The sequence below is a fragment of the Ramlibacter montanisoli genome (genome assembly GCF_013087525.1).
In the GTDB taxonomy this organism is placed as follows: Bacteria; Pseudomonadota; Gammaproteobacteria; order Burkholderiales; family Burkholderiaceae_C; genus Ramlibacter; species Ramlibacter montanisoli.
In genome coordinates, this window is the sequence record NZ_JABFCS010000001.1 from 557197 (window position 1) to 613496 (window position 56300).

Sequence of the window (56300 nt, forward strand, 5' to 3'; positions counted from 1 at the left end):
GCTGGCCGGGGTGGGAGGCGATCCGGTGACGCCGGTGTTCCAGGCCAACCGCAACCAGCAGACGCGGCTGCACATCACCAACCCGCACGGCACCTCCCGTGGCTCCACCCTGGCAGTGCACGGGCACGTGTGGCAGCGCGATCCGTACATCTGCCCGGGCGAAGCGCGCAACGGCCTGACCGGTGCCTGCCTGATGACGTCGGTCGGCTCCCGCGCACTGGGCGTGAACCCGCACGGCTTCGCCACCTCCGGCCAGGAAAGCTGGACGCCCTCCAGCCACTTCGACATCGTCCTGCCCAGCGCAGGTGGCGGCAACGGCGTGGTCGGCGATTACCTGGTGCGCGACCAGGGCGCGTTCGGCAACGCCAGCGGCGTCTGGAGTGTCATCCGCGTGAAGTAGGAAGCAGCAGGACCCCGCCGGCGGCGCGCGCGCCCCGGCGGGGCTTCTCACAAGAGCAGAGGGGAGTTTTCGATGAAGCTGCAGCGATTGCCAAGGGCTCTTTCCGCGGGCGCATGCGTTGCGCTTTTTGTGCGTCTGGCGGCAGCGGCGGATGCACCGGCCGCGACGGCGGATGCCGACAGCGACCGCCGCCTCGTGCGCAATGGCGTGGTGGTGCAGTTCTCGGCCCGGCCCGTGGAAAAGCAGGCCAGGGAGCTGATGGAAGGCGACATCGCCGACGTGCGCTTCCGCATCAGCGACGAAGCGAGCGGCCAGCCGGTGCGCGGCGTGGTCCCCGGCGCCTGGATGGACATGGCGCACGTCATGGAGAACCGCGCCGGCAGCGACCAGAAGTCCTGCAAGGACAAGGTGTCGCTCTATCTCAAGGGCGTGGTCGGCATGCGGCCGATGCTCGACCTGAACAGCTACTTCGTCGTGCTGATGAACAACGACGCCAGCATCTCCGTGGTGGATCCGCTGGTGACCATGGGCGGCGTGACGAGCACCTTCGCCACCACCTTGCTCAAGCGCCCCGGCGCGGACTGGGCCCGGCACGACAACACGCGCCAGCTGTTCGTGACCATGCCCAAGGCAGGCGAGGTGGCGGTGATCGAAACCGACAACTTCAAGGTGACCGGCAACGTGGCGGCCGGCAAGGATCCGGTGCGCATCGCCCTGCAGCCCGACCAGCGCTACCTGTGGATCGGCAACAACGCGGCGGAGGCGAAGGACAGCGGCGTGACGGTGATCGACACCGCCAGCCTCAAGCCGGCCGGCTTCATTGCCACCGGCGCGGGCCATCACGAGATCGCGTTCACGGCGGACAGCCGCCACGCCTTCGTGAGCAACCGCCAGGACGGCACCGTGAGCGTGATCGACGTCGCCCGGCGCAGCAAGCTCAAGGACATCCGGACCGGCACCATGCCGCTGTCGCTGGACTACTCCACGCTCTCGCGCCGGCTCTACGTCGCCGACGGCAAGGACGGTGTCGTCACCGTGATCGACACGGAGAAGCTCGCGGTGGCGGCACGCGTGACGGCCAAGCCCGGCCTGGGCCCGCTGAAGGTCACGCCGGACGGCCGTTTCGCGCTGGTGGTGAACACGGCGGAAAACAGGGTGCACGTGCTGGACACCGCCAGCAACGCACTGGTGCAGGAGGTGCCGATCCCGGCGCAGCCCTACCAGATCACCTACAGCAAGACCTTCGCGTTCGTGCGCGCCCTCGGCTCGGAGCGCGTGAGCATGATCAACCTGTCCAGCCTGGGCAAGGGCAAGACCGCCACCGTGCAGAGCTTCGCCGCCGGAGCGACGCCGCCCAGCATGGCCGGCAACCTGGTGATCGCCGACTCGGTGGCGGCCGCCGCCAACGAGGGCACCGTGTTCGTGGTCAACCCCGCCGACGGCTCGACCTACTACTACATGGAAGGCATGAACGCCCCGTCCAGCAACTACCGGGTCCACGGTTCGAGTCCGCGCGCCGTGACGGTGGTGGACCGCAGCCTGAAGGAAGTCGAACCCGGGGTGTACGCCGGGCGGGTCAGGATGCCGGTGCCCGGCAAGTACGACGTGGCCTTCATGCTGAACGGCCCGAAGCTGCTGCACTGCTTCTCCATGGAGGCCAAGGCCAATCCGCTGGTGGCCAGGACGCTCGAGCCCCTGGCGGTGGAATTCGACCAGCGCTCCCGCAAGGCGGCAGCCGGCGCTCCCCTGGCACTGCGGTTCAAGCTGATCGACCCCGCCACCCGGCTGGCCAAGGCCGGCATCAAGGACGCGCGCGTCCTGTACTACCTGGCCCCGGGGCGCGGCCGCAGCGAGGCGCCGGTGAAGGAAATCGGCGACGGCGTGTACGAGGCCCGGGTGCAGCTGGCGCAGCCCGGTGCCTACTATGTGCACGTCGGCGTGCCGTCCCTGGACATGGGTTACGGCAAGCTGCCGTACTTCACGCTGATGGCGACACCGGCGGCGGCCACGCGAAGCGCGGTTCCCGGCAAGGGTTGACGCCATGCGCACGACACTCGCCCTGATCACGGCACTGGTGCTCGCCACGGCCACGGCCGGCGCGCGGGCGCACGACGCGTCCCGGCACCGGCAGCACCAGGCGGCTGCCAGCGCGCCGAGCTCGGTGCGGGTCAAGCTTCCCGACACCGTGCTCACCGACCAGCATGGCAGGGCGGCACGCTTCAAGTCCGACTTCGTGGCCGACCGGCTGGTGCTGGTCAACTTCGTCTACACGACCTGCACCACCGTGTGCCCCGTGCAGTCGGCGCTGTTCGCCGACCTGCAGCAGCGGCTCGGCGATCGCGCCGGCCGCGAGGTGGTGCTGCTCTCGGTCACGGTCGACCCGCTGCGCGACACGCCGATGCGGCTCAAGGAGTTCTCGGCGCAGTACGGGGCCGGGCCGGGCTGGAGCTTCCTCACCGGCAGCAAGCAGGCCGTGGACGAAGTGCTGACCGCCTTCGACGTGTACACGCCCAACGTCGCCGACCATCCGGCCGTGGTGCTGGTGGGCGATCCGCGCAGCGGCGAATGGACACGCCTGTTCGGCTTCCCCGGCTCGGAGCAGATCATGGCCCGGCTCGGGCAATTGCAGGCCGCGCGCCGCGGCGCGCCGCTGGCGACGCGCCACTAGGAAGGACGCAAGCGATGCGAAACCCCTTGCTGCTGGCCGCACTGGCCACGACGCTCCTGGCACCGGCGGCGCTTGCGCACACCGAGCCCGCGGCCGGCCCGCGCGCGGCCGCGGATTCGGCCATCCCGCGGCCTGCCTCGACCGGCACGCGCGACCCCCGCGTGTACTTCACCGAGGCCGACCTGAGGAACCAGGACGGACAGCGGCTGAAGTTCTATTCCGATGCGCTCAAGGGCAGGACGGTGGTGCTGAACGTGGCCTACACGACCTGCACCGACGCCTGCCCCCTGATCACCCGGCAGCTGCTGCAGGTGCGCGAGGAGCTGGGCGATGCGTTCGGCAAGCAGGTGTTCTTCGTCACGATCACCAGCGATCCGGCGCGCGACACGCCGCAGGCGCTCAAGGCCTTCGCGCAGAAGCAGGGCGCGGACGTGGCGGGCTGGTCCTTCCTGACTGGTCGCAAGAGCGAGGTCGACCTGATCCTCAAGCGCCTGGGTGCCTTCTCGGAGAACGTGGAGGGGCATGCCACGGTCCTGTACATCATGGACGTCGATGCCAGGCGCATGCGCAGGATGTTGCCCAACCTGCCGCCCAAGGCCATCGCCGAGGCCGCGCGCCTCATCGCCACCGGCAAGCCTCCCGGGCCCGGGCCGGGCCCGGCGGCCAACTGAAGGGAGCCGGCGTGCGTGCAGCCCTGCTGTCCGGACTGCGCTGCGCCGCTGCCGTGCTCGCCGCTTCGCTGCTGGCCTGGGCGCAGCCGCTCCATGCCGGCCCCACGCTGACAGCGGAGCAGCAGGCCGGCCGCCGCCTGTACCTGGAAGGCGAGAGCGCTTTCGGCGATGCCTTTACCGGCCGCATCGGGATGGGGCAGCAACAGTTGCCGGGTCCGGCGGTGCGTTGCGGCAACTGCCATGGGGCCGACGGGCGCGGGCGGCCGGAAGGAGGCATCCGTCCCGTCAACATCACCTGGTCGGAACTGACCAAGTCCTACGGCCATGCGCATGACAACGGCCGCCGCCATCCGCCGTTCGACGAAGCCTCCCTCCGGCGCGCCATCGTGGACGGCGTGGACGCCGCCGGCAATCCGCTCGACGCGTCCATGCCCCGCTTCAGGATCAGCGGCCGCGACTGGAAGGCGTTGCTGGCCTACATGAAGGTGCTCGAGCTGCAGCAGGACCCCGGCGTCGGCAGCGACACCTTGAGGCTGGGCACGCTGCTGCCCGGCGCCGGGCGCTTCGCCGAACTGGGCCAGGCGGTCAAGGGCATCCTGCAGGCGCACCTCGACGAGATCAACGCCGGCGGCGGCATCCATGGCCGCAGGCTGGAACTGGTCAGCGCCGACTACGCGAGCGACGATCCCGACGCCGCCAGGAGCGCCTTGCGCAAGCTGGTGGCGCAGGGCGACGTGTTCGCCCTGCTGTCGCCGTTCGCGGCGGGCCTGGAGGACGAGCTCGGCCGGCTGGCGAACGAAAGCAGGATCCCGGTCGTGGGCCCGCTCTCGCTGTTCGGCGCCGACCCCCGCAGCAGCAACCAGCAGGTGTTCCATCTCCTGTCAGGCATCGGCGAACTGGCCGAGGTGCTGGCGCTGCACCTGGGGCGCGAGCCGAAGGCGAGGGCGATGCCTGCGGTGCTCCTGCACCCGGACGGCCCCGCCGGCGCGGCGCTGGCGGATGCGCTCGGGCAGCGGCTGAAGAACCAGGGCTGGAGCAGGCTCGATCGCGTCGCCTTCCGGCCGGGCACAACGGACGCCGCGGCCTTGGCCAGGACGCTCAAGGCGCGCGGCGCCGAAGCGGTGTTCCTGCTGGGACCCGGCGTCGACGTCGCCGCGCTGGCGCGGCAACTCGCCGAAGCCGGTCGCCCGCCGTATCTGCTGCTGCCCGGGCCGCTGGCGCCCCGTGCGGTGCTGGAACTGCCGGCCGCATTCGACGGCCGCATCCTGCTGGCCTATCCCACGGTGCCCGCCGACCAGAAGCCCGAGGCACTGCGCCAGTACGCCGCCCTCTTCAAGGGGAGCGCGCTCGTGCGCGGCCACCAGACCACCCAGGTCCCGGCCTACAGCAGCGCCGTGCTGCTGGCCGAGACGCTCAAGCGCGTGGGGCGGGACCTGACGCGCGAGAAGCTGGTGGCGGCCCTGGAGTCCGTCCAGGGCTTCGAGCCGGGCCTGGTCCCCGCGGTGAGCTTCAACGCCAGCCGTCGCGTCGGTGCGCTGGGTGGCTACGTGGTGGCGGTCGATCTCAAGGCCAGGAACTTCAGCCAGGTCGGTGGCTTCCTGGCGTTGCCGTGAACGGGAGATGACGATGCAGGGATTCAACATCGCCAGGCTGTTGCTGCCGCTGGCGCTGGTGCTGGGCGTGGCGCAGGCGCAGGCGCAGGCGCAAGGCATCCTGGCGGCGCGGGTCAACGGGGCGGGCATCGCGCAGGAGCAGCTGGAGCGAACCTTCGACGAAGAGCTCCGGCAGCGCAGGCTCAACCTGCTGCAGATCCGCAATCCCGAGCGCGTCAAGCAGATGAAGCGGGCCGTGCTGGACCGGCTGATCGAGCAGGAACTGTTCTGGCAGCAGGCACAGGCCGCCGGCGCCGTGGCCAGCCAGCAGGAGGTCGAACAGGCGTTCCAGTCCACGCTGGGACAGTTCAAGACCAAGGAGGCGTTCGAGCGGCGCCTCCGGGTCGAGGGGTACACGCCCGAGAGCTACCGGATGCTGGTGCGCAAGCAGGTTTCGGCCACCAAGTACGCCAACAGCGTGGGGGCCCGGGAGGCGACGGTCAGCGACCAGGAAGTGCACCGCTTCTACCTGGAGAACCCCGGGCAGTTCAGGCGCGCGCAACAGGTCCGGGGGCGCGAGATCTTCATCCGGGTGGCAGCGCCGGCAGGCGCCCAGGAGCGCGCGGCCAGCCGCGGCCGCGCCGAGGAGGTGCTGAAGGCGGCACGCGGGGGCGGAGACTTCGAGCAACTCGCGCGCCTGCATTCCGAGGCGCCGACCCGGCAATGGGGCGGCGAGATGGAGCCGTTCGCCAGGGGCCAGCGCGCCAAGCCGATCGAGGACGCCGCCTTTGCGCTGGCGGCGGGCCAGGTCTCCGGGCTCGTGAGCACGCCCGAGGGTTTCCACATCCTCAAGGTGGAAGCCGTGATCCCGGAGGTGATCGTTCAGGAGGAGCAGGCGCGCGCGCAGATACGCACATACCTGGAGCAGCGCAAGGCCAATGCAGCCATCGAGAAGGAGGCCGAGCGGCTGCGGGGCGCGGGCAAGGTCGAGATCCTCCTCCCCTTGTGAGGGGAGGCCCGGGATGAATGGTTCGCGCTTGACGATGGTCAAGTCGCGACCCGGGTCCTGGACTTACGTTTGTTACTGGGTCGGGTTCGTGATTTCCTGTTGTCCCCAGTGAGCGGAGGAAGGAAAGATGACTGCCACTCTGCTGGCAAATGCTGTCGGTGCTTCGCCTCCGCCGGGCGGGCGCGCGTCAGTCATCGACCGGCAGGCGATCCGCGAGGCGCGGAAGCTGGCGGCGGAGTCCGGACTCGGCGTGATGGCGGAGCTCGAACGGCTGGCCGGCCTGGAGCGGACGGAATTCATCGCGCGGCTGGGCGATGCACTCGACTATCCCGTGCTCCAGGGCGACGTGTTCTTCGCGTCCGAGGCACTGCTGGACCGGGTGCCGCTGACCGAGGCGCTGCAGCGCCAGGCCGTGGCGGTGCGCATGCCCTGCGGCGATCGGTGCGCGGTGGTCGCCGATCCCTTCGACCTTGAGCGCAAGGCCTGGCTGGACGAGCGACTGCGCAGCCTGCCGGTGCGCCTGACCCACGCGGCCGACCTGACGGCCTACCTCGGGCGGCTGGAGGAACAGACCCGGGCCATCGACAGCATGGGCGGCAGCATCGCGGGCGCATCGACCGTCGAGGACCCCGTTGAAAGACTGTCCCTCAGCAAGATCAGCGAGAGCTCCAGCGTGGTCGTGCGCCTGGTGAATTCGACCCTGTACGACGCCTATCGCATCCATGCCAGCGACGTGCACCTCGAGACGACGGCGAGTGGAATGGTGATCCGCTACCGCATCGACGGGGTGCTCGATCACGCCGGCGCCATCCAGGGCGTGGAACTGGCCGAGCAGGTGATCTCGCGCATCAAGGTGATGGCGGAGCTGGACATCGCCGAGCGCCGGGTGCCGCAGGACGGCCGCTTCAAGGTGGGCATCGGGGCGCGGCAGATCGACTTCCGCGTGTCGATCATGCCCAGCATCTTCGGGGAAGACGCGGTGCTGCGCATCCTGGACAAGCAGGAACTCGCCGAGCAGCTGCAGGGCGTGCGCATCAACAACCTGGGTTTCGACGAGCCGACGGTGCGCACCCTGCGCAGGCTGTCGGACGAGCCGCACGGCATGCTGCTGGTGACCGGCCCGACCGGCAGCGGCAAGACCACCACGCTGTACGCGATGATCACCGAGGTCAACACCCGGCGCGAGAAGATCGTGACGATCGAGGACCCGGTGGAATACCAGCTGCCCGGCGTCCTGCAGATCCCCGTCAACGAGAAGAAGGGCCTGACCTTCGGCCGCGGACTGCGCTCCATCCTGCGGCACGACCCGGACAAGATCATGGTCGGCGAAATCCGCGATTCCGAAACCGCGCAGATCGCCGTGCAGTCGGCGCTGACCGGCCACCTGGTCTACACCACGATCCACGCCAACAACGTGTTCGACGTCATCGGGCGCTTCATGCAGCTGGGCGTGGATTCGTACAGCCTGGTCTCGGCGCTCAACGCCATCGTGGCGCAACGCCTGCTGCGGCTGTCCTGCCCTCGCTGCGCCACCGGCCACACGCCCGATGCGGAGCTGCTCGCCAAGTCGGGCCTGGAGCGCGAGGACACCAGCGGCTGGCGCCTGATCCGCTGCAAGGGCTGCGACCACTGCCGCGGCACGGGCTATCGCGGCCGCACGGCGATCGCGGAGATGTTGATCCTGGACGACGAGATCCGCCAGCTCATCGTCGAACGCCAGCCGGTCAGCCGCCTCAAGGAAGTGGCGCGCGCCAAGGGCACGCATTTCCTGCGCGAGTCGGCGCTGGCGCTGGCACGGGACGGGCGGACCACACTGCAGGAGGTCAATCGTGTCACGTTTGTGGCCTGACAAGTCCTGCGCCGTCCTGTGCCCGGACCAGCTGCAGGTGGTCCGGCCCGCGAGGGGCTGGCGCCGCCGCGCCGCCTTCGGTTTTTCCGAGACGCTCGCCGGCGAAGGAGATGGCCCGCCGTGGCAGGCGGCGGTCGCCGCCTTGGAGCGCTTCCTCGCGACGCCCGGGGCCGGCACGGGAGCGCTCGACGTCGTGCTGTCCAACCATTTCGTGCGCTACCTGCTGGTGCCCTGGAGCGCGCGGATCGCCAGCGCGGAGGAACTGCGCAACTACGCGGCAGCGATGTTCGAGGAGATCCATGGCGAAGGGTCCGCGCAGTGGGATGTGATCGTCTCGGCGGAACGCGCGGGCGCGCCGCGGCTGGCGGCGGCGGTGGACCGGCCGCTGCTCGAGTCCATCCGCACGACGGTGGCCCCGACGCGCATGCGGCTGGCGTCGATCCAGCCTTACCTGATGGCCGCCTACAACCGGGTGGCACGGGCGCACACCGGCCAGGACTTCGTGTTCATGCTGCTCGAGACCGGCCGTGCGTGCATCGTCGCGGCGCAGGGCGGCCGGTGGTGCCATGTCAGCACGGCCGCGGCGCCCGAGCCCGCGCAGGCGCTTGCGTCCCTGCTGGCGCGGGAGCTGCGCTGGCCGACCTGCAGGGGGAGGCGGCGCCGCCCGTCTACGTCCATGCCGCGCACAGGCAGGGCCTGGTCCTGCCCCCGGTCCTCGGTGCGGCGCCGCGGGTGATCGAAGCCAGGGCGCTGGCCGGCCCGGTACCGGCACGTGGCGGCGCGTGCGAACTGGCAGCCAGCCTGGCCTGATCCCATGCGTCCCCTGTCCCTCGATTTCGAACGCAAGCGGCCCGGTGGCAAGCTGGGCTGGAGCCTGTTCGCGGCCGGCGCCCTGGTGATGGCGCTGGCCATCGGTGCGCAGGCGACGATCCAGCAGGAACTGGAAGGCCTCGCCGCCGCGGCGCCCGGGGCCCGGGCGAAACGCGACGCGGGCGTGCTGCCACGCGGCGTGACTTCGGAGACCGAGGCCATCGCCGGCGCCCGTGCGGTCGTGGGCCACCTGGCCGGTCCCGGGGAGAGACTGTTCCTCACGCTGGAGGCCATCGATGAACCGGACGTGGCGCTGCTGGCGCTCACCCCGGACACCAGGAAACGCACCATGCGCATCCAGGCCGAGGCGAGAGGGCCCGACGCCATGCTTGCCTACCTGCGCGTCCTGAAGCAAAGCCGGGCCTTCACGCAGGTGGTGCTGGTCGAGCACGAGATCCAGGACAGCGAGCCGGAGCGGCCGCTGCGTTTCAGCCTGTCGGCTGCGTGGGGTTCGTAGCCATGGCCATCCTTCGCCTGGTGCTTTCCGAAACGCTGCAGAGACTCGGCCGCCCGGGTGTGATCGGCATCGCCTTGCTGGCATTCAGCCTGAGCCTGGCCGCGTCGACCTTGTGGCCCTCCTGGCAGGAGCTCAAGGAGCAGCGGGCCAAGGCCGCCGCGGCACAGAAGATCCTGCGGACGGCGGCAGCGCGAGCGGCGGCGCCGGATCACTCGCCGGCGGGCCAGTTGCGGGCGTTCTACGCGGTGTTCCCTGCTGCACACCGAGGACCCCGAACCCCTCGCCCACATGTTCGCGGCCGCCCGGGACAGCGGACTGCAGTTGTCGCGCGGGGAGTATGCGGTCGTCACGGACCGCCAGACCGGCCTGGTGCAGTACCGCATCACCCTGCCGGTGCGCGGCGCCTATACGCAGGTCCGCGCCTTCGTGGCTGCCGCGCTGAAGGCGGTGCCGGCGCTGGCACTGGACGAACTGACCTTCGAGCGGCGCAGCATTTCGGAGACCCAGGTGGAGGCGCGCATCCGCCTCACGCTGTACCTGCGGCCGGCATCATGAAGAAGACGGCCAGGCTGCTCCTCCTCGTGACCCTGTCCGGCGTCGCATGGGCCGCGCTGGATCATTACGCGGGCAGCGCAGGCGACGACAGCCGCAAGGACCGCTCCAGCCATGCCGTGGCTGCCACGCCGGAGGTGCCACCGCCTTCCGTGCGTCCGGCGCTGCTGCAGGAACTGGAGGCGCTGAAGCTGGCGCGCGCGCCGCAGCCGCCGGCCGGCGAACTGTTTCCCGCCAAGACCTGGAAGATGGCGCCCCCCCCGCCGCCGCCCCCGCCGCCGCCGCCGCCGCCGCCACCCCCACCGGTCAAGCCGAGCGCGCCGCCGCTGCCCTTCGTCTTCATGGGCCGGTTGTTCGATGTCGAACGGCCGGCGGTCTTCCTGGTCAAGGGTGGACGGGCCTACCTGGCATCCGAGGGCGACGTGATCGACGAAACGTACCGGCTGGAGAAGGTGGAACCGGGCCAGCTGACGCTCGTGTACCTGCCGCTGAACGAGGTGCAGACGATGGCGGTGGGAGAGAACCGATGAACTGGAGAACGGCCATGCGGCGGATTCCCGGGCGACGCTGCCTGATGGCGGCGGCACTCGTGCTGGCCGCCTGTGCCGGCCCCGTGCCGGACCGCGAGGGCCTGGCGCTGATCGTGGACGGACATTACGAGCAGGGCCTGAGCAAGCTGGAGGAGGCTGCCAGGGCCGATCCCGGCAACCTGCAGCTGCGGATGCGCCTGTTGACGACCCGCGAGCGCGTCGCGGTGCAGTTGCTGGCTGCGGCGGAGAGTGCGCGCCTGGCCGGCGACGCGCGCGAGGCGGAAGAGCAGTACCGCAGGGTGCTCGCGGTTTCCCCGGGCGATCCCCGCGCCGCCGAGGGCCTGCGGCTGCTCGAGAAGCGCGACCTGCACGGCGAGATGGTGCGCCAGGCGCAGGCGGCGCTCAAGAACGGCGACCAGGAGCAGGCGGAAAGCCAGGCGCTGAAGGTCCTCGCGCAGAGCGCCAGGCACCCGGGCGCTCTGGAGGTGCTCGCGCAGGTCGAGCGCCTGCGCGCCGCGGAAGGCATGGTCCCGGCGCAGCTCAGGTCGCGCCTGACGAAGCCGGTGAGCCTGGAGTTCCGCGATGCCAACCTGAAGATGGTGTTCGACGTGCTGTCCCGCGTGAGCGGCATCAATTTCATCCTGGACAAGGACATCAAGAGCGACACCAAGGTCACGATCTACGTGCGCAACGTGGCCGTCGAGGACGCCATCGACCTGACGCTGGTCCAGAGCCAGCTCGAGAAGAAGGTGCTGTCCGACAACTCCGTCCTGATCTATCCCCACACGCCGCAGAAGATCCGCGAATACCAGGACCTGGTGGTGCGCGCCTTCTACCTGGTCAACAGCGAAGCCAAGCAGACGGCGGTGGTCCTCAAGAGCATCCTCAAGCTCAAGGACCTGCACGTGGACGACCGGCTGAACATGATCCTCGTGCGCGACACGCCCGAAGCCATCCGCCTGGCCGAGAAGGTGATCAGGACCCAGGACCTGGCCGATCCCGAGGTGGTGCTGGAGATCGAGGTCCTCGAGATCAACCGCACGCGCGCCCTCGAACTGGGCGTGAACTGGCCCGACACCTTCACCTGGCTGGTGCAGGATCCGAGGAGCATCACGGTCAACGACCTGCCGTTCCGGCAGCACACCAGCGGCTCGCGCATCGGCATCAACGCCACCATGCTGTTGCGGCTGAGGTCGGACAGCGGCATCGCCAACACCATCTCGAATCCCCGCATCCGCATCAAGAACCGGGACCGGGCGAGGGTGCTGGTGGGCGATCGGGTGCCCGTCATCACGGCGACCGTCACGCCCGGCTCCACCAACCCCGTGACGACCGAGACCATTTCGTACCTGGACGTCGGCCTGAAGCTGGAAGCCGAGCCCGTGGTCCTGCTCGACGACAACGTGTCGATCAAGCTGTCGCTGGAAGTCAGCTCGCTCGGCGAATCGGTGGAGACCAATTCGGGTTCGGTCGCCTACCGCATCGGCACGCGCACCATCACCACTTCGCTGCGGCTCAAGGACGGCGAAACCCAGGTCCTGATGGGACTGATCCGCGACGAGGAGCGCAAGACGGCCAGCGGCCTGCCGGGACTGGTGGACATGCCGGTCGTGGGGCGCCTGTTCTCCGTGCCCCGCGAGGAACGCCAGAAGAGCGAAATCGTGCTGTCCATCACGCCGCGCATCGTGCGCAACCTGGTGCGCCCCGATGCGCAGGAGATGGAGTTCTGGTCCGGCACCGAACTCAGCATGAAGGCCAAGCGGCCGGGCCTGCAAGCCGGCACGGCGCCCGGCGCCGCCGCCGTGGCGCCGGCGCCCGCAAGCCGGCAGGCCCCGGCGCAACCGCCGGCGGCGCGGGCGGCGGAGAGCCCGGTTGCGATCGCGCCCGCCGTGCAGTCGCCGGCGCCGGCCGCCCTCAAGCCGCTGCAAATGAGCTGGCAGGCCGCAACCAGCGCCCGCGTGGGCGAGCAGTTCGTGGTGGGCGTGCAGGCGAACGCGCTGTCGCCGCTGGCGGGCGCCGCGCTGTCGCTGCGCTTCGACCCGAATGCGCTGGAGGTGGTGACCGTGCAGGAGGGCGACCTGCTCAAGCAGGGCAACGTCGAGAACCGCTTCAACCACACGGTCGATGCGCGCGGGGGCGCCTGGCGGTCAGCGTGGCGCGTCCCGGAGCCGACGGCGCGCAGGGGCAGGGGCGCCTGTTCAACGTGACCTTCCGCGTCAAGGCGCCGGCGCCGCAATCGCAGATCGTGGTGACCAGCATGTCGCCCCTGGGGCCGGATGGAAGCCCCGTCCCGTTCAGCCTGAGCGGTCCCTTGTCGATCGCCTTGCAGCCATGAAGGCCAGGGGTTCGCGCGGCTTCACGCTGATCGAGCTGATGGTGACGGTGGTCATCGTGGCGGTGCTTGCCACCATCGGCCTGCCCCTGGCGGAACTGGCCGTCAGGCGGCAGAAGGAACAGGCCTTGCACGGTGCGCTGCGCGAGATCCGCGCCGCCATCGATGCCTACAAGCTCGCCGTGGACCAGGGCCGGATACGAAAGAGCGCCGACCAGTCGGGCTACCCGGCGTCGCTCGACGCGCTGGTGACGGGCGTGGAGGATGCGCGCAGCCCCAAGCAGGAGAAGATCTATTTCCTGCGCCGGCTGCCGCGCGACCCCTGTTCCCGGACGGCGAGGCCCGCGCCGCCGACACCTGGGGCAAGCGCAGCTACGCGAGCCCGCCGGATGCACCGCGCGAGGGTGCCGACGTCTATGACGTCCATTCCCTGGCGCCCGGCGCCGGGCTCAACGGCGTGCCCTACAAGGACTGGTGAGCGATGGCTTCATCGAAGACGCCGAGGGGCCGCGCCGGCTTCACGCTGATCGAACTGCTCGTGGTCATGAGCATCATCGCGCTGCTGCTCGCGGTGGCGGTGCCGCGCTACTTCCACAGCGTGACCCGGGCCAAGGAAGCGGTGCTCAAGGAGAACCTGACCCTGATCCGGGATGCGCTGGACAAGCACTACGCCGACACGGGAGCCTACCCGGCGAACATGGAAGCATTGGTCGCCAGGAAGTACCTGCGCAAGGTGCCGGAGGATCCGGTGACCGAAAGCGCGAGCACCTGGGTGCTGATCCCGCCGGAGAAGCGGGAAAGCGGCGGCGTCTACGACGTGAAGAGCGGCGCCCCGGGCCATTCCCTGGCCGGCGAGGCGTACAGCACATGGTAGGCGCCGCGCGGTCGCTGCAGCGCGCCGGGCAGCAGCGCGGCTTCACCTACATCGCCCTGCTGCTCGCGGTCGCCGTGCAGGGTGCCGTGCTGGCGGCGACCGCTTCTGTGTGGCACACGGCGCAAAAGCGCGAGCGCGAGCGCGAGCTGCTGTTCGTCGGCGAACAGTTCCGCAGCGCGATCCGCGCCTATGCGCAGACCGGGCCCGGCACCGCCGGCCAGCTGCCTGCGACACTGGACGACCTGCTGCTGGATCCGCGCTTTCCGGGAACCCGGCGGCACCTGCGCAAGGTCTTCGTCGACCCCATGACCTGGAAGGCCGAGTGGGGACTGGTGAGGACGCCCGATGGCAGGGGGATCCTCGGCGTCTACAGCCTGTCGCCGGAGAAGCCGCTCAAGACCGCGAATTTCCGGCCGGCCGACCGGGCCTGGGAGGGCGCGAACAGCTACTCGGAGTGGAAGTTCGTCTACAAGCCGCAGTGAAGCGCGGGCGCGCTACTGGATGCTGCTGGCCAGCTCGAAGATCGGCAGGTACATCAGCATGACGATGAAGCCGATGAGGACCCCGATCACCGTCATCAGGATCGGCTCGAACAGCTTGACGAACCATTCCACCCAGCGCGCCATTTCCTCGTCGTAGAAATCGGCGGCCTGCTCCAGCATCTCCCCAGCTTGCCCGAGCGCTCGCCCGCGCGCAGCAGTTTCAGCGCGACCGGCGTCGTCAGGCCGCCTTCCTGCAGCGCACGGGACAGGGGCTGCCCTTCGCTGACGCGCGTCGACACCTGCCGCAGGCGTTCGCTCATGTCCCCGTCAACAGCCCTTGCACCATGTCCAGCGACACCAGGATGGGAATGCCGCCGCGCAAGGTCATGCCCAGGGATCGGTAGAAGCGGGCCAGCTGGTACAGGAACACGCGCTCGCGCACGGCCGGAAGGCGCGCCAGCAGGCCGCCCAGCCGGGCGCGCACGCCGGCGTGCCGGATGGCCAGGACCAGCAGCGCGATCGCGGCGGCCGCGGCCACGGCCAGCGTCGCCTGGTGCGCCGCCAGGAACCTGCCCCACAGCATCAGCAGTTGCGACAGCCAGGGAAGGTTGTGGCCGATGTCCTCGTAGACCTGGCTGAATTTCGGCACCACGTAACCCAGCAGGAAGAGCATGACCGCGCCCCCGACGATCAGCAGCAGCGCCGGGTAGATCGACGCGCTCACGATCTTCTTGCGGATGTGCTCGACCTGGACGTGGTAGGCGATGTAGCGGGTCAGCGTCTCCGGCAGTTCCCCGTGCGTTCGCTGGAACGCACCAGGGCGATGAAGAGCTCGGGAAATGCGGAGGGGACCTGCGCCAGCGCCTGGGAGAAGGACTGCCCTTCGTGCAGTGCGCGCGCGACGCGGTCCAGCACCTTCCTGTGCTGCCCATGCTGTTCCTTCTCGGCCAGGCTTTCGATGGCTTCGATCAGGGGCAGGCCGGCACGCAGCAAGGTCACCAGCTCCTGGGCGAACAAGGGCAGCGGGAAGGCCTGGTCCCGCCTGCGCGGTGCCGCGAACCAGGCCTGCTGCGAGCTGATGGAAAGGACACGCAGGCCCTGCGCGCGTGCCATCAGCATCGCCTCGGCCTCGCCCGGCGCCTCCAGCACCGCCTCGACGATGCCTTCGCCCTTGCGCAAAGCCTTGAGCTGGAATCGCACTGGGCCTACCGGTTGGTGACGTCCGCGTTGTCGCCCTCGCCGCCCGGCCGCCCGTCCTTGCCCAGGGAGAGGATGTCGTAGTCGCCGTGCTCGCCGGGAAACTTGTAGATGTACGCCCGGCCCCAGGGATCCAGCGGGACGGCCTTCTTCAGGTAGGGCCCGTTCCACTTCGGCTCGTTCGGCGGCTTCGTGACCAGCGCCTGCAGGCCCTGTTCGTTGCTCGGGTAGTGCCCGGTGTCCAGGCGGAACATGTCGAAGGACTTTTCCAGTGCCTCGATCTGCGTCCGGGCGCCCGCCTTGGTCTCCGACTTGCCGACCTGCGCGAAGTACTTGGGGCCGACGTAGCCGGCCAGCAGGCCCAGGATCACCATGACCACCAGCAGCTCGAGCAGCGTGAAGCCCCGGTGCCCGGATCGATGGGGAGGCGAGCTGGTCTTCATGACAAGCATGCTAGGCAGCCCGCACGCGCATGACTTGAGGAAAATCAAGGCGCACGCATCACGCCGGATGCTATCAAGTGCATGGGGAATTCCGCAGCGGCGGGCAGGGCCAAGATGCCGCCGGCCGCCGCGCATCGTATGCTCCTGCCTTGATCGCCATGAAGACCTTCGCTTGCTCCGGAGGATGCGTCCTGTCCGTGCTGCTCGGCGCGGGCATCGGCCTGGGCTCGCTTGGTTTTCCAGGCAGCGCTCGGGCCGACCTCTTCGGGTACACCGATGCCGACGGTGTCGAGCATTTCACCAACATCCCCGGCGATTCCCGCTACCGGCGCCTTGCGACCGAGGGTGGCCCCGGGACACAGGTACCGGCCACGAAGCTTGCGACGAGGAGCGACCCGGCCCGTGAACGCTATGCCCTGCCGGTCGCGTCCGCTGCCGCGGACACGGGGCTTCCGGAGGGCCTGCTCCATGCCGTCATCAAGGCCGAATCCAATTACGACGCCGACGCGGTGTCGCACAAGGGGGCGGTCGGGCTGATGCAGCTCATGCCGGAAACCGCGCGGCGCTTCGGTGTCCTCGATGCGCGCGATCCGGCCGCCAATGTGCTGGGGGCGCACGCTACCTCAAGTCCCTGCTGGCGATGTTCGACGCCGATCTTGCGCTGGCGCTGGCCGCCTACAACGCCGGTCCGGCCGCGGTGCTGCGCAACGGCCGCGCGGTGCCGCCCTATGGCGAGACGCAGCGCTACGTGCCCCGCGTGCTGGAGCTTTACCGGCGCGAGGCCGGCCACTGAGCGCTACGCCGCCGCCAGGCCCTGCGCGCAGGCGTGGGCGCTGGCCCAGGCCCACTGGAAGTTGTAGCCCCCAGCCAGCCGGTCACGTCCACCACCTCGCCGATGAAATACAGGCCCTTGCGGGTCGATTCCATCGTCTGGGAGGACAGGTCGCGCGTGTCCACTCCGCCCGCGGTCACTTCGGCCTTGCGATAGCCCTCGGTCCCCGTCGGCACCAGTTCCCAGCGCGAGAAGCGCTGCGCCAGCTGCTGCAGGGCCTTGTCGCCCGCCTCGTTCACCGGGCGCTGCCAGGCAGGATCCTGCTGCGTCCAGGCATCGGCCAGGCGGGTGGGGACCCATTGCGCCAGCTCGTTGGCGACCAGCTTGCGCGAGCGCGCCTTGGCGGCGCCGAGTTCCTGCGCGAGGTCCTGGCCCGGCGCGAGGTCGATGCGCAGCGGCCGGCCTTCGCGCCAGTAGCTGGAGATCTGCAGCACGGCCGGGCCGCTCAGGCCCCGGTGCGTGAACAGCAGGTCCTCGTCGAAGGCCATGCGTTCCTTCTTCTCCCCGGTCTCGATGCGCACCGGCAGCGCCAGCCCGGCCAGCTGCGCGAACGGCGCCCAGGCCTCGCCGTCGAAGGTGAGCGGCACCAGCGCGGGACGCGGCGCCACGATGCGCTGGCCGAACTGCCTGGCGATCCGGTAGCCGAAATCGGTGGCGCCTATCTTCGGGATCGACAGGCCGCCGGTGGCGATGACCAGCGACTTCGCGCGCACGGTGCCGCGGCTGGTCTGCACTTCGTACAGCTCCCCCGCCATGGCGACCGAAGCCACGCTGCACGGCTGCCAGTGCGTCACGCCGCCGGCCGCGCACTCCGCCAGCAGCATGCGGATGAAGTCCTCCGAGGAGCGGTCGCCGAACAGCTGGCCCTTGTGCTTCTCGTGGAAGGGGATGCCGTGCCTGCCCACCAGCGCGATGAAGTCCTGCGGCGTGTAGCGCGCCAGCGCCGAGCGGCAGAAGTTGGGGTTCTCGCCCAGGAAGTGCTTGTGGGGCGCGCGCGGGTCGAGGTCGCGGTTGGTGAAGTTGCAGCGGCCGCCGCCGGAGATGCGGATCTTCTCCGCCACCTTCTCGCCATGGTCCACCAGCAGGACCTTCACCCCCAGCTGGCCGGCGACCCCGGCGCAGAACAGGCCGGCGGCACCGGCGCCGATGACGATGGCGTCGAAGGTCGAAGGGGAGGGCGCGTCCGTCATGGACGCGCATTATCAAGGTCTCAGGCGACGCGCTGCCGGGTGACCGCTTCGCCGGCGAGCGCCACGCAGCGCACCACGTCGCCCACCACCATCACCGCCGGACTGGCGAGCGCCTCGCGTTCCACGGTGGCGGCCAGTTCGCCCAGCGTGGTCACGGCATGGCGCTGGTCGGGCTGCGACGCGCGCTGCACGATGGCCACCGGCGTGTCGGGTGGCAGGGCCGTGAGCAGGTCGGCCTGGATGCGCGCGGCGCTGCTCACGCCCATGTAGATCACCAGCGTCAGCCGGGCGTCGCGCGCGGCCGTTGCCAGCGACTTCCAGTCCAGGGCTTCCGCACCTTTCTGGGCATGGCCGGTCAGGAAGACCACCCCATGTGCATGTTCCCGGTGCGTCAGCGGCATGCCCAGGGAGGTGGCGGCCGCCAGCCCCGAGGTGATGCCGTTGATCACCTCCACGTGCACGCCGGCGGTGCGCAGGTGTTCCACCTCCTCGCCGCCGCGGCCGAAGATGAAGGGGTCGCCGCCCTTGAGGCGCACGACGTTCTCGCCCTCGCGGGCGGCCATGACCATCAGCTTCTCGATGAAGGCCTGGGGCGTGCTCTTGCAGCCGCCGCGCTTGCCCACGTAGACGATGCGCGCGTCCTTCGGGGCATGCGCCACGACTTCGTTGCTGACGAGATCGTCGACCAGCAGCACGGTGGCGCCCTGGATCGCTTTCAGCGCCTTCAGGGTCAGCAGTTCCGGGTCACCGGGCCCGGCGCCGACGAGGGTGACTTTGCCTGTGTTCATGCGTCAGCCAGGTGCAAGATGTGTTCCACCTGCAGCGCCATCGATTCGGGGATTGGCTTACGCCCCTGGAGGACGTCGCGGATGTAGGCGGCGGTGGTCTCGGGATCCACCTCCTTCGGCAGGCCGGGCAGGTCGGTGAGCGTGCCCTTGCGGCCTTCCTGCAGCGGCACGCGCCGTCCGCGCACGAAGCCATCCATCTGCGGCAGGCGGCGCGCATCGGCCACCACCTCGCCTTCGGTGCCGCGCAAGAGCAATGCCGTGGCGCCGGTCAGCTCGAACACGGCGGCCATGGACACCGCGTATTCCGGGTGCGTGTAGCTGCTGACGATCACCGCCGGACCGGCCACCGGGTTCATCAGCTTGACCAGGCTGTGCGCGCTGTTGCGCAGGCCGATCGCGCGCCGGGCATCCAGCAGGCGCTTCAATCCGGGGCTCAGCACCTCGGTGGGCACGAAGGCGACCTGGCCGTCGCGCAACACCGGTGCGTGCTCCGAAGGCTGCACGTCCATCGCGTGCAGCACGTCGCGCACGAACACGCGGCTCGATTCGGTGGAGGTGCCGTGGATCAGGACCGGCAGGCCCTTGTGGGCCACCAGGCCGGCCAGCAGGGGCGTGAGCACCGGCAGGCGGCGCGCCCCGTTGTAGCTCGGCAGCACGACGACCGGCTTGCCGCTGGCGGAGGAAACGCGGTCCAGGCGGGCGTGCGCCGCATCGAGGAAGCCGCACATCTCCTCCGGCGTCTCGCCCTTCACGCGCATGGCGATGCAGAAGGCGCCGATCTCCAGGTCGCTCACGGCGCCGTCCAGGACCTGCCCGAACAGGTCGGCCGCCTGCTCGCGCGCGAGCGGACGCGCGCCCTGCTTGCCGCGGCCGATTTCCTTGAGGTACTGGCTGATGGCCATGCGCGATTGTCCCAGAGGCCTGATGACTCCAGGCTATAAGCTGATTCAGGGCTGTCGGGCCTCGCAGGCTGGGCTGCCGGAGGCACCCCAGCGTGTCGGGGTGCGCTGCGCGCAGCCCAACCTACGCCGCGGCAACGCGGAACGGGAGCACGGATCGCACCATCCGCTTCAACTCCGGCACGCAGGACCCGCAATTCGTCCCGCAACGCAGCTTCTTCTGCAGCGATTCCAGCCGCGACTCCGATGAGCCTTCGCACTGGAGCAGGTGGCCCTCGATCGCCGGTGCCGCCACGCCGAAGCAGCTGCACACCTGCTTGCCTTTCTGCTGCACGGCCACCGGCGCCTTCGCGCCCGGCGCCAGCAGCAGCCGGCCATAGGCCTGCGCGGGCAGTTCCTGCAGCAGCAGCGCCTTGAGCCAGTTCTCGGCGCTGGTGTCGCCCGCCAGCAGCAGGCCCTGCAGGAACATGTCGGCGCCCTCGCGGCGCACGCGCACCAGGCGGCGCTGGCCCTTGCGCGCGTCGGCGTAGCGCAGCGTCTCGCTGCCGGTCAGGCCGAACAGCGACTCGAGACGTTGCTGGACCGCCGCCGGCGGCGCCTCGTAGGCGGCGGCGCGGAACAGCAGCCCGTTGCGCTCGCGCGCGGGCGGCCTGCTCCAGCGGCGCGTTGTTGGAAAAGGGCACGCAGGACGCGAAGGGGAACAGCGCCATCAGCTCCTGCAGCTGCTCGCGCGCGGCCAGCGCATCGCCTTGCGGCAGCCAGGCCACGGCCAGCAGGGTCCAGGGCAGTTCCGCCTTCAGGATCTTGACGGCCGCGTGCTTCAGCTCGGGTTGCCTGGAGGTCGGGCAATAGGCGGAAGTGGTGAGCGCGTTCACGCCGGCCAGCCGGGTGCCGGTGCTGGAAATGCCGCCCAGGAATTCCGATCCCCAGTGCATGGCGATGAAGGCCTGGTTGAGGCCCAGTTCGCCGCTCGCCTGTACCGGCAGCATGATGGAGCCGCGCTTCGAGGTGACGTGGACGAGGTCGCCTTCCTTGAGCAGCCGGCGGGCGATGTCCTGCGGGTGCATCTGCACCACCGGCTCGGGCACGTGGCCGAACAGGCGGCCGATGGTGCCGGTGCGGCTCATGCCGTGCCACTGGTCGCGCAGGCGTCCGGTGGTGAGGGAGAAGGGATAGCGCGACTCGCGCGCCTCGGCCAGCGGCAGGTACTTCACCGCGGCGAAGCGCGCCTTGCCGTCGGGGGTGGGGAAGACGCCGTCCTCGTAGAGGCGGGCGCGGCCTTGCGTGGCGCCTTCGGGGAAAGGCCATTGCTGCGGGGCGGCGTCGAGCAGCGGGTAGCCCAGTCCGGTGATGTCGAGGTCGCGGCCGCGGGTGGATTCGCGGTGTTCGAGCCAGATGGATTCGGGGGTGGCGTAGGGGAAGAGGGTGCGAACGGAGCGCCCCCACCCCGACCCTCCCCCGGAGGGGGAGGGAGAAACAGGAAGGCTTCCTCCCCCTCTGGGGGAGGGCTGGGGTGGGGGCGCTCGCCGCGCCTCCAGCCGCCGCGCGAAATCCACCACGATCTCCCAGTCGTGCCGCGTCTCCGCCGGCTTGCCCACCGCCGGCCGTACGCGGCTGATGCGCCGTTCGCTGTTGGTGACCGTGCCGTCCTTCTCGCCCCAGGTGCTGGCCGGCAGCAGCAGGTCGGCGTAGGCGCAGGTCTCCGTCGTCGCGAAGGCCTCCTGCACGACCACGAACTCGGCGCGCTCCAGCGCGCGCCGCACCGTTGCCTGGTCCGGCATCGACTGCGCGGGATTGGTGCAGGCGATCCACAGCGCCTTGATCTCGCCGTCGGCGGCGGCCTGGAACATCTCCACGGCCGTCTTGCCCGGCTTCTCCGGCACGGAAGGCACGCCCCAGAGCGCCGCGACTTCCGCGCGGTGTTGCGGATTGGCGAGGTCGCGGTGCGCCGACAGCAGGTTGGCCAGGCCGCCGACTTCGCGTCCCCCATCGCGTTCGGTTGCCCCGTGAGCGAGAACGGTCCCGCGCCCGGCCGCCCGATCTGCGCGGTGGCCAGGTGCAGGTTGATCAGCGCCGCGTTCTTGGCGGTGCCGCTGCTGGACTGGTTCAGGCCCTGGCAGTACAGGCTCAGCGTCGCCGGCGAGGTCGCGAACCACCGGGCCGCCGTGAACAGGTCTTCCTTGGCGATGCCGCAGGCCTGCGCCACCAGCTCCGGCGTGCAGTCGCGCACCAGCGCCTTCAGGGCGTCGAAGCCCGAGGTGTTCTGCGCGATGTAGTCGGCCTTCGTCCAGCCTTCCCACAGCATGATGTGCAGCAGGCCGTGGAACAGCATCACGTCGGTGCCCGGCTGGATCGGCAGGTACAGGTCCGCGAGTTCCGCCGTGTCGGTGCGGCGCGGGTCGCAGAAGATGACCTTCATCTGCGGCCGGGCGGCCTTCGCTTCCTCGATGCGGCGGAACAGGATCGGGTGCGCGTAGGCCGTGTTGCTGCCGACGATGAAGATGCAGTCCGCATGGTTCACGTCGTCGTAGCAGCTGGGCGGCGCGTCGGCGCCCAGCGTCATCTTGTAGCCGGCGACCGCGCTGCTCATGCAAAGGCGCGAGTTGGTGTCGATGTTGTTGGTGCCGACGAGGCCCTTGGCCAGCTGTTGAAGACGTAGTAGTCCTCGGTGAGCAGCTGGCCCGAGATGTAGAAGCCCACGGCGTCGGGTCCGTGCTCCTGGATGACCTGGTGGAAGCTCTCCACGGCGAAGTCCAGCGCATTGTCCCAGCCGACGCGCGTGGGGCGCTGCCCGCGGTGCTCGCGCCGCATCGGATGCAGCAGGCGCGTGTGCAACGTCACTTCGGCCGAGGCCGTGAGGTGCAGCGTCGAGCCCTTGGTGCACAGGCGCCCGAAGTTGGCCGGATGGTCCGGGTCGCCCCGCACCCCCGTGATCTGCTCGCCTTCCGAGCGGATGATGACGCCGCAGCCCACGCCGCAATAAGGGCAGGTGGACTTCGTTTCCTTCACCGGCAGGGCCCCGCTTTCGGCGCTTCCAGCTCGGTCGCCAGCGTGGCCAGCTCCACCGGGTCCAGCAGCACGTTGCCCCCGTCCACGCGGCAGGAGAAGCGCTGCGTACAGCCTTCGTCGGGCGAGCGCGCCTTGCCGTCATCGAGGCCGATCGTCCAGTTGTGCAGCGGGCAGGCCACGCTGGTGCCGAACACGATGCCCTGCGACAGCGGGCCGCCCTTGTGCGGGCAGCGATCGAGCAGCGCGAACACCTGGTCCTCGCCGTTGCGGAACACCGCCACGTCCACGCCGCGCTCGCGCGCCACGCGCCGCGCGCCCAGCACCGGGATGTCTTCCACCCGGCAGACCACCTGCCAGTCGTTGGCCTTCATGCTGCCTGTCCTTCCGCGTTGAGTTTCTCGAACTGGCGCACGTCCACCTGCGCCTTGCTCTGCTCGAACCAGGGATCGGGCTCGCCGTCCAGCGCGAACTGCAGCCGCTCCCACAGCGCCTTGCGGCCGGCGTGGTCGTCCAGGATCTTCTTCTTCACGTGGTCCAGGCCCACGCGGTTGATGTAGTGCACCGTGCGCTCGAGGTACCAGCCCTCCTGGCGATAGAGCTCAGGAAGGCGCCGCTGACTTCCAGCACTTCCTCGGCGGTCTTCACCTTGCAGAAGAACTGGCCGGCCTCGGTCTTGATGCCGCCGTTGCCGCCCACGTAGATCTCCCAGCCGGAGTCCACGCCGATCACGCCGACGTCCTTGATGCCGGACTCCGCGCAGTTGCGGGGACACCCGGACACCGCCAGCTTCACCTTGTGCGGGGCGTACATGCGCCACAGCGCCCGCTCCAGGTCCTTGCCCATCTGGGTGGAGTCCTGGGTGCCGAAGCGGCACCATTCGCTGCCCACGCAGGTCTTGACCGTGCGCAGCGCCTTGGCATACGCGTGGCCCGAAGGCATGCCGATGTCCTTCCAAACATCCTGCAAATCCTCCTTCTTCACGCCCAGCAGGTCGATGCGCTGGCCGCCGGTGACCTTGACGGTCGGGATCTTGTACTTGTCCACCACGTCGGCGATGCGCCGCAGTTCGGCCGCCGTGGTCTCGCCGCCCCACATGCGCGGGATGACCGAGTAGGTGCCGTCCTTCTGGATGTTCGCGTGGCTGCGCTCGTTGATGTAGCGCGACTGCGGATCGTCCTTCGCTTCCTTGGGCCAGGTGGAGATCAGGTAGTAGTTGATCGCCGGCCGGCAGGTCGCGCAGCCGTTGGGCGTGCGCCATTCCAGGAACTTCATGGTGTCGGCGATGGTGACCAGCTTGTTGGCGCGGATCGCGTCGCGCACTTCCTGGTGGCTGTGGTCGGTGCAGCCGCACACCGCCTTCTTCTTGGGCGCGGCGGAGTAGTCGCCGCCGGCGGTGAACATGATGATCTGTTCCACCAGGCCGGTGCAGGAGCCGCAGGAGGCGCTGGCCTTGGTGTGCTTGCGAACATCGTCCAGGGTGAACAGGCCCTTTTCCTTGATGGACTTGCAGATGCTGCCCTTGGTCACCCCGTTGCAGCCGCAGACCTCGTCGGTGTCGGCCATGGCCGCCGCCTTGTTCTGGCCCTGGTGGCCGGCGTCGCCCAGGTTGGACTCGCCGAACATCAGCTTGTCGCGGATGTCGGCTATCTTGCGGCCCTCGCGCAGCAGCTTGAAGTAGTAGCTGCCGTCCACCGTGTCGCCGTACAGGCACGCGCCCACCAGCTTGTCGTCCTTGATGACCAGCTTCTTGTAGACGCCGCCGAAGGGATCGCTCATCACGATCTCCTCGGTGTCCTCGCCGCCCATGAACTGGCCGGCGGAGAACAGGTCGATGCCGGTCACCTTCAGCTTGGTGGAGGTGAGCGAACCGGTGTAGCGGCCGATGCCGAACTGCGCCAGGTGGTTGGCGGCCACCTTGGCCTGCTCGAACAGCGGCGCCACCAGGCCGTAGGCGATGCCGCGGTGCGCGGCGCACTCGCCCACGGAGTAGATGCGCGCGTCGGTGACGGTCTGCATGGTGTCGTGCACCACGATGCCGCGGTTGCAGTGCAGGCCGGCCTTCTCGGCCAGTTCGGTGTTGGGTCGGATGCCGACGGCCATGACCACCAGGTCGGCCTCGACTTCGGTGCCGTCCTTGAACTTCACCGACTTCACGCGGCCGTCGTCGCCGGCCACCAGCTCCTGGGTTTGGGCGCCGATCAGGAACTTCAGGCCGCGCTCTTCCAGCGACTTCTGCAGCAGCTTGCCGGCCACGTCGTCGAGCTGGCGCTCCATCAGCCAGGGCATGACGTGCACCACGGTGGTTTCCATGCCGCGCTTCATCAGGCCGTTGGCCGCTTCCAGGCCCAGCAGGCCGCCGCCGATCACCACCGCCTTCTTGTACTTGGTCGCCGCCTCGATCATGGCGTTGGTGTCGGCGATGTCGCGGTAGGCGATCACGCCCTGCAGGTCCTTGCCCGGCACCGGCAGGATGAAGGGGTTGGAGCCGGTGCACAGCAGCAGGCGGTCGTACTCTTCCTCGGTGCCGTCCTCGGCCCGCACCACGCGCCTGACGCGATCCACCTGCACCACCTTCTTGCCGGCGTGCAGGCGGATGCCGTTCTGCTCGTACCACTCCCAGGAGTTCAGGACGATCTCGTCCAGCGTCTGCTCGCCCGCCAGCACCGGCGACAGCAGGATGCGGTTGTAGTTCGGGTGCGGCTCGGCGCCGAACACGGCGATGTCGTACAGCTCCGGCTGGATCTTGAGGAGTTCCTCGATGGTCCGCACGCCGGCCATCCCGTTGCCGACCATGACCAGTTTCATCTTCTTCATGGGTTCACTCCTGATGCGAAAGAGGTTGCGGGTGCGGGCGCCCCGACGGCCAGCCGGTGGCGCCGGAAGCAGAGGGGCGCTGCGGGCGCGGCCGCCGTCGCCGACCCAGCTGCGGGTCCAGCCCGCCTGCATCACGCGCAGCAGCGCCAGCACCAGCAGGGCGAGCGCCGCGAAGACCAGGAAGCCCCAGGCATAGGTGCCCAGGTATTGCCTGGACAGGCCCATGGTGCTGGGCACCAGGCCGCCGCCCAGGGCGCCGATCTCGCCGATCATGGAACCGGCCACGGCGGTGGAGGTGGGCCAGCGCAGCGGCACCAGCTGGAACAGTGCGCCGTTGCCCGCGCCCAGGGCCGCGAAGCACAGCATCATCAGTGCGGTGGTGAGCAGCAGCGAGCCGCCCGAGAATCCGACCAGCACCAGCGAGCCCGTCACCACCGCCAGCACCACCGTCAGCGTGTTGATGCCGCCCCAGTGGTCGGCCAGCCAGCCGCCGGCGACCCGCAGCGCCGCGCCCATGAAGGCCGCCAGCATGGTGAGCTGGCCCGCCTGCACCTTGCTCACGCCGAACTGCTCGAAGTAATAGGAAGGCAGGAAGCTGGTCAGGCCGATGAAGCCGCCGAAGGTGACGGCGTAGATCACGCTGAACACCCAGCCGTCGCCCTCGAACAGGCAGGCCACGTGCTCGCGCAGGGTGGCCTTGTGCTTGACGTCGGAGGGTTCGCGGGCGAACACGACCATCACCACCATCGGCACCAGGATGGCGACGCCGGCCACGCCGTACACGGCCTGCCAGCCGAGCCACTGTGCCAACGGCGGCGCCAGCAGCACGGGACACCGCGGTGCCGACGTTGCCGGCGCCCACGATGCCCATCGCCAGGCCCTTGTGCTTGGCCGGGAAGGAGCCGGAACCCAGCGACAGCGCCACGCCGAAGCTGGCGCCGGCGATCCCGAGCAGCACGCCCATGGCGAGCAGGTCGCCGAAGTCGTTCACGAAGAACAGGCCGAACACCATGGCCACGGCGATCAGCGCCATCTCCACCAGCGTCGCGTTCTTGCGGCCGATGTACTGGGCCAGCACGCCCAGCGGGAAGCGCATCAGGGCGCCGGCGACGATCGGGATGGACAGCATCAGGCCCTGCTGGGCGGCGGTGAGCTGGTAGGCCTCGCGGATGAAGGGCGCCATCGCGCCGTTCAGCACCCAGATGGCGCAGGAGAAGGCGAAGTAGAAGAACGCCGCGAACAGGGTGGGCGAGTGGCCGGACTTCAGGAAAGCTTGGAAGGCGCGCATCGTGTCGTGTCGTGTGTGTGTCTGGACCGGGATGCGGCCTTGCGGCCCATCCCCGAAATGGGAGGTCAAACAGCACACAGCGTCGTGCGCATGGCCGGCGTGACGGTGCACGGCCCGGGTGCGTCGTCACACCCGATGCGGGCTACCTTGCAGGGAACGTGCCAGCATGCTGCAGTGCGCCAATGCACTATGCTTGCGCGCTCCACGCGTGACCCCGTGACCTCCGTCCTCCTCCTCTCCACGCCCGATCCCGGTGCACCCGCGCTGGCCACAGACTTCGCCGCGGCCGGTTTCAGCGTCTGCGGCGAGGGCGATTGCGCCCACCTGGTGCGTGAAACCTTGCGCGCGGGCCCCGACGTGCTCGTTTGCTGGGCGCCGCGCCCCACGACGGACCTGCTGCAAGCGATTGCAACGCTGCAGGCACAGCAGCCGGTGCCCGTGCTGTGCTTCACCCAGGACGCCGGCGTCGAAGCCCTGCAGCGTGCACTCGATGCGGGCGTGCACGCCTGGGTGGTGCAGGGCTATGCGCCGCAGCGCCTGCGGCCGCTGGTGCGCCTGGCGCAGTCGCGCGAGCGGCACGAGCGCCAGCTGCGCGAGAAGGTGGCCGAACTCGGCGAGAAGCTGGACGAGCGCAAGTGGATCGACAAGGCCAAGGGCATCCTGATGCAGGCGCGGCACGTCAGCGAGGAGGAAGCCTTCCAGCTGCTGCGCAACGCCTCCATGCACGGCAACCGCCGGGTCGGCCAGGTTTCCAGGGGCGTGATCGACGCCGCCCGCATCGCCGAAGCCATCAACCGCGCCGGGCAGCAGCGCATGCTGTCGCAGCGGCTGGTCAAGCTGCATGCGCTGGCCTGCAGCCGCACCGACGCGGCCGCCGCCGCGGTCCTGATGAAGGAATCGGTGCAGCGGGTGGAGGAGAACCTGGCCAGCCTGCAGGCGGAGCTCTCGCCGGCCACCTACGGCGACCTGATCGCGGCGGCGCAAACCGGCTGGAAGGCGCTGCGCCAGCTGCTGGAAGCGCCACCCAGGCCGGCCGAGCTGGGCCGCATCGACGAGCGCGCGGAAGCGGTGGTGGCGCAGGCCGATGCGCTGGTGCTGGCGCTGGAGTCCTCGGGCCTGGCGACCCAGCTGCACGTGATCAACGTGGCCGGGCGCCAGCGCATGCTGTCGCAGCGCATGGCCAAGCTGGCGCTGGTGCAGGCGCTGGCCGCGGACAAGGCGGCGCTGGAGCCGCTGCTGGAGGAAACGGCGGCGCAGTTCGAGCGGGGACTGGGCGAGCTGCTGGCTGCGCCGCTGTCCACGCCGGAGATCCGGCTGGTGCTGGGCCGCGGCGGGGACGCCTGGAAGAGCCTGCGCGCGGCGGTGCCCACGGCGGGGCAGGCTGCCGGGCGCATGAGGGTGGCAGCCGCGAGCGAGGAACTGCTGGAGGTGTTCGACCAGCTGACCGGGGCTTACCAGCGCAGCATCGAGGTGCTGATCGGAGGGTGAGGGCGCAAGTCAGCGCTTCTCCATGTCGATGCAGACCACCGCCGGCTGGTGGTTCCAGCGCAGGGTGATCGCATAGGGGTGCTTGCGCACCCTGGCCTGGATCCCCGAACTCCCGTGCAGCCGCACCGGCACCGAGATGTTCAGCGCCGGCCCGAGGGTCTTGCGGGCGTTGCCGCCCAGCGTGTTGGCGATCTCGCCCACGGCGTCCAGCAGGTTGCCCTGCGACACGTCGTTCTCCCCTGCAGCAACAGCAGTTCCTTGAGCAGCTGGCCCGGCATGGAGACGATCACGTGGCCGTTGTAGGAGCCCGAGAAGGTGACGATGCCGTTGTACTCGTGGCCCTGCAGGTCGCCGGTGGCCAGGAAGGCGGAAGTGATCTGCGGTTCCTGCTTGGTCAGCACGCGGAAGTACTGGCGCACCGATTCGACGAACAGCTTCAGTTCCTCGGAGTTGAGTGATTCCATGCTCACTTCCCTTCCACCACGTCCAGCAGCGCGATCTTCAGTTCGTCGTCGCTGAAGGGCTTGGACACGAAGCCGCGCGCGCCCAGGCGCAGGGCCTGGATCGCGGTGGACTTGTCCGACAGGGCGCTCACCACCAGGATGTTGGTGCGCGGCAGGATGCGCAGCATCTCGGTGATGCATTCGATGCCGTCCATCTCGGGCATCGTCAGGTCCATGGTCACCACGTCCGGCTGGGTGGCGCGGGCCAGGCGCAGCGCTTCCGCGCCGTTGCGCGCCAGGCCGACCAGCGAGATGTTCGCCAGGCCGCCGCCCTGCACCACCCGCGAGATGCGCGAGCGGATCATGTTGGAGTCGTCGACGATCAGCAGTCTCATGGTGCTCCTCAGGCCGCGAAGCGGACGCGGAATTCGGTGTGTTCGCCCGGCGTGGAGGCCAGCGTGATGCGCCCGCCCAGCTGCTGCACGTTGGCCTGGACCAGGTCCAGCCCGACGCCGCGGCCGGCGTACAGGGACACGCCCTGCGCGGTGGAGAAGCCGGGCTTGAAGATGTGCGAGACCACCTGGCGGTCGTCGAAGGCCTCCAGCTGTTCGGCCGTGTACCAGCCCAGCTCCAGCAGCTTGCGGCGGATGCGCGGCGCCGACAGGCCGGCGCCGTCGTCGCGCACCGTCAGCAGCCAGTCCGCGTCGCTGCGCGCCAGCTGCACGGCGATGCGCCCCGCTTCCGCCTTGCCGGCGGCGGCGCGCGTCACCGGCGCCTCGATGCCGTGGGCCACCGCATTGCGCACCAGCTGCACGGCGATCTCGCGTGCCAGGTCGGCCTGGGCCGGTGCGAGGTCCAGCAGCGCGCCCATCGCAACCACCGGCATCACCTTCTTGCCGGCGTCGCGGGCGACTTCCTCGGCCAGGCCGGCAAGCAGGGTGTTGATGGAGGTGGCGGAAGCCGGCACCGGCTGCGCGCGCTGCTGGCTGACCAGGCTCTTGAGGGAGCCCACCTTGTGCAGCAGGTCCTCCAGCGGCAGCGGCAGCGCCACCAGGGCCTGGCCCAGGTCGCCGGCGCCGCCTTGCCGGATGCGGTCCAGCGTGTCCTCGAAGGCGTGCGCCTGGCTGGCCAGCGTCTCCAGGCCGAGCGTGGCGGCGTCGCCCTTGAGCGCGTGCACCCGCCGGCGCGCCTCGTCGATGCGCTTGAGGATGGCGGCCTCGCCCTGCGCGCCCGAAGTGCTGCGCAGCATGTCGTTGACTTCCAGCAGGCTCGTCTCGGCGCGTTCGACGAACTGGCGCAGCATCGCCTGGTCCGCGTCGACCGCCTTGAGCAGCATCTCGAATTCCTTCTGCGAGCGCTGGCGTTCCTCGTGCAGCTTGCGCTCCAGTTCGATGCGCGGCGAGATGTCCTGCACCGTCACCAGCAGGTGCCGGACAGCGCCGCCCTCGACCACCCGGTTGAAGTGGAAGGAGAGGTGGCGGATCACCTGGTCGCCCAGCCGGTTCTTCACCAGCGCCTCCACCTCGGACAGCGGGTTGATGCCCTGCACCAGCGCCTCCTTCACGTGCGGCGCGAACAGCAGCTGCACGTAGCCGCGGGCGTCCGACAGCGCCTTGTCCGTCAGCAGCGGCTCGAGCAGGGCGAAGAAGTCCTGGCCCGGGGCGAGGCTGCGGCCGAACAGCGCGTGCGCCGACTGCGACAGCTGCGAGCCGAGCTTGAAGTCGCGGGTGATCAGGAACAGGCCTTCGCGCACCGACTGCAGGATTTCGCGGTTCTCCTCGTTGGCCGCCTCGATGGCGGCGTCGGAGGTCTGCAGCCGGCGCAGGAACTTCATCAGGATGAAGGCGAAGTTCAGCAGCGCCAGCACGATGCCGCCCGTCTGCACCATGCGCAGCGTGCTGGCCCGCGAGGCGCCGATGGCCTGCGTCTCGGTCACGAAGTCGTTGGCGACGTTCAGCAGCCGGATGTTGTTGGCCTGGCTGTAGGCCAGCGCGGCCGACAGGTTCTCGGTCGAGAAGCCGTCGCGCATCAGCGGCTGCAGCTTCTCGAAGTAGGGCGCCCAGAGCGCATCCACCTGCGCCTCCAGCTGGCGGCCGCGGTCGGAGGTGACGGCGTCCAGGAACACCGGCTTGCCGTCGCCGCCCGGCACCGTGTCGCCCTTCTTGAAGGCGGCGTGCGACAGGTCGAAGACCTTCGCGCCGGCGCGCAGTTCGGCCAGGGTCTCGTTGCGGTAGGACTGGCCGGCGGCGCGCGCCGCGTCCAGCTCCAGCAGGGTGCGGGCGATGCGCTGCGAGACGTAGCGCTGGCGGCCGGCCAGGTTGATGGCCACCGTGTCCTGGTCGATCTTGAACGAGGTGTAGAAGTTCAGGACCAGCACGCCCAGGTCGAACAGCAGGAAGAAGGCGACCGCGATGATGATCTCGCGGTACTTGCCGAAGGTGAAGCCGCTGCTGCCGCGCGCGCGCTGCGGGCGCGCGGGGCGGAGGCGGGGAGGGACGGATGGTCGGTGAGGACTGCGGACATGCGCTCCCTTGATGGCGGTCAGGCGACCGCTTTTTCCTTGCGGGTGAAGCTGCTGGAGGTGCGGGCGCTGATCGGCTCGACCTTGCGCTGCTTCTCGTACAGGAAGGACAGGATTTCCTGCCGGCAGTGGTTGTAGGTGTGGTCCTCGGCCAGCGCGATGCGGTTGCGCGGGCGCGGCAGCGGCACGTCCAGCACCTGGCCGATGGTGGCGGACGGCCCGTTGGTCATCATCACCACGCGGTCGGACATCAGCACGGCCTCGTCCACGTCGTGCGTGATCATCATCACCGTGTTGCCCAGCTCGGACTGGATGCGGATCACCTCGTCCTGCAGGTGGGCGCGGGTCAGTGCGTCGAGCGCCCCGAAGGGTTCGTCCAGCAGCAGCACCTTGGGTTCCATGGCCAGCGCCCGGGCGATGCCCACGCGCTGCTTCATGCCGCCGGAGATCTGCGAGGGCAGGCGGTCCAGGGCATGCGACATGTTGACCATGGCCAGGTTGTGCAGGATCCAGTCCTTGCGCTCGGCCTTCGAGCGCGAGCCGCCGAAGATCTTGTCCACCGCGATCTCGACGTTCTGGTAGACCGTGAGCCAGGGCAGCAGCGAGTGGTTCTGGAACACCACCGCGCGGTCCGGCCCGGGCGCGTTCACTTCGCGGTTGTCCACGATCACGCCGCCCGAAGTGGCCTCCAGCAGGCCGGCCACGATGTTCAGCACCGTGGACTTGCCGCAGCCGGAGTGGCCGATCAGCGAGATGTACTCGCCGCGCCGCACATCCAGGTTGATGTTCTTCAGCACCGGGTTGCCGCCGTTCGGGCCGGCGAAGGTCATGTCGACCCGGGAGAGGGAGAGGTAGGCTTTGCTCATGGTGTGTGCTCCCGGGTTCAGCTCGCGGCCGTGCCGCGGGTGACCTTGCGGCCGACGAAGGCGACGATGCGGTCCAGCGCGTAGCCGACCAGGCCCACGTAGACGAGCGCCAGGATGATGTCGCTGATGCGCGAGGAATTCCACGCGTCCCAGATGAAGAAGCCGATGCCCACGCCGCCGATCAGCATCTCCGCCGCGATGATCGCCAGCCAGGACAGGCCCACGCCGATGCGCAGCCCCGAGAAGATGAAGGGCGCGGCCGCCGGCAGCATGATCTTCACGAAGTACTCGGCGCCGTTGAGGCGGATCACCTTGGCGACGTTGCGGTAGTCCTCGGGGATGTTGCGGATGCCGATCGAGGTGTTGATGATGATCGGCCAGATCGAGGTGATGAAGATGACGAAGATCGCGGAAGGGTGCCCGTCGCGGAAACCGGCCAGCGAGATCGGCAGCCACGCGAGCGGCGGCACCGTGCGCAGCACCTGGAACAGCGGATCGAGGCCACGCAGCGCCCAGGTGGACTGGCCCACCAGCACCCCGAGGCTCACGCCCACCAGCACCGCCAACGAGTAGCCGTAGGCCACGCGCTTGAGGCTGGCCAGCAGCGCCAGGCGATGCCCACGTCGTTGCCGCCGCGGTCGTAGAAGGGCTGGGTGATCAGCTCCCAGGTGTCCTGCACCACCTTCGTGGGCGCGGGCAGGCTGGCGCCGGGGCGCGAGCCCAGCACCTGCCAGACCAGCACCAGGAAGCCGATGATCACCAGCGGGGGCAGCACGTGCGTCAGGAAGACGTGCACCGTGGATTCGACTGCTCGAATGGCGGCACCGCGTTCCGCGCGAGCCGGCGTGGGTAATGTTTCGATCGTTTGTGTCGTGCTCATTGCAGTTCTCCTTCCAGTGCCACCGCGGAACCGGCTTTGCCGGGCCGCTGGTGGCGCCCCCTTGAGGGGAGGCGCCGTAGGCGCTTCGGGGGTGGGTCATTTATGCGGCCTTGATGTTCTTGATCTCGAGCGAGTCGAGGTACTTCTTCGGGTTGGCCGGGTCGAACACCTTGCCGTCGAAGAATTTCTCGATGCCGCGCGAGGTGGACGCCGGGATGTCCTTGGCGGCCACGCCCAGTTCCTTGGCGGCGGTGCGCCAGATGTCCTCGCGGTTCACCTTGGCGATCAGCGACTTGGTGTCCAGGTTGGGCGGCAGGTAGCCCCAGCGCTGGTTCTCGGTCAGGAACCACAGGTCGTGCGACTGGAACGGGTAGGAGGCGTGGTCCTTCCAGTAGCGCATCTGGAACTTGCTGTTGCTCTCGACGCGGCCGGTGCCGTAGTCGAAGTCGCCCTTCATGCGGTCGACGATGTCTTCCACCGGCGCGTTGATCCAGCGGCGGCGCGCGCAGATCTCGGCGACCTCGGCGCGGTTCTTCGGGTCCTCGCAGTACATCTGCGCTTCCATCACGGCCTTGAGCAGCGCCTTGGTGGCGTTGGGGTTGGCCTGCACGTAGTCGGCGCGCATCGCGAACGCCTTCTCCGGGTGGTTCATCCACAGCTCGCTGGTGGTGAGCGCCGTGTAGCCGATCTTCTGGTGGATCAGCTGGTGGTTCCAGGGCTCGCACACGCAGAAGGTGTCCATGGAGCCGACCTTCATGTTGGCCACCATCTGCGGGGGCGGCACGGTGATGGTGTTGATGTCGCGGTTGGGGTCCACGCCGCCGGCGGCCATCCAGTAGCGCATCCACATGTCGTGGGTGCCGCCGGGGAAGGTCATGGCCGCGTTGACCGGCTTGCCGGTCTTCACGCGCTTGGCGATCAGGGCGCTCTTGAAGGCCTTGTTGTCCAGGCCGACCTTCAGGTCCTTGTATTCGTTGGCCACCGAGATGCACTGGCCGCCCAGGTTCAGGCGGGCCAGGATGGCCATGGGCACCTGCACGTTGTTGGCCGTGGTCGCGCCGGTGGCGATCAGGTAAGGCATGGGCGTGAGGATGTGCGCGCCGTCGATGCCGCCGCTCTTGGAGCCCAGCACCAGGTTGTCGCGCGTGGCGCCCCAGGAGGACTGCTTGGCGACTTCCACGTCCGTCATGCCGTGCTTCTTGAAGAAGCCCTTCTCGTCCGCGACGAACAGCGGCGCGGCGTCGGTCAGCGCGATGAAGCCCAGCTTGGCGGCCTTGGTCTCCAGTGCGGTGCCCTGCGCCATGACGATGCCGGGCAACGCGCCGGCGAGGCTGGCGCCGCCCAGGGCGGCTGCGCCCCGCAGGACGGAACGGCGGGAGACCGTGGTGGGTTTGCTTTGCATCGTGAGCTCCTGGTTGCGAAGAGAAAAAGAAACGGCGCCCATCTCGCTGCGTGCTTGCGCACACAGGGGATGGACGCCGTTGTCCGGTTGTCGGTTTGTGTCGCGCGCCGCCGTTAGCGCCCGTTCGGAATCAGTGATGCAGGGACCGTGCCAGCCTTTTCAGGGGTGTGCACGGCTTTTGTGCACCGCAACAGTGCGTCAGCGTGCCCCGCCGGGCAGCACGTCGGCCAGCGACAGCACCGCTTCGGCCACATCCACCAGCCGGCGGTTCTGGTTCATCGCCATCTGGCGCAGCGCCTTGTACGCTTCCTCTTCGCTCATGAGGCGGTGCGCCATCAGCAGGCCCTTGGCGCGTTCGACCACCTTGCGTTCGTTGAGCGATGCGCGCACGGCATCGAGCTCGTCGCCCATGGCCTGCAGGCGCCGCGACTGCTCCTGCACCATGCCGAGGATGGAGCGTTCGAGCTGCGGTCCGTAGGGCGCGCCGCCGTCGGCGCCGGGATAGGGCGTTTCGCTGGCCAGGGCTTCCAGCAGCACGCGCTGGTCGCGCAGCTCGCTGCGGGCCTGCGCGATGCGTGTCTCGCACAGGTGGCGCAGGTGCAGCGCCAGCAGGTCCTCGACGCCACGCATCGCGTCGATGCGCCGCGTGGACCCCTCGTACCACTGCGTGCTGAGATCGGCGTCCAGCGCCCCCGGCCGGCCCGCGCAGCCGATGCGGCGCAGGCGCTCGATCTCGGCGATCACCGCCGGCTCGCGGCTTGCCTGGTCCGCGCGCAGCACCTCGGGATCGGAAAAGTCGGCGAACACCTGGAAGCAGCCCTGCTGCGAGTCGATCAGGTGGCGCCACTGCTGCTGGCCGGCCAGGTCGATGGCCCCGGCGGCGAACACGCCGGCACCGAAGGCGCGCTCCTGCCCGGCGAACTCCTTGCCCTGCATGAAGTTGAACATCGCGACCAGCGCGCGCGAGATCTCGGGATCGGTGGCGCTGTCGGCCGCTTCGAACACCACGGCCAGCAGGCCGCCCACCAGCTTGGTATAGGCCGTGGTCGAATCCCGGGCCGACAGCGCCTGCCGGCCCACCCGTTCGCGCAGCTGCGGCAGGCCGTCCAGCCCGTGCAGCACCACGGCGACCCGGCTGAACAGGCGGGCGCCGTTGCGCGCCTGGCTGGAATCGGTGTCCAGGCGCTCGAAGCGCTCGCGCACCGCTGCTTCCTCCTGCACGCAGCCGGCGACCTGCTGCAGGCGCTGCTCGCCGAAGCGCCGGCCCTGGGAGCTGAGGAAGACGTTCGACAGCCCGCGTTCGCGCTGCAGCGCGTGGACGAAGCGCCCGATCGCACCGACCAGTTCGCCGGTGCGGGCGAGCTCCTCGAGTTCGGCGATCTCGCACTGGCGGGCGGCAAGCAGGAAGCTGGATCCGGATTTCATCGGCGGTACTACAGCAACAAACATGCCGTGCCCGGCGGGGACAAGGGTGCGCCGCTACACTCGAGCGCATGATCGTGCTGGGAATCGAATCGTCATGCGACGAAACCGGCGTCGCGCTGGTCGAATCCACCGGCACGGGCGTGCCGGTGCTGCGCGCGCACGCGCTGCACAGCCAGGTGGACATGCACCAGGCCTATGGCGGCGTGGTGCCCGAGCTGGCCAGCCGCGACCACATCCGGCGCGTGCTGCCGCTGGCCGAAGACGTGCTGGCGCGGGCCGGCTGCACCCTGGGCGAAGTTGACGTCGTTGCCTATACGCGCGGGCCGGGCCTGGCCGGCGCGCTGCTGGTGGGCGCGGGCGTGGCCTGCGCGCTGGGCGCGGCGCTGCGCAAGCCGGTGCTGGGCGTGCACCACCTGGAAGGCCACCTGCTGTCGCCCTTCCTCAGCAGCGATCCGCCGCAGTTCCCCTTCATCGCCCTGCTGGTGTCCGGCGGCCACACGCAGCTGATGCAGGTGGAAGGCGTGGGCGACTACCGCATGCTGGGCGAAACCATCGACGACGCGGCCGGCGAGGCCTTCGACAAGTCGGCCAAGCTGCTCGGCCTGGGCTATCCCGGCGGGCCGGCGCTGTCGCGGCTCGCGGAGCAGGGCGATCCGGCCGCCTTCAGGCTGCCGCGGCCCCTCCTGCACAGCGGCGACCTCGATTTCTCCTTTGCCGGGCTGAAGACCGCGGTGCTGACGCAGGTGAACAAGCTGGCGGATGCGCTCCAGGCGCGCAGGGCCGACCTCGCCGCCTCCACCGAAGCCGCCATCGTCGAGGTGCTGGTGAAGAAGTCGCTGGCGGCGCTGGACCGAAGCGGGCTGCAGCGCATCGTGGTGGCCGGCGGCGTGGGCGCCAACCGCCGGCTGCGTGCGCAGCTCGACGCTGCCTGTGCGAAGCGCGGCCTGCGGGTGCACTATCCCGAGCTCTCGCTGTGCACGGACAACGGCGCCATGATCGCGCTGGCCGCCGCCATGCGGCTGCAGGCCGGCGTGCAGCAGGCGCGGGCCTCCTACGCCTTCGACGTCAAGCCGCGCTGGCCGCTGGAACAGCTGTCCGCCGGCTGAGGGCGGGCGGGTTTACCGCAAGGATAGGGACAGCCACGGTGCCTAAGATGGGCCCATGAGCGTCCCCGCCAGTTCCACCCCGACCTTCGACGATCCCGCCGGCACCTGGAACCGCCGTTTCTCCGAGTCCGGCTACCTGTTCGGCACCGAGCCGAACGGCTGGCTGCACGACCACGCGGACCTGTGGCAGGCCGGCCAGCGCGTGCTGTGCGTGGCCGACGGCGAAGGCCGCAACAGCGTCTTCCTCGCCCAGCGCGGGATCACGGTCGATGCCTTCGACATCTCGGAAGTGGGCGTGCGCAAGGCGCGCGACTTCGCGCGCATCACCGGCGTGAGGGTGAACTTCGCCGTGGCCGACATCGCGCAGCTGCAGTGGCCCCATGGCCAGTACGACGGCGTGGCGGCGATCTTCTTCCAGTTTGCCGACCCCGAGCTGCGCGCCCGCATCTTCCGGGGCTTCCAGCGCTGCCTGAAGCCGGGCGGCATCCTCGTGCTGCAAGGCTACACGCCCAAGCAGCTGGAGTACCGCACCGGCGGGCCGCCGATCGAATCGCACATGTACACGCCGGAGCTGCTGCGCGAGTCCTTCGCCGGCATGGAGATCCTGGAACTGCGCGAGTACGAGGCGGACCTGGCGGAGGGCAACGGCCACAAGGGCCGCTCGGCGCTCATCGGGCTGGTGGCGCGCAAGGCGCACTGAGCCGTGAGAACCACTCGGTCCAGTAGTCCAGGCAGGCCTTGATCTTGGGCAGGCGGTGGCGCGTGCCCGCGGTCACCGCGTACACGGGTACCGGCCTCGGGTCCACGAAGGCCGGTAGCACCGGCACCAGCAGGCCCTGCGCGACCAGCACGTCGCCCACCAGCGTGGCCAGCCGGCCGATGCCCAGTCCCTGCAGCACCATGGTGGCCGTCATGTTGGTGTCGTTGGCGCGCCATTGGCCTTGCGCGGGGAAGCTGCGCTCCTCGCCGTCGACCCGGAACGGCCAGTCGTTGAGCATGGCGACGGCGCTGTTGGTGATCAGCGTGTGGCCGGCCAGTTCCTCCGGCAGGGCCGGCAGGCCGCGCGCCGCGGCATAGGACGGGGCGGCATACAGGGCGCGGCCCAGGCTGCCGATCCGGCGCGCAACCACCGTGTCGGGCAGGTTGGTGGCGGAGCGGATGGCGATGTCGATGCGCTCGCGCGTCATGTCCACCAGCCGGTCGCCCACTTCCAGTTCCACCTGCACCCGCGGGTGCCGCGCGTGCAGCCCCGCCAGCCCGGGCACCAGCTGGTACTGCGCGACCACCGTGCTCGCGGCGATCCGCACCAGCCCGCTGGGTTCGCCCGCACGGGCGGCGAAGCTGCCTTCCAGCTCGTCCAGCGTGTCCAGCGCGCGCCGGCTGTATTCCAGGAAGGTGCGGCCTTCCTCGGTGAGCGACAGGCCGTGGGTGGAGCGGTGCATCAGGCGCGCGCCGCACGCCTTCTCCAGCCGCGCGAGCGTGCGCGACACCTGGCTGACGGGCACGTCGCGCTCGCGCGCCACGGCGGACAGCGACCCGAGTTCGGCCACCCGCGCATAGAGCGCCATCTCGTCGAACTGGAGGTTGCGCATGGGCAGGCATGGTAGCCCCGCCGCCGCGGCCTTGCAGCGGCTGCAAAGGCGATTTGCGGGCCGCGCCGTTTCGCGCAGCGGCCCTGCTTCCTAGAGTGCTTCATCCCACAAGGAGAGCACGCATGGACTACCGCCACACCGAGGATTTCGCACGCAGATTGGAACTGGCCGAACTGCGCGCCCGCGACCTGCGCCGCCAGGCCATCGAGGACTTCTGGACCGCCGTGGGCGCGCTGCTGCGACGCGCCTGGGCCGCAGCGCGGGGATGACCGATTACTTGACTTCGATCTGGCGCGAAGTCACTACCGGCTTCTTCTTCGCCAGCGTCAGCGTCAGCACGCCGTTTTCCAGCCTGGCGGACGTCGCTTCCGCGTCGATCTCGGCGGGCAGCTCGTAGGCGGCCTGGTACTGGCGCGGTGCGTCCTTGGCGGTCTGCACGCGGACCACGGTGCCGTCGACGTCGATGGCGAGCTGCTCGCGGGTCACGCCGGGCACGTCCAGCGTCACCGTCCAGGCCTCTTCGTTCTGCTCCACCTTCACGCCGGTGGTGGCCGGGGCGAAGAAGGAATCGGCGAGGAAGCGCTCGAAGGAGCGGTCGAAGGAACGGGCCGGCACGTAGGCGCGGCTGCGATGGGCGGGTGCGAAGAACATGGCGATGGCTCCTGTCTGGATCGGGGTGGGACGCGGCGCGATCGATGCCGCCGGGTCCCTTAAACTGCGCGGCTTTCGCATCGATCGCCGCCTGGTCCCCATCTGCGAACCCGGGCGCGCTTTTCAAGGGAATTCCTGGCATGAAAAATCTTCGGCGCGCGGTCTTGAAATCGCTGGCCGCGGCGGCATTTCTCCCCGCCTTCGGCCTCCGCGCCCAGGGCACTGCGCCCGTCAAGCTGGCGATGATCGAGGGCCTGTCCGGCGGCAACGCCAACGGCGGCGAGGCGGTGTTCCGCAACCTGGCGTGGGCGGTGGAGCGCGTCAACCAGCGCGGCGGCGTGCGCACGCGCGAAGGCCGGCGGCCGCTGCAGCTGGATCGCTACGACAGCAAGGGGCAGATCGAGGAGGCGCTGTCGGCGCTGCGCTCGGCCATCGATGACGGCGCCCGCGTGATCCTGCAGGGCAATTCCTCCGCCGTGGCGGCGGCGCTGATCGAGGCGATCAACCGCCACAACGAGCGCGAGCCCGCGCAGCGCGTGGTCTTCCTCAATTACTCCGCGGTCGACCCCATCCTCACCAACGAGAAGTGCAGCTTCTGGCACTTCCGCTTCGACGCGCACGCCGACATGCGCATGGCGGCGCTGATGTCGGTGCTGCGCGAGGACCGGGCCCTGAAGTCGGTGTACCTGGTCAACCCCGACTACAGCTTCGGCCAGGCGGTGCAGCGCGAGGCGCGCCGGCAGCTCGCCGCGCAGCGGCCGGACATGCAGGTGGTGGGCGAGGAACTGCACCCGCTGCTGCGCATCAAGGACTTCGCGCCCTATGCCACCAAGATCAAGGCGAGCGGCGCCGACGCCGTGATCACCGGCAACTTCAGCAACGACCTCACGCTGCTGGTGAAGGCCGCGCGCGAAATCGGCTTCGAAGGGCGTTTCTTCACCTTCTACGGCAACGCACTGGGCGCGCCGGCGGCCATCGGCGAGGCGGGCATCGGCAAGGTGGTGGCCGTGGCCGACTGGCTGCCCAACCTGCCCACGCGCGAGAGCGAGGCCTTCTACCAGTCCTTCCGCCAGCGCTTCCCGCGGCCCGCGGACGACTACGTGCACATGCGCATGCAGATGATGGTCGAGGCGCTGGCGCAGGCTATCGAGCGGGCGGGCAGCGCCGAAGCCGTGCCGCTGGCGCTGGCGCTGGAGCAGGCGAGCGTGACGTTTGCCGGCCAGTCGGGACGCATGCGCGCGGCCGACCACCAGTTCCAGCAGCCGCTGGTGGTGGGACTGATGGATCGGCAGGGCACGCCGGGCGTGAAGTTCGACGTGGAAGGCTCGGGCTACGGCTTCCGCACGGTGCGCGTGATCGCGCCGGCGCAGGCGGAAATGCCCCACGCCTGCAGGATGATGCGTCCCTGACGGATACTGCGCAGTCCATGAGAAAGACCGTCCTCGACCTCGAAGAATCCAAGATCCGTGAAGTGGCCAACGCCGGCATGGGGCGCAGCGACGTGCTGGCCTTCTGGTTCGGCGAAAGCGACGAGGTCACGCCCGAGTTCATCCGCGAGGCGGCGATCGCCTCGCTGCGCGCCGGCGAGACCTTCTACGCGCACAACCTGGGCCTGCCGGAACTGCGCGAGGCGATCTCGGCCTATGCCTCCGGGCTGCACGGCCAGGTGGGCGCCGAACGCATCGCCGTCACTTCCGGCGGCGTCAACGCGCTGATGCTGGCCTGCCAGGCGGTGGTGGACGCGGGCGACGAGGTGGTGGCGGTCACGCCGGTGTGGCCCAACCTCACGGCGCAGGCGCAGATCATGGGCGCGAAGCTGAAGCGCGTGTCGCTCACGCCGCGCGGCGGGGCCTGGACGCTGGACCTGCAGAAAAGCTGCTGGACGCGATCACGCCGGCCACCCGCCTGCTGATCGTGAACGCGCCCAACAACCCGACCGGCTGGACCCTGTCGCGGGAAGAGCAGCAGGCGATCCTGGAGCACTGCCGCCGGACCGGCACCTGGATCCTGGCCGACGAGGTGTACGAGCGGCTCTACTACGAGCCCACGGCCAACGGCTGCGCGCCCAGCTTCCTGGACGTCGCGCAGGCGGACGACCGGCTGATCGTCGTCCACAGTTTCTCCAAGAGCTTCCTCATGACGGGCTGGCGCCTGGGCTGGCTGGTGATGCCACCCGCGATGACGCACCACATGGGCAAGCTGATCGAGTTCAACACCTCCTGCGCCAGCGTGTTCACCCAGCGCGCGGCGATCGAGGCGATCCGCCGCACCGGCGAGGTGACGCCGCGCGTCGTCGCCCACCTGCAGACCTGCCGCGACACGCTGGTGCCGCTGCTGCAGGCGCTGCCACGGGTGGAGCTGGCGCCGGCCAAGGGCGGCATGTACGCCTTCTTCAAGCTCGACGGTTTCGACGATTCGCTTGGGCTGGCCAAGCGCCTGGTGGCGGAGGCGGGCATCGGCCTGGCGCCGGGCAATGCCTTCGCGCCGGAGGCCCAGGGCTGGCTTCGGTGGTGCTTTGCGTCGAAGGACGTTGCGCGGCTGAGGCAGGGCGTGGACCGGCTTGCCACCTGGCTCGCCCGCTGACCGAATACCCCTGCCTGGCCCGTCGGCTATAATCCCCCGGTTCTGCATCCGCAGAGCGCACGTAGGGCCGCAGTCCCGCAGCCCTTCGCAAGTCAACAATTTTCAAGGACGAACATGACCGCCATCAACAAGGCAGAGGTCGTTTCCGCGCATGCGCGCGGCACCAACGACACCGGCAGCCCCGAAGTGCAAGTCGCGCTGCTGACCGCCCGCATCAACGAACTCACCCCGCACTTCAAGACGCACGCCAAGGACCACCACGGTCGCCGCGGCCTGCTGCGCATGGTGAACCGCCGCAAGAGCCTGCTCGCCTACCTGAAGGACAAGGACGCCGAGCGTTACACGGCCCTGATCAACAAGCTGGGCCTGCGCAAGTAATTACGCGGCCCGCACACGACGCCTGAGCCAGTTTCCACGACTGCTCAGGCGTTTTTTACTTCGGAGCGACAGGACCGGATACGCGCTGTGTCATTCCTGGGGGCTCGGGCCTTCCGAACCCCGCAGGAATGGCATCGTGTTCGGCCCCAGGCTCCGGCCAACCAGAGAAGAAAGAGGACACGCCATGAGCATCTTCAACAAGGTCACCAAGTCGTTCCAGTGGGGCAACCACACCGTCACCCTGGAGACCGGCGAAATCGCCCGCCAGGCCGGCGGCGCCGTGCTGGTGGACATCGAGGGCACCGTCGTGCTCGCCACCGTGGTGGGCTCCAAGACCGCCAAGCCGGGCCAGGACTTCTTCCCCTGACCGTCGACTACATCGAGAAGACCTACGCCGCCGGCAAGATCCCCGGCTCCTTCTTCAAGCGCGAAGCCAAGCCCTCCGAGCACGAGACGCTGACCTCCCGCCTGATCGACCGCCCGATCCGCCCGCTGTTCCCCGAAGGCTTCTACAACGAAGTGCACGTGGTGATCCACACCGTGTCGCTGAACCCCGAGGTCGACGCCGACATTGCCGCCATGATCGGCGTGTCCGCCGCGCTGTCGATCTCCGGCATCCCCTTCAACGGCCCGATCGGCGCCGCCCGCGTGGGCTACGTCAACGGCGAGTACGTGCTGAACCCCGGCCCGACCGCCCGCAAGATGTCCGACCTGGACCTCGTGGTCGCCGGCACCGAATCCGCCGTGCTGATGGTGGAGTCCGAGGCGCAGCAGCTGTCCGAGGAAGTGATGCTGGGTGCCGTGGTGTTCGGCCACGAGCAGGGCAACATCGCCATCAACGCCATCCACGAACTGGTGCGTGAAGCCGGCAAGCCGGTGTGGGACTGGAAGCCGGCCGCCAAGGACGAATCCTTCGAGGCCAGGGTCCGCGAGCTGGCCGAGGAGAAGATCCGCGCCGCCTACCAGATCCGCAGCAAGCAGGCCCGCACCCAGGCCCTGCGCGAAGCCGGTTCCTCCGTGCAGGCCGCGCTGAAGGAACAGGGCGTGGACTTCGACCCGATCAAGGTCGAGAACCTGGTGTTCGAGATCGAGGCGCGCGTCGTGCGCAGCCAGATCCTGTCCGGCGAGCCGCGCATCGACGGCCGCGACACCCGCACCGTGCGCCCGATCGAGATCCGCACCGGCGTGCTGCCGCGCACCCACGGCTCCGCGCTGTTCACGCGCGGCGAGACCCAGGCGCTGGTGATCTCCACCCTGGGCACCGAGCAGGACGCGCAGCGCATCGACGCGCTGGCCGGCGAGTACCAGGACCGCTTCCTGTTCCACTACAACATGCCCCCTTCGCCACCGGCGAAACGGGCCGCATGGGCTCCACCAAGCGCCGCGAAGTGGGCCACGGCCGCCTGGCCAAGCGCGCGCTGATCCCGCTGCTGCCCACGAAGGAAGAGTTCCCCTACGTGATGCGCGTGGTCTCCGAGATCACCGAGTCCAACGGCTCCTCCTCGATGGCCTCCGTCTGCGGCGGCTGCCTGGCGCTGATGGACGCGGGCGTGCCGATGAAGGCCCACGTGGCCGGCATCGCCATGGGCCTGATCAAGGACGGCAACCGCTTCGCCGTGCTGACCGACATCCTGGGCGACGAGGACCACCTCGGCGACATGGACTTCAAGGTGGCCGGCACGGTCAACGGCGTGACCGCCCTGATGGACATCAAGATCCAGGGCATCACCAAGGAAATCATGCAGGTCGCGCTGGCGCAGGCCAAGGAAGCGCGCATGCACATCCTGGGCAAGATGCAGGAAGCGCTGGGCCAGGCCAAGACCGAGGTGAGCGACTTCGCGCCGCGCCTGTACACCATGAAGATCAACCCCGAGAAGATCCGCGACGTGATCGGCAAGGGCGGCGCGGTGATCCGCGCGCTGACCGAGGAGACCGGTACGCAGATCGACATCGCGGAAGACGGCACCATCACCATCGCTTCCACCGACTCCGGCAAGGCCGACGAGGCGAAGAAGCGCATCGAGCAGATCACCGCGGAAGTGGAAGTGGGCAAGGTCTACGAAGGCCCGATCACCAAGATCCTGGACTTCGGCGCCCTGGTCAACCTGCTGCCCGGCAAGGACGGCCTGCTGCACATCAGCCAGATCGCCCACGAGCGCGTCGAGAAGGTCACCGACTACCTGTCCGAAGGCCAGGTGGTCAAGGTCAAGGTGCTGGAGACCGACGACAAGGGCCGCGTGAAGCTGTCCATGAAGGCGTTGCTGGACCGCCCGGAAGGCATGCCCGAGCGCGAGCCGCGCGGCGACCGTCCCCCGCGGGAAGACCGTGGCGGCTACCGTGGCGACAGCCGCGGCGATCGCGGTGACCGTGGTGGTGACCGCGGCGACCGTGGCGGTGACCGCGGTGACCGTGGCGGCGATCGCGGCGACCGTGCCCCGCGCGAGCAGCGCGAGCCGGCGCCCGTCGTGCAGGACAACGGCAACTTCGGCGGCAGCCAGGGTGGCCAGGGCGGCATGGGCGGCAACGACCCGCAGTCCTGATTGCGGCGCGAGGAAGTGCCGGCATGAAGGCCATCGAGATCACGCAATACGGCGCGCCGGAAGTCCTGCGCGCCGGTGAACGCCCCGACCCGGTCGCGGGCGCGGGCGAGGTGCTGATCCGCGTCACGGCGAGCGGCGTGAACCGTCCCGACGTGCTGCAGCGCACGGGCAACTACCCCGTGCCGCCCGGCGCGTCGGACATCCCCGGCCTGGAAGTGGCGGGCACCATCGTCGGCGGCGACGCCCAGGCGATGGCGGCCGCCGGCTTCAAGGCCGGAGACCGCGTCTGCGCGCTGGTGGCCGGCGGCGGCTATGCGCAACTGTGCGTCGCGCCGGTCGGCCAGTGCCTGCCGGTGCCCAGGGGCCTCACCGACATCGAAGCGGCTTCGCTGCCGGAAACCTTCTTCACGGTGTGGAGCAACGTGTTCGACCGCGGCCGCCTGCAGCCGGGCGAAAGCTTCATGGTGCAGGGCGGCACCAGCGGCATCGGCGTGACGGCGATCCAGGTCGCCAAGGCCATGGGCGCGGGCAAGGTGATCGCCACCGCCGGTTCCGACGACAAGTGCAAGGCCTGCATCGAGCTCGGTGCCGACCATGCCATCAACTACAAGACGCAGGACTTCTCCGAAGAGGCGAAGAAGCTCACCGACGGCAAGGGCGTGGACGTGGTCCTCGACATGGTCGCCGGCGGCTACATCGACCGCGAAGTGAAGTGCGTCGCCGAGGACGGCCGCATCGTGATCATCGCGGTGCAGGGCGGCACCAAGAGCGAATTCAATGCCGGCCTGGTGCTGCGCCGTCGCATCACGATCACGGGTTCCACGCTGCGTCCGCGCCCGGTGGCCTTCAAGGCCGCCATCGCACAGGCGCTGCGCAAGAACGTGTGGCCGCTGATCGAAAGCAAGGCGATCCAGCCGGTCATCCACAGCACCTTCCCTGTAGCCGACGCCGCGAAGGCCCACGCGCTCATGGAGTCCAACCAGCACGTCGGCAAGATCGTGCTGACCTGGTGAAAAGCGAATGACGGAAAAGAAGAAGCTGATTGCCGGCAACTGGAAGATGAACGGCAACCTGGAGGCCAACGACGCGCTCGTGCGCGCGCTGGTCGCGGGCTTGAAGGACGGGGGCTGCGAAGTCGCCGTCTGCGTGCCGTCGCCTTACCTGGCGCAGGTGCAGATGCTCAGGCACGGCTCGAAGCTGGACCTGGGCGCGCAGGACGTGTCGCAGCACGCCGGCGGTGCGTACACCGGTGAAGTGTCGGCCGCGATGCTGCGCGAGTTCGGCGTGCGCTACGCCATCGTCGGCCATTCCGAGCGCCGCCAGTACCACGGCGAGACCGATGCGCTGGTGGCCGAAAAGGCCAGGACGGCGCTGGCGCACGGCATCACGCCGATCGTCTGCGTCGGCGAGACCCTGGCCGAACGCGAAGCCGGCAAGACCGAGGAAGTGGTGAAGCGGCAGCTGGCTGCCGTCATCCACCTCAACGGCCACTGCATCAGCGAGATCGTCGTCGCCTACGAGCCCGTCTGGGCCATCGGCACCGGCAAGACCGCGACGCCCGAACAGGCGCAACAGGTGCACGCGCTGCTGCGCACGCAGCTCGCCGCGGCCACCGAGCACGCCGCGCGGGTGCACGTCCTCTACGGCGGCAGCATGAATGCCGCCAACGCGGCCAGCCTGCTGGCCCAGCCGGACATTGACGGCGGCCTGATCGGCGGCGCGTCGCTCAAGGCCCCCGATTTCCTGCAGATCATCGCCGCCGCCAGCGCCTGAAGCGCAGCGGCGAGCCACAACAATTAGGAGTTGATTCAATGAATGCTTTGCTGACCATCGTGCTCGTCGTGCAGATCCTCACGGCGCTGTTCATGATCGGCCTCATCCTGCTGCAGCACGGCAAGGGCGCGGACATGGGCGCGGCTTTCGGCAGCGGCGCGTCCGGCAGCCTGTTCGGCGCCACCGGCAGCGCGAACTTCCTCTCGCGCACCACCGCCGTCCTGGCCGCCGTGTTCTTCGTCTGCACGCTGGCGCTGGCCTACTTCAGCAACCTGGCGCAGCCGGTCGGTTCCGGTTCGGTGCTCGAGCGCGCCGCGCCCGCCGCCCCGGCCGCCCCCGTGACGCCGCCGTCGCCCGCCAGCCAGATCCCCGGCGGCGGCACGCCGGTGCCGGCGCAGCAAGGCCCGGCCACGACGCCCGCCACGACCGCGCCCGCCACCCCTGCTTCGGGTGCGGCGCAGATCCCGACGAAGTGATCCATGTCAAGGGTCGGGGGCCTGCTGCGCGGCAGTAAGGCCCTCGATTCGGAGTACACTTAGTGGTTGTCCGGATACGCGCGCGTTCCCTCTGGAACGCAGGCCCTCTCCAGCGTTTCCGGGCTCGTTCCCGATTGCCGACGTGGTGAAATTGGTAGACACGCTATCTTGGGGGTAGTGGCGAAAGCTGTGCGAGTTCGAGTCTCGCCGTCGGCACCAAGACAACAGCCTTCCGGGCACTGCACCGGCAGGCGTGCCCCACGGACCCGTGCCCCAGATGAACCTCGACCAGTACCTCCCTGTCCTCCTGTTCATCCTCGTCGGCATCGGTGTCGGCGTCGCCCCCAGGTCCTGGGCTGGGCCTTCGCCAAGGGCATGGGCGTCCAGAAGCCGGACGCCGCCAAGAACTCCCCTACGAGTGCGGCTTCGAGGCCTTCGACGATGCGCGCATGAAGTTCGACGTGCGCTACTACCTCGTGGCCATCCTGTTCATCCTGTTCGACCTGGAGATCGCGTTCCTCTTCCCCTGGGCCGTCGCGCTCAAGGAGATCGGGCCCGTGGGGTTCTGGGCCATGATGATTTTCCTGGCCATCCTGGTCGTGGGTTTCGTCTACGAGTGGAAGAAGGGCGCGCTGGACTGGGAGTGATCCCCGCAGCGCCCGCGTCTCATCTCAGAAAGATTTCGTGATGGCAAACCAAGGCATTCTTGAAAAAGGTGTCGTGACCACGACCGTGGACACGGTCATCAACTGGGCCAAGACCGGCTCGCTGTGGCCCATGACCTTCGGCCTGGCGTGCTGCGCCGTGGAGATGATGCACGCGGGCGCCGCGCGCTACGACATCGACCGCTTCGGCATGCTGTTCCGCCCGAGCCCGCGCCAGTCCGACCTGATGATCGTGGCCGGCACGCTGTGCAACAAGATGGCGCCCGCGCTGCGCAAGGTGTACGACCAGATGGCCGAGCCGCGCTGGGTGCTCTCCATGGGCACCTGCGCCAACGGCGGCGGCTACTACCACTACAGCTACTCGGTGGTCCGCGGCTGCGACCGCATCGTGCCGGTGGACGTGTACGTGCCGGGCTGCCCGCCCACCGCCGAAGCCTTGCTGTACGGGATCATCCAGCTGCAGCAGAAGATCCGGCGCACCCAGACCATCGCAAGGGCCTGAGCATGGACACCCAACCCGCTGCGGTCTCTCCGCACCCGAATCCGTGCGCGACGCCGTCACTGCCGCGCTGGGCGACAAGGCGAAACGCGTCGACCTGAAGCACGGCGAGATCACCGTCACCGTCACGGCGCAGAACTACCTGGAAGCCTGCCGCATCCTGCGCGACGCGCCGGAGTGCGCCTTCGAGCAGCTGATCGACCTGTGCGGCGTGGACTATTCCGAATACAAGATGGGCGAGTGGGACGGCCCGCGCTACGCCACCGTGGCGCACCTGCTGTCCGTCAGCCGCAACCAGCGCGTGCGCGTGCGCGCCTTCGCGGCCGACGACGAACTGCCGGTGTTCGACTCCGTCACCGCCCTGTGGTCCTCCGCCAACTGGTTCGAGCGCGAGTCCTTCGACCTGTTCGGCATCATCTACGAAGGCCACGCCGACCTGCGCCGCATCCTCACCGACTACGGCTTCATCGGCCATCCCTTCCGCAAGGACTTCCCGGTCTCCGGCCACGTGGAAATGATCTACGACGCCGAGCGCAAGCGCGTGGTGTACCAGCCGGTGACGATCGAGCCGCGCGAGATCACGCCGCGCATCATCCGCGAAGAAAAGTACGGCGGGCTCCAGTAATGGCAGAGATCAAGAACTACACCCTCAACTTCGGCCCGCAGCACCCGGCCGCGCACGGCGTGCTGCGCCTGGTGCTGGAGCTGGACGGCGAAGTGATCCAGCGCGCAGACCCGCACATCGGCCTGCTGCACCGCGCCACCGAGAAGCTCGCCGAGACCCGCACCTACATCCAGACGCTGCCCTACATGGACCGCCTGGACTACGTGTCGATGATGTCCAACGAGCACGCCTACTGCCTGGCGGTGGAGCGGTTGCTGGGCGTCGAGGTGCCGATCCGCGCGCAGTACATCCGCGTCATGTTCTCCGAGATCACCCGCCTGCTGAACCACCTGCTGTGGCTCGGCGCGCACGGCCTCGACTGCGGCGCGATGAACATGCTGATCTACTGCTTCCGCGAGCGGGAGGACCTGTTCGACATGTACGAGGCGGTGTCCGGCGCGCGCATGCACGCGGCCTACTTCCGCCCGGGCGGCGTGTACCGCGACCTGCCGGACACGATGCCGCAGTACCAGGCCAGCAAGATCCGCAACCAGCGCGAGATCACCCGCATGAACGAGGACCGGCAGGGCACCCTGCTGGACTTCGTCGAGGCCTTCACCAAGCGCTTCCCGCACTACGTGGACGAGTACGAGACGCTGCTGACCGACAACCGCATCTGGAAGCAGCGCACCGTGGGCATCGGCGTGGTCACGCCGGAACGCGCGCTGAACCTGGGCTTCACCGGCCCGATGCTGCGCGGCTCCGGCATCGCCTGGGACCTGCGCAAGACGCAGCCCTACGAGGTGTACGACCGGATGGACTTCGACATCCCGATCGGCCGCACCGGCGACTCCTACGACCGCTACCTGGTGCGCATCCAGGAATTGCGCGAGTCCAACCGCATCATTCAGCAGTGCGTCAGCTGGCTGCGCGCTAATCCGGGGCCGGTCATCACCGACAACCACAAGGTGGCGCCGCCGGACCGCGAGAGCATGAAGTCCAACATGGAGGAGTTGATCCACCACTTCAAGCTCTTCTCGGAAGGCATGCGCGTCCCGGAAGGCGAGGCCTATGCCGCGGTGGAACACCCCAAGGGCGAGTTCGGCATCTACATCGTGAGCGACGGCGCCAACAAGCCCTACCGCCTGAAGATCCGCGCCCCCGGCTTCGCCCACCTGTCCGCGATGGACGAGATGTCGCGCGGCCACATGATCGCCGATGCCGTGGCCATCATCGGAACCATGGACATCGTGTTCGGAGAGATCGATCGATGATTTCTGAAGCTACCAAGAGCCGCTTCGCCCGCGAAGTCGCCAAGTACCCCGCGGACCAGAAGCAGTCCGCCGTGATGGCCTGCCTGGCGATCGTGCAGCAGGAGCAGGGCTTCGTCAGCAAGGACAGCGAGAACGAGATCGCCGCCTACCTCGGCATGGCCCCCATCGCGGTGCACGAGGTGACGACCTTCTACAACATGTACAACCAGCAGAAGGTCGGCAAGTACAAGCTGAACGTCTGCACCAACCTGCCGTGCCAGTTGCGCGACGGCATGAAGGCGCTGCAGCACCTGGAGATGCGCCTGGGCATCGAGATGGGCGAGACCACGCCCGACGGCCTGTTCACGCTGCAGCAAAGCGAGTGCCTGGGCGCCTGCGCCGACTCGCCGGTGCTGCTGGTGAACGACCGCACCATGTGCAGCTTCATGAGCACCGACAAGCTCGACCAGATGATCGACGGCCTGCGCAAGGCGGAGGGCGTGTCGTGAACGCCGAACAGGTCCTCTCGCAGTTCCAGGCCACCGGCGTCCAGACCTGCTTCCACGGCCGCCACATCAACCCGCAGATCTATGCGGGCCTGGACGGCACCAACTGGCGCATCAAGGACTACGAGGCGCGCGACGGCTACAAGGCGCTGCGCAAGATCCTGTCCGAGGGCCTCACGCAGGACCAGGTGATCGCCACCGTCAAGGAAAGCGCGCTGCGCGGCCGCGGCGGCGCCGGCTTCCCCACGGGCCTGAAGTGGAGCTTCATGCCGCGCCAGTTCCCCGGCCAGAAGTACCTGGTGTGCAACTCCGACGAGGGCGAGCCGGGCACCTGCAAGGACCGCGACCTGCTGCTGTACAACCCGCACCAGGTGATCGAGGGGATGATCATCGCCGCCTACGCGATGGGCATCACCGTGGGCTACAACTACATCCACGGCGAGATCTTCTTCGCCTACGACCGCTTCGAGGAAGCGCTGGAAGAGGCGCGCGCCGCCGGCTACCTCGGCGACAGGATCCTGGGCAGCAACTTCAGCTTCCAGCTGCACGCCTCGCACGGCTTCGGCGCCTACATCTGCGGCGAGGAAACGGCGCTGCTGGAGTCGCTGGAAGGCAAGAAGGGCCAGCCCCGCTTCAAGCCGCCGTTCCCGGCCAGCTTCGGCCTGTACGGCAAGCCCACCACGATCAACAACACCGAGACCTTCGCGGCGGTGCCCTGGATCATCCGCAACGGCGGCCAGGCCTACCTCGAATGCGGCAAGCCGAACAACGGCGGCACCAAGATCTTCTCGGTCTCCGGCGACGTCGAACTCCCGGGCAACTACGAAGTCCCGCTGGGCACGCCCTTCAGCAAGCTGCTGGAACTGTGCGGCGGCGTGCGCGGCGGCAGGAAGCTCAAGGCGGTGATCCCGGGCGGCTCCTCCGCTCCCGTGCTGCCGGCCGACATCATGATGAACTGCACGATGGACTACGACTCCATCGCCAAGGCCGGCTCCATGCTGGGCTCGGGCGCGGTGATCGTGATGGACGAGACGCGCGACATGGTGGAAAGCCTGCTGCGCCTGTCCTACTTCTACATGCACGAGTCCTGCGGCCAGTGCACGCCCTGCCGCGAAGGCACGGGCTGGATGTGGCGCGTGATCGACCGCATCCAGAACGGCCATGGCAAGCCCAACGACCTGGACCTGCTGAACTCCGTCGCCGACAACATCCAGGGCCGCACGATCTGCGCGCTGGGCGATGCGGCGGCGATGCCGGTGCGCGCGATGATCAAGCACTTCCGGCACGAGTTCGAGGCCAAGATCCAAAGCGCGGAGCGCGTCACCCAATGATTGAAATCGAACTCGACGGGCAGAAGGTGGAGGTCACCGAGGGCAGCATGATCATGCATGCCGCGGACAAGGCCGGCACCTACATCCCGCACTTCTGCTACCACAAGAAGCTTTCCATCGCGGCCAACTGCCGCATGTGCCTGGTGGACGTGGAGAAGGCGCCCAAGCCGATGCCGGCCTGCGCCACGCCCGTCACCAACGGCATGATCGTGCGCACCAAGAGCGACAAGGCGATCAAGGCGCAGCAGTCGGTCATGGAGTTCCTGCTGATCAACCATCCGCTGGACTGCCCGATCTGCGATCAGGGCGGCGAATGCCAGCTGCAGGACCTGGCCGTGGGCTACGGCCCCGGCGCCTCGCGCTACGAGGAAGAAAAGCGCGTCGTGATGCACAAGGACGTGGGCCCGCTGATCTCCATGGAGGAGATGAGCCGCTGCATCCACTGCACCCGCTGCGTGCGCTTCGGCCAGGAAATCGCCGGCGTGATGGAACTCGGCATGATCCACCGCGGCGAGCACAGCGAGATCACCACGGTGCTGGGCGACACGGTCGACTCCGAAGTCTCCGGCAACATGATCGACCTGTGCCCGGTCGGCGCGCTGACCAGCAAGCCCTTCCGCTACAGCGCCCGCCCCTGGGAGCTGTCGCGCCGCAAGTCGGTCAGTCCGCACGATTCCACCGGCGCCAACCTGATCGTGCAGGTCAAGAACAACCGCGTGATGCGCGTGCTGCCGCTCGAGAACAACGACGTCAACGAATGCTGGCTGGCCGACCGCGACCGCTTCTCCTATGAAGCGCTGAACACCCCGACCGCCTGACCTCGCCCATGATCAAGCATGGCGGCGAGTGGAAGACCGTGGACTGGCAGACCGCGCTGGAGTACATCGCGCGTGGCGTCGGCGAGATCCGGCGCGACCACGGCGGCCAGGCCATCGGCGCGCTGGTGAGCCCGCACAGCACGGTGGAGGAACTGTTCCTGGCGCAGAAGCTGGTGCGCGCCCTGGGCAGCGAGAACATCGACCACCGCCTGCGCCACGCCGAATTCGCGGCGGGCGAGGGCGTCCGCTGGCTGGGCACGAGCATCGCCTCGCTGTCCACGCTGCAGCGCGCGCTGGTGGTCGGCTCCAACCTGCGCAAGGACCACCCGCTGTTCGCACTGCGCGTGCGTTCGGCCGTGCGCAGCGGCGCGCAGGTGTCGGTGATCCACGATCGCGACGACGACTGGGCGATGGCCATCGCCGGCAAGTCCATCGTCCCGGCCGGCCAGTGGGTGCAGGCCCTGGCCGACGTGGCCACCGCCATCGGCAGCGAGAAGGGCCAGAAGGCCCCGCTGCAGGGCAATGCGACCGAGGCCGCGAAGGCGATCGCCGCTTCGCTGCTCTCGGGCGAGCGCAAGGCGATCCTCCTGGGCAACGCCGCCGCGCACCATCCCGCGGCCAGCTCGCTGCTGGCGCTGGCCAACTGGATCGGCGAGATGACCGGCGCCACCGTCGGCTACCTGACCGAAGCCGCCAACACCGTCGGCGCGCAGCTGGTCAAGGCGATGCCGGGCCAGGGCGGGCTGAACGCCGGCCAGATGCTGGCCGGCGGCCTCAAGGCGCTGTTCCTCCTGAACAACGAGCCCGAGTTCGACTCCGCCGCCGGCGCCAAGGCGCGGGCGCTGGGCCAGCAGGGCAGCATGGTCGTGACGCTCAGCCCCTTCAAGGCCAACCTGGACTTCAGCGACGTGCTGCTGCCCATCGCGCCCTGGACCGAGACGCCCGGGACCTTCGTCAATGCCGAAGGGCGCGTGCAGGGCTTCCATGCCGTGGTCAAGCCACTGGGCGAGACCCGTCCGGCATGGAAGGTGCTGCGCGTTCTGGGCAACATGCTGGGCCTGCCAGGCTTCGAATACGAGTCGGCGAGCGAGGTGCTGGCCGACGCGCGCGGCGCGGCCGACGCGGAGCAGCCGCTGGTGCAGGGCAAGCTGCTTTCCAACAAGACGGCCAAGGCCGCCTGGCTGGGCGACACCAGCGCGAAGCCGGTCGCGGCGCCCATCTACCAGCTCGATTCCATCGTGCGGCGGGCTTCCTCGCTGCAGCTCACGGCCGACGCGCGCAGCACGCAGGCGCAGGCGCAGGCACCGGCTGCCCCGCTGCAGTCGCAGGGTGAAAGGGTGACGGCATGATCGACACCATCTACGGTTACGGCAACGGCCTGATCGCCGCGCCCTGGTGGACCGGCGCCGGCTGGCCCGTGCTCTGGACGCTGATCAAGATCGTCGCGGTGGTGCTGCCCCTGATGGGCGCGGTCGCCTACCTGACGCTGTGGGAACGCAAGGGCATCGGCTTCACGCAGCTGCGTCCGGGCCCCAACCGCATCGGCCCCTTCGGCCTGCTCACGCCGATCGCCGACGCGCTCAAGCTGCTGACCAAGGAGATCATCCTCCCGACGGTGGCCAACAAGGCGCTGTTCTACCTCGGCCCGATCATGACCATCATGCCGGCGCTGGTGGCGTGGGTGGTGATCCCCTTCGGTCCCGACGTGGCGCTGGCGAACATCAACGCCGGCCTGCTGTTCCTGATGGCCATCACCTCGCTCGAGGTGTACGGCGTGATCATCGCCGGCTGGGCGTCCAACTCGAAGTACGCCTTCCTGGGCGCGCTGCGCGCCTCCGCGCAGATGGTCAGCTACGAGATCGCCATGGGCTTCTGCCTGGTGGTGGTGCTGATGGTCTCGGGCTCGCTGAACATGACCGAGATCGTGCTGCAGCAGGACCGCGGCTACTTCGCCGAGCGCGGCGTGAACTTCCTGTCCTGGAACTGGCTGCCGCTGCTGCCGATCTTCTTCGTGTACTTCATCTCCGGCCTGGCCGAGACCAACCGCCACCCCTTCGACGTGGTGGAAGGCGAGTCCGAGATCGTGGCCGGCCACATGATCGAGTACTCGGGCATGTCCTTCGCCATGTTCTTCCTGGCGGAGTACGCCAACATGTGGCTCGTCTCCATCCTGGCGGTGGTGATGTTCCTGGGCGGCTGGCTGCCCCCGATCGACGCGCCGCTGCTGAACTGGATCCCGGGCTGGATCTGGCTGGGCATCAAGACCTTCATCATGGTCACGATGTTCCTGTGGATCCGCTCGACGTTCCCGCGCTACCGCTACGACCAGATCATGCGCCTGGGCTGGAAGATCTTCATCCCGGTGACGCTGGTGTGGCTGGTCGTGGTGGGCCTGTGGATGCAGACCCCGTACAACGTCTTCAAGTAAAGCAAGCCATGGCCATCGACACCCTGGCAAACCGCCACCAACCCTTCTCGCTGAAGGACTTCCTCGGCAGCTTCATGCTGCTGGAGCTGTTCAAGGGCCTGCGGATCACGGGCAAGTATTTCTTCGCCCGCAAGATCACCGTGCAGTTCCCGGAGGAGAAGACGCCGCTGTCGCCGCGCTTCCGCGGCCTGCACGCCCTGCGCCGCTACGAGAACGGCGAGGAACGCTGCATCGCCTGCAAGCTGTGCGAGGCCGTGTGCCCCGCGCTGGCGATCACCATCGAGAGCGAGCAGCGCGCCGACGGCACGCGCCGCACCACGCGCTACGACATCGACCTGACCAAGTGCATCTTCTGCGGCTTCTGCGAGGAAAGCTGCCCGGTCGACTCGATCGTCGAGACGCACATCCTCGAATACCACGGCGAAAAGCGCGGCGACCTGTACTTCACCAAGGACATGCTGCTGGCCGTGGGCGACCGCTACGAGGCCGAGATCGCGGCCAACCGGGCGGCCGACGCCAAGTACCGCTGAAGCCGGCGAAAGAACAACGATGGACATCCGGACCGGTCTCTTCTATCTCTTCGCGGTGGTGCTGCTGTTCGCGGCCTTCCGCGTGATCACCGCGCGCAACCCCGTGTATGCGGCGCTCTTCCTGGTGCTCACCTTCTTCCAGGCCGCCGGCGTGTGGCTGCTGCTGAAGGCCGAGTTCCTCGCCATCACCCTGGTGCTCGTGTATGTGGGCGCGGTGATGGTGCTGTTCCTGTTCGTGGTGATGATGCTGGACATCAACGTCGACGCGTTGCGGGCCGGCTTCTGGAAGCACTTCCCGATCGCCGCCACCATCGGCGCGCTGATCGCGCTGGAAATGGCCGCGGTGCTGATGGGCGGCTTCCGCCCGACCGAGGAACCGCGGGCGATGCAGTCCGCGGCCACCGCGGTCACGGCCACGACGCAGGGCGGCGTGCCGGTCGTGCAGCAGTACTCCAACACCAAGGAACTGGGCCGGCTGCTGTACACCGAGTACCTGTACCCGCTGGAGATCGCCGCCGTCATCCTGCTGGTGGCGATCATCGCGGCCATCGCGCTGACCCTGCGCACCCGCAAGGACACCAAGCACACCGACCCGTCGCAGCAGGTGCGCGTGAAGGCGCGTGACCGCGTGCGCATCATCAAGATGCCGCCGTCCCGGCCGGCGCAACCGGAGCCCGCGCCCGCAGCCGCCTCCGTGGAGACCAAGGCATGAGTCGCACGGCCGCTCCGAAGACGAATACCGTAGCCTGCAAGGCGGAGGTTTACCAATGCTGCTGACGCTCGGACACTTCCTCAC

Annotated in this window: 48 protein-coding genes, 1 tRNA gene and 12 pseudogenes (2 of these 61 only partly in view); 40 read left to right on the forward strand and 21 right to left on the reverse strand. The window is 68.9% G+C overall.

The features are described 5' to 3' along the window. The 15 genes and pseudogenes from HK415_RS24360 to HK415_RS02960 all read left to right on the forward strand — a co-directional run. A protein-coding gene (locus HK415_RS24360) for a hypothetical protein (RefSeq protein WP_253261742.1) crosses the window boundary here: on the forward strand, positions 1-400 show its final stretch. It extends 2639 nt beyond the left edge of the window; 400 of the gene's 3039 nt are visible here — the last part of the coding sequence; its start codon lies beyond the left edge, outside the window; its stop codon occupies positions 398-400. 129 nt (positions 401-529) lie between these two features. Next, the gene (locus HK415_RS02895) at positions 530-2437 is read left to right on the forward strand and encodes a cytochrome D1 domain-containing protein (protein WP_309246555.1); all 1908 of its coding nucleotides are present in this window, start codon (positions 530-532) and stop codon (positions 2435-2437) included. 4 nt (positions 2438-2441) lie between these two features. Continuing rightward, on the forward strand, positions 2442-3068 hold the full coding sequence (locus tag HK415_RS02900) for an SCO family protein (RefSeq protein WP_171556703.1): 627 nt from the start codon (positions 2442-2444) through the stop codon (positions 3066-3068). 14 nt (positions 3069-3082) lie between these two features. Continuing rightward, a complete protein-coding gene (locus HK415_RS02905) occupies positions 3083-3739 on the forward strand; it encodes an SCO family protein (protein ID WP_171556704.1) in 657 nt (218 codons plus the stop codon). Positions 3740-3750: 11 nt separating this feature from the next. Beyond that, positions 3751-5352: an ABC transporter substrate-binding protein gene (locus tag HK415_RS02910; RefSeq protein WP_171556705.1), complete on the forward strand. Its 1602-nt coding sequence runs from the start codon at positions 3751-3753 to the stop codon at positions 5350-5352. A 40-nt stretch (positions 5353-5392) separates the two neighbouring features. Then, positions 5393-6340, forward strand: coding sequence for a peptidylprolyl isomerase (locus HK415_RS02915; protein WP_171556706.1), 948 nt, complete (start codon positions 5393-5395; stop codon positions 6338-6340). A 253-nt stretch (positions 6341-6593) separates the two neighbouring features. Beyond that, positions 6594-8189 (forward strand): GspE/PulE family protein, encoded by a 1596-nt coding sequence (locus tag HK415_RS02920; RefSeq protein WP_216369718.1) that lies wholly within the window; start codon positions 6594-6596, stop codon positions 8187-8189. Further along, a complete protein-coding gene (locus tag HK415_RS02925) occupies positions 8170-8925 on the forward strand; it encodes a hypothetical protein (protein ID WP_171556708.1) in 756 nt (251 codons plus the stop codon). The genes HK415_RS02920 and HK415_RS02925 overlap by 20 nt, the downstream gene beginning before the upstream one ends. Before the next feature lie 78 nt (positions 8926-9003). Continuing rightward, positions 9004-9516 (forward strand): pilus assembly protein, encoded by a 513-nt coding sequence (locus HK415_RS02930; RefSeq protein ID WP_171556709.1) that lies wholly within the window; start codon positions 9004-9006, stop codon positions 9514-9516. 288 nt (positions 9517-9804) lie between these two features. After that, positions 9805-10071: a hypothetical protein gene (locus tag HK415_RS02935; RefSeq protein ID WP_171556710.1), complete on the forward strand. Its 267-nt coding sequence runs from the start codon at positions 9805-9807 to the stop codon at positions 10069-10071. Further along, the gene (locus HK415_RS02940) at positions 10068-10598 is read left to right on the forward strand and encodes a secretion system X translation initiation factor (RefSeq protein ID WP_171556711.1); all 531 of its coding nucleotides are present in this window, start codon (positions 10068-10070) and stop codon (positions 10596-10598) included. The genes HK415_RS02935 and HK415_RS02940 overlap by 4 nt, the downstream gene beginning before the upstream one ends. Continuing rightward, positions 10595-12805: a secretin GspD/PilQ domain-containing protein gene (locus HK415_RS02945; RefSeq protein ID WP_171556712.1), complete on the forward strand. Its 2211-nt coding sequence runs from the start codon at positions 10595-10597 to the stop codon at positions 12803-12805. The genes HK415_RS02940 and HK415_RS02945 overlap by 4 nt, the downstream gene beginning before the upstream one ends. A 124-nt stretch (positions 12806-12929) precedes the next feature. Beyond that, a pseudogene (locus tag HK415_RS02950) lies at positions 12930-13408 on the forward strand (type II secretion system protein). A 3-nt stretch (positions 13409-13411) separates the two neighbouring features. Continuing rightward, positions 13412-13804: a type II secretion system protein gene (locus HK415_RS02955; RefSeq protein ID WP_171556713.1), complete on the forward strand. Its 393-nt coding sequence runs from the start codon at positions 13412-13414 to the stop codon at positions 13802-13804. Next, entirely contained in the window at positions 13798-14286 is a 489-nt protein-coding gene (locus tag HK415_RS02960; protein ID WP_171556714.1) for a type II secretion system protein, read from the forward strand. The genes HK415_RS02955 and HK415_RS02960 overlap by 7 nt, the downstream gene beginning before the upstream one ends. Before the next feature lie 12 nt (positions 14287-14298). Here HK415_RS02960 and HK415_RS26805 read toward each other — a convergent pair. The 3 genes and pseudogenes from HK415_RS26805 to gspG all read right to left on the reverse strand — a co-directional run bounded on the left by HK415_RS26805 (position 14299) and on the right by gspG (position 15926). Further along, positions 14299-14606, reverse strand: a pseudogene (locus tag HK415_RS26805) (type II secretion system F family protein). Next, positions 14603-15405: pseudogene (locus HK415_RS23750) on the reverse strand (type II secretion system F family protein). The pseudogenes HK415_RS26805 and HK415_RS23750 overlap by 4 nt, the downstream one beginning before the upstream one ends. Positions 15406-15491: 86 nt before the next feature. After that, positions 15492-15926, reverse strand: coding sequence for a type II secretion system major pseudopilin GspG (gene gspG / locus HK415_RS02970; RefSeq protein WP_171556715.1), 435 nt, complete (start codon positions 15924-15926; stop codon positions 15492-15494). 158 nt (positions 15927-16084) lie between these two features. Between gspG and HK415_RS02975 the strand changes: the two are divergent. Then, a pseudogene (locus HK415_RS02975) lies at positions 16085-16719 on the forward strand (lytic transglycosylase domain-containing protein). 3 nt (positions 16720-16722) lie between these two features. Here the strand turns inward: HK415_RS02975 and HK415_RS02980 are convergent. The 7 genes and pseudogenes from HK415_RS02980 to HK415_RS03010 all read right to left on the reverse strand — a co-directional run. Further along, positions 16723-17948, reverse strand: a pseudogene (locus tag HK415_RS02980) (BaiN/RdsA family NAD(P)/FAD-dependent oxidoreductase). Between the two features lie 20 nt (positions 17949-17968). Next, positions 17969-18736 carry a uroporphyrinogen-III C-methyltransferase gene (gene cobA / locus HK415_RS02985; protein WP_171556716.1) on the reverse strand — a complete coding sequence of 256 codons (768 nt, stop codon included), beginning with the start codon at positions 18734-18736 and terminating at the stop codon, positions 17969-17971. Continuing rightward, complete coding sequence (ybiB, locus tag HK415_RS02990; protein ID WP_171556717.1) at positions 18733-19638, reverse strand: DNA-binding protein YbiB; 906 nt, start codon at positions 19636-19638, stop codon at positions 18733-18735. The genes cobA and ybiB overlap by 4 nt, the downstream gene beginning before the upstream one ends. 121 nt (positions 19639-19759) lie before the next feature. Next, positions 19760-22644, reverse strand: a pseudogene (locus tag HK415_RS02995) (nitrate reductase). After that, the gene (gene nirD / locus HK415_RS03000) at positions 22641-23015 is read right to left on the reverse strand and encodes a nitrite reductase small subunit NirD (RefSeq protein WP_171556718.1); all 375 of its coding nucleotides are present in this window, start codon (positions 23013-23015) and stop codon (positions 22641-22643) included. The pseudogene HK415_RS02995 and the gene nirD overlap by 4 nt, the downstream one beginning before the upstream one ends. Further along, a pseudogene (gene nirB, locus HK415_RS03005) lies at positions 23012-25458 on the reverse strand (nitrite reductase large subunit NirB). Before nirB ends, nirD begins: the two are co-directional and overlap by 4 nt. Positions 25459-25533: 75 nt before the next feature. Further along, positions 25534-26746, reverse strand: a pseudogene (locus tag HK415_RS03010) (MFS transporter); the annotation flags it as partial. Positions 26747-26962: 216 nt separating this feature from the next. On the opposite strand from HK415_RS03010, the gene HK415_RS25840 reads away from it, so the two are divergent. Then, positions 26963-28234, forward strand: a complete 1272-nt coding sequence (locus tag HK415_RS25840) for a type IV pili methyl-accepting chemotaxis transducer N-terminal domain-containing protein (RefSeq protein WP_171556719.1) — start codon at positions 26963-26965, stop codon at positions 28232-28234. A gap of 9 nt (positions 28235-28243) precedes the next feature. Here HK415_RS25840 and HK415_RS24375 read toward each other — a convergent pair whose 3' ends face one another. The 9 genes from HK415_RS24375 to HK415_RS03050 all read right to left on the reverse strand — a co-directional run bounded on the left by HK415_RS24375 (position 28244) and on the right by HK415_RS03050 (position 35771). Then, the gene (locus HK415_RS24375) at positions 28244-28462 is read right to left on the reverse strand and encodes a chemotaxis protein CheX (RefSeq protein ID WP_309246556.1); all 219 of its coding nucleotides are present in this window, start codon (positions 28460-28462) and stop codon (positions 28244-28246) included. After that, positions 28375-28698 (reverse strand): hypothetical protein, encoded by a 324-nt coding sequence (locus HK415_RS03020; RefSeq protein WP_253261744.1) that lies wholly within the window; start codon positions 28696-28698, stop codon positions 28375-28377. The genes HK415_RS24375 and HK415_RS03020 overlap by 88 nt, the downstream gene beginning before the upstream one ends. Positions 28699-28700: 2 nt before the next feature. After that, positions 28701-29072 (reverse strand): response regulator transcription factor, encoded by a 372-nt coding sequence (locus HK415_RS03025; RefSeq protein ID WP_171556720.1) that lies wholly within the window; start codon positions 29070-29072, stop codon positions 28701-28703. A gap of 8 nt (positions 29073-29080) precedes the next feature. Next, positions 29081-31054 carry an ATP-binding protein gene (locus HK415_RS03030; protein ID WP_309246557.1) on the reverse strand — a complete coding sequence of 658 codons (1974 nt, stop codon included), beginning with the start codon at positions 31052-31054 and terminating at the stop codon, positions 29081-29083. A 164-nt stretch (positions 31055-31218) separates the two neighbouring features. After that, positions 31219-32064, reverse strand: coding sequence for an ABC transporter ATP-binding protein (locus tag HK415_RS03035; RefSeq protein WP_171556721.1), 846 nt, complete (start codon positions 32062-32064; stop codon positions 31219-31221). 17 nt (positions 32065-32081) lie between these two features. Continuing rightward, on the reverse strand, positions 32082-32648 hold the full coding sequence (gene ntrB, locus HK415_RS24380) for a nitrate ABC transporter permease (protein ID WP_309246558.1): 567 nt from the start codon (positions 32646-32648) through the stop codon (positions 32082-32084). Continuing rightward, on the reverse strand, positions 32609-32944 hold the full coding sequence (locus tag HK415_RS24385; protein WP_253261745.1) for a hypothetical protein: 336 nt from the start codon (positions 32942-32944) through the stop codon (positions 32609-32611). The genes ntrB and HK415_RS24385 overlap by 40 nt, the downstream gene beginning before the upstream one ends. A 100-nt stretch (positions 32945-33044) precedes the next feature. Then, complete coding sequence (locus tag HK415_RS03045) at positions 33045-34346, reverse strand: CmpA/NrtA family ABC transporter substrate-binding protein (protein WP_171556722.1); 1302 nt, start codon at positions 34344-34346, stop codon at positions 33045-33047. A 198-nt stretch (positions 34347-34544) separates the two neighbouring features. Continuing rightward, positions 34545-35771 carry a nitrate regulatory protein gene (locus HK415_RS03050; protein ID WP_171556723.1) on the reverse strand — a complete coding sequence of 409 codons (1227 nt, stop codon included), beginning with the start codon at positions 35769-35771 and terminating at the stop codon, positions 34545-34547. 68 nt (positions 35772-35839) lie between these two features. Here HK415_RS03050 and tsaD point away from each other — a divergent pair, with 68 nt between their 5' ends. Both tsaD and HK415_RS03060 read left to right on the forward strand, forming a co-directional pair. Then, on the forward strand, positions 35840-36877 hold the full coding sequence (tsaD, locus tag HK415_RS03055) for a tRNA (adenosine(37)-N6)-threonylcarbamoyltransferase complex transferase subunit TsaD (RefSeq protein WP_171556724.1): 1038 nt from the start codon (positions 35840-35842) through the stop codon (positions 36875-36877). A gap of 55 nt (positions 36878-36932) precedes the next feature. After that, on the forward strand, positions 36933-37577 hold the full coding sequence (locus HK415_RS03060; RefSeq protein WP_171556725.1) for an SAM-dependent methyltransferase: 645 nt from the start codon (positions 36933-36935) through the stop codon (positions 37575-37577). On the opposite strand, the gene HK415_RS03065 is transcribed toward HK415_RS03060, so the two are convergent. Then, positions 37546-38469, reverse strand: coding sequence for a LysR family transcriptional regulator (locus HK415_RS03065; protein ID WP_171556726.1), 924 nt, complete (start codon positions 38467-38469; stop codon positions 37546-37548). The two genes, HK415_RS03060 and HK415_RS03065, sit on opposite strands and share 32 nt — an antisense overlap. A gap of 122 nt (positions 38470-38591) precedes the next feature. Between HK415_RS03065 and HK415_RS03070 the strand changes: the two genes are divergently transcribed. Further along, entirely contained in the window at positions 38592-38738 is a 147-nt protein-coding gene (locus HK415_RS03070) for a hypothetical protein (protein ID WP_171556727.1), read from the forward strand. Positions 38739-38742: 4 nt separating this feature from the next. Here the strand turns inward: HK415_RS03070 and HK415_RS03075 are convergent, their stop codons facing one another. After that, positions 38743-39120 carry an Hsp20/alpha crystallin family protein gene (locus tag HK415_RS03075; protein WP_171556728.1) on the reverse strand — a complete coding sequence of 126 codons (378 nt, stop codon included), beginning with the start codon at positions 39118-39120 and terminating at the stop codon, positions 38743-38745. Between the two features lie 140 nt (positions 39121-39260). On the opposite strand from HK415_RS03075, the gene HK415_RS03080 reads away from it, so the two are divergent. The 20 genes and pseudogenes from HK415_RS03080 to nuoK form a co-directional block, all read left to right on the forward strand. Next, positions 39261-40529 carry a branched-chain amino acid ABC transporter substrate-binding protein gene (locus tag HK415_RS03080; RefSeq protein ID WP_171556729.1) on the forward strand — a complete coding sequence of 423 codons (1269 nt, stop codon included), beginning with the start codon at positions 39261-39263 and terminating at the stop codon, positions 40527-40529. Between the two features lie 77 nt (positions 40530-40606). Continuing rightward, a pseudogene (locus HK415_RS03085) lies at positions 40607-41703 on the forward strand (pyridoxal phosphate-dependent aminotransferase). Positions 41704-41817: 114 nt separating this feature from the next. Further along, on the forward strand, positions 41818-42081 hold the full coding sequence (rpsO, locus tag HK415_RS03090; protein ID WP_171556730.1) for a 30S ribosomal protein S15: 264 nt from the start codon (positions 41818-41820) through the stop codon (positions 42079-42081). A 184-nt stretch (positions 42082-42265) separates the two neighbouring features. Next, a complete protein-coding gene (locus HK415_RS24390) occupies positions 42266-42448 on the forward strand; it encodes a hypothetical protein (RefSeq protein ID WP_253261746.1) in 183 nt (60 codons plus the stop codon). Positions 42449-42486: 38 nt separating this feature from the next. Then, positions 42487-44621, forward strand: a pseudogene (gene pnp / locus HK415_RS03095) (polyribonucleotide nucleotidyltransferase). A gap of 23 nt (positions 44622-44644) precedes the next feature. Then, positions 44645-45634 (forward strand): NAD(P)H-quinone oxidoreductase, encoded by a 990-nt coding sequence (locus HK415_RS03100; protein WP_171556731.1) that lies wholly within the window; start codon positions 44645-44647, stop codon positions 45632-45634. Between the two features lie 7 nt (positions 45635-45641). Then, positions 45642-46394, forward strand: coding sequence for a triose-phosphate isomerase (tpiA, locus tag HK415_RS03105; RefSeq protein WP_171556732.1), 753 nt, complete (start codon positions 45642-45644; stop codon positions 46392-46394). Positions 46395-46432: 38 nt separating this feature from the next. Further along, the gene (gene secG, locus HK415_RS03110; protein WP_171556733.1) at positions 46433-46870 is read left to right on the forward strand and encodes a preprotein translocase subunit SecG; all 438 of its coding nucleotides are present in this window, start codon (positions 46433-46435) and stop codon (positions 46868-46870) included. Between the two features lie 136 nt (positions 46871-47006). After that, positions 47007-47089 (forward strand) — tRNA-Pro (locus HK415_RS03115). 58 nt (positions 47090-47147) lie between these two features. Beyond that, positions 47148-47517 (forward strand): annotated as a pseudogene (locus tag HK415_RS03120) (NADH-quinone oxidoreductase subunit A). 40 nt (positions 47518-47557) lie between these two features. Continuing rightward, entirely contained in the window at positions 47558-48037 is a 480-nt protein-coding gene (locus HK415_RS03125; protein WP_169420697.1) for a NuoB/complex I 20 kDa subunit family protein, read from the forward strand. Between the two features lie 43 nt (positions 48038-48080). Further along, positions 48081-48659 carry an NADH-quinone oxidoreductase subunit C gene (locus HK415_RS03130; protein WP_171556734.1) on the forward strand — a complete coding sequence of 193 codons (579 nt, stop codon included), beginning with the start codon at positions 48081-48083 and terminating at the stop codon, positions 48657-48659. Further along, positions 48659-49912 carry an NADH-quinone oxidoreductase subunit D gene (locus HK415_RS03135; RefSeq protein ID WP_171556735.1) on the forward strand — a complete coding sequence of 418 codons (1254 nt, stop codon included), beginning with the start codon at positions 48659-48661 and terminating at the stop codon, positions 49910-49912. The genes HK415_RS03130 and HK415_RS03135 overlap by 1 nt, the downstream gene beginning before the upstream one ends. Then, positions 49909-50400, forward strand: coding sequence for an NADH-quinone oxidoreductase subunit NuoE (gene nuoE, locus HK415_RS03140; protein WP_171556736.1), 492 nt, complete (start codon positions 49909-49911; stop codon positions 50398-50400). Before HK415_RS03135 ends, nuoE begins: the two co-directional genes overlap by 4 nt. Continuing rightward, positions 50397-51728 carry an NADH-quinone oxidoreductase subunit NuoF gene (nuoF, locus tag HK415_RS03145; RefSeq protein ID WP_171556737.1) on the forward strand — a complete coding sequence of 444 codons (1332 nt, stop codon included), beginning with the start codon at positions 50397-50399 and terminating at the stop codon, positions 51726-51728. Before nuoE ends, nuoF begins: the two co-directional genes overlap by 4 nt. Then, a pseudogene (gene nuoG / locus HK415_RS03150) lies at positions 51725-53895 on the forward strand (NADH-quinone oxidoreductase subunit NuoG). Before nuoF ends, nuoG begins: the two are co-directional and overlap by 4 nt. Beyond that, on the forward strand, positions 53892-54974 hold the full coding sequence (nuoH, locus tag HK415_RS03155; RefSeq protein ID WP_171556738.1) for an NADH-quinone oxidoreductase subunit NuoH: 1083 nt from the start codon (positions 53892-53894) through the stop codon (positions 54972-54974). Before nuoG ends, nuoH begins: the two are co-directional and overlap by 4 nt. An 8-nt stretch (positions 54975-54982) precedes the next feature. Further along, complete coding sequence (gene nuoI, locus HK415_RS03160; protein ID WP_171556739.1) at positions 54983-55504, forward strand: NADH-quinone oxidoreductase subunit NuoI; 522 nt, start codon at positions 54983-54985, stop codon at positions 55502-55504. A gap of 19 nt (positions 55505-55523) precedes the next feature. After that, complete coding sequence (locus HK415_RS03165; protein WP_171556740.1) at positions 55524-56216, forward strand: NADH-quinone oxidoreductase subunit J; 693 nt, start codon at positions 55524-55526, stop codon at positions 56214-56216. 55 nt (positions 56217-56271) lie between these two features. Then, positions 56272-56300, forward strand: the 5' end (the start) of a protein-coding gene (nuoK, locus tag HK415_RS03170; RefSeq protein WP_171556741.1) for an NADH-quinone oxidoreductase subunit NuoK. It continues 280 nt past the right edge of the window; 29 of the gene's 309 nt are visible here — the first part of the coding sequence; its start codon is at positions 56272-56274; its stop codon lies off the right edge, out of view.

Excerpts from the sequence above, each read along its gene's own strand:
- HK415_RS24390 (WP_253261746.1), top strand. The coding sequence starts at position 42,266 with ATGAGCATCTTCAACAAGGTCACCAAGTCGTTCCAGTGGGGCAACCAC.
- HK415_RS03100 (WP_171556731.1), top strand. The coding sequence starts at position 44,645 with ATGAAGGCCATCGAGATCACGCAATACGGCGCGCCGGAAGTCCTGCGC.
- HK415_RS02940 (WP_171556711.1), top strand. The coding sequence starts at position 10,068 with ATGAAGAAGACGGCCAGGCTGCTCCTCCTCGTGACCCTGTCCGGCGTC.
- HK415_RS03025 (WP_171556720.1), bottom strand. The coding sequence starts at position 29,072 with ATGAGACTGCTGATCGTCGACGACTCCAACATGATCCGCTCGCGCATC.
- HK415_RS03070 (WP_171556727.1), top strand. The coding sequence starts at position 38,592 with ATGGACTACCGCCACACCGAGGATTTCGCACGCAGATTGGAACTGGCC.
- secG (WP_171556733.1), top strand. The coding sequence starts at position 46,433 with ATGAATGCTTTGCTGACCATCGTGCTCGTCGTGCAGATCCTCACGGCG.
- HK415_RS03165 (WP_171556740.1), top strand. The coding sequence starts at position 55,524 with ATGGACATCCGGACCGGTCTCTTCTATCTCTTCGCGGTGGTGCTGCTG.
- tpiA (WP_171556732.1), top strand. The coding sequence starts at position 45,642 with ATGACGGAAAAGAAGAAGCTGATTGCCGGCAACTGGAAGATGAACGGC.
- HK415_RS03135 (WP_171556735.1), top strand. The coding sequence starts at position 48,659 with ATGGCAGAGATCAAGAACTACACCCTCAACTTCGGCCCGCAGCACCCG.
- ybiB (WP_171556717.1), bottom strand. The coding sequence starts at position 19,638 with ATGGCCATCAGCCAGTACCTCAAGGAAATCGGCCGCGGCAAGCAGGGC.
- cobA (WP_171556716.1), bottom strand. The coding sequence starts at position 18,736 with ATGAACACAGGCAAAGTCACCCTCGTCGGCGCCGGGCCCGGTGACCCG.
- HK415_RS02935 (WP_171556710.1), top strand. The coding sequence starts at position 9,805 with ATGTTCGCGGCCGCCCGGGACAGCGGACTGCAGTTGTCGCGCGGGGAG.
- HK415_RS03050 (WP_171556723.1), bottom strand. The coding sequence starts at position 35,771 with ATGAAATCCGGATCCAGCTTCCTGCTTGCCGCCCGCCAGTGCGAGATC.
- tsaD (WP_171556724.1), top strand. The coding sequence starts at position 35,840 with ATGATCGTGCTGGGAATCGAATCGTCATGCGACGAAACCGGCGTCGCG.
- nuoE (WP_171556736.1), top strand. The coding sequence starts at position 49,909 with ATGATTTCTGAAGCTACCAAGAGCCGCTTCGCCCGCGAAGTCGCCAAG.
- HK415_RS03020 (WP_253261744.1), bottom strand. The coding sequence starts at position 28,698 with ATGGAATCACTCAACTCCGAGGAACTGAAGCTGTTCGTCGAATCGGTG.
- HK415_RS02930 (WP_171556709.1), top strand. The coding sequence starts at position 9,004 with ATGCGTCCCCTGTCCCTCGATTTCGAACGCAAGCGGCCCGGTGGCAAG.
- HK415_RS02900 (WP_171556703.1), top strand. The coding sequence starts at position 2,442 with ATGCGCACGACACTCGCCCTGATCACGGCACTGGTGCTCGCCACGGCC.
- HK415_RS03060 (WP_171556725.1), top strand. The coding sequence starts at position 36,933 with ATGAGCGTCCCCGCCAGTTCCACCCCGACCTTCGACGATCCCGCCGGC.
- HK415_RS03065 (WP_171556726.1), bottom strand. The coding sequence starts at position 38,469 with ATGCGCAACCTCCAGTTCGACGAGATGGCGCTCTATGCGCGGGTGGCC.
- HK415_RS02920 (WP_216369718.1), top strand. The coding sequence starts at position 6,594 with ATGGCGGAGCTCGAACGGCTGGCCGGCCTGGAGCGGACGGAATTCATC.
- HK415_RS02960 (WP_171556714.1), top strand. The coding sequence starts at position 13,798 with ATGGTAGGCGCCGCGCGGTCGCTGCAGCGCGCCGGGCAGCAGCGCGGC.
- gspG (WP_171556715.1), bottom strand. The coding sequence starts at position 15,926 with ATGAAGACCAGCTCGCCTCCCCATCGATCCGGGCACCGGGGCTTCACG.
- HK415_RS03125 (WP_169420697.1), top strand. The coding sequence starts at position 47,558 with ATGGCAAACCAAGGCATTCTTGAAAAAGGTGTCGTGACCACGACCGTG.
- nuoH (WP_171556738.1), top strand. The coding sequence starts at position 53,892 with ATGATCGACACCATCTACGGTTACGGCAACGGCCTGATCGCCGCGCCC.
- HK415_RS02905 (WP_171556704.1), top strand. The coding sequence starts at position 3,083 with ATGCGAAACCCCTTGCTGCTGGCCGCACTGGCCACGACGCTCCTGGCA.
- HK415_RS03075 (WP_171556728.1), bottom strand. The coding sequence starts at position 39,120 with ATGTTCTTCGCACCCGCCCATCGCAGCCGCGCCTACGTGCCGGCCCGT.
- HK415_RS03080 (WP_171556729.1), top strand. The coding sequence starts at position 39,261 with ATGAAAAATCTTCGGCGCGCGGTCTTGAAATCGCTGGCCGCGGCGGCA.
- HK415_RS02955 (WP_171556713.1), top strand. The coding sequence starts at position 13,412 with ATGGCTTCATCGAAGACGCCGAGGGGCCGCGCCGGCTTCACGCTGATC.
- nuoI (WP_171556739.1), top strand. The coding sequence starts at position 54,983 with ATGGCCATCGACACCCTGGCAAACCGCCACCAACCCTTCTCGCTGAAG.
- HK415_RS03045 (WP_171556722.1), bottom strand. The coding sequence starts at position 34,346 with ATGCAAAGCAAACCCACCACGGTCTCCCGCCGTTCCGTCCTGCGGGGC.
- rpsO (WP_171556730.1), top strand. The coding sequence starts at position 41,818 with ATGACCGCCATCAACAAGGCAGAGGTCGTTTCCGCGCATGCGCGCGGC.
- nirD (WP_171556718.1), bottom strand. The coding sequence starts at position 23,015 with ATGAAGGCCAACGACTGGCAGGTGGTCTGCCGGGTGGAAGACATCCCG.
- HK415_RS24385 (WP_253261745.1), bottom strand. The coding sequence starts at position 32,944 with ATGAGCACGACACAAACGATCGAAACATTACCCACGCCGGCTCGCGCG.
- HK415_RS02945 (WP_171556712.1), top strand. The coding sequence starts at position 10,595 with ATGAACTGGAGAACGGCCATGCGGCGGATTCCCGGGCGACGCTGCCTG.
- HK415_RS03035 (WP_171556721.1), bottom strand. The coding sequence starts at position 32,064 with ATGAGCAAAGCCTACCTCTCCCTCTCCCGGGTCGACATGACCTTCGCC.